The organism is Cytobacillus gottheilii (assembly GCF_018582665.1).
Taxonomy (GTDB): Bacteria; Bacillota; Bacilli; order Bacillales; family Cytobacillaceae; genus Cytobacillus; species Cytobacillus gottheilii.
Window position 1 is genome coordinate 2,451,006 of sequence record NZ_CP071709.1, and the last position, 57,671, is coordinate 2,508,676.

The 57,671-nt window shown below is 37.6% G+C and carries 55 protein-coding genes and 2 riboswitches (2 of these 57 cut by a window edge); of the genes, 15 read left to right on the plus strand and 40 right to left on the minus strand.

Annotated features, from left to right (window positions below; all coding sequences use genetic code 11):
- Positions 1-129: the final stretch of a winged helix-turn-helix transcriptional regulator gene (locus tag J1899_RS12080; protein WP_066451593.1), read on the plus strand. Its footprint begins 192 nt before the window's first position; only the last 129 of its 321 coding nucleotides appear in the window; the start codon falls outside the window, past its left edge; it ends in the stop codon at positions 127-129.
- Positions 130-195: 66 nt separating this feature from the next.
- On the opposite strand, the gene J1899_RS12085 is transcribed toward J1899_RS12080, so the two are convergent.
- The 9 genes from J1899_RS12085 to J1899_RS12125 form a co-directional block, all read right to left on the minus strand.
- On the minus strand, positions 196-714 hold the full coding sequence (locus J1899_RS12085; RefSeq protein WP_214473961.1) for an RNA polymerase sigma factor: 519 nt from the start codon (positions 712-714) through the stop codon (positions 196-198).
- A gap of 16 nt (positions 715-730) precedes the next feature.
- Positions 731-2,971 carry a sensor histidine kinase gene (locus J1899_RS12090; protein WP_246586470.1) on the minus strand — a complete coding sequence of 747 codons (2,241 nt, stop codon included), beginning with the start codon at positions 2,969-2,971 and terminating at the stop codon, positions 731-733.
- Complete coding sequence (locus J1899_RS12095) at positions 2,949-3,641, minus strand: response regulator transcription factor (RefSeq protein WP_080846000.1); 693 nt, start codon at positions 3,639-3,641, stop codon at positions 2,949-2,951. The genes J1899_RS12090 and J1899_RS12095 overlap by 23 nt, the downstream gene beginning before the upstream one ends.
- Positions 3,642-3,917: 276 nt before the next feature.
- Complete coding sequence (locus tag J1899_RS12100; protein ID WP_214473962.1) at positions 3,918-4,445, minus strand: type 1 glutamine amidotransferase domain-containing protein; 528 nt, start codon at positions 4,443-4,445, stop codon at positions 3,918-3,920.
- A 115-nt stretch (positions 4,446-4,560) separates the two neighbouring features.
- Positions 4,561-5,205 carry a thiamine phosphate synthase gene (thiE, locus tag J1899_RS12105; RefSeq protein WP_214473963.1) on the minus strand — a complete coding sequence of 215 codons (645 nt, stop codon included), beginning with the start codon at positions 5,203-5,205 and terminating at the stop codon, positions 4,561-4,563.
- The gene (gene thiM / locus J1899_RS12110; protein ID WP_214473964.1) at positions 5,202-6,005 is read right to left on the minus strand and encodes a hydroxyethylthiazole kinase; all 804 of its coding nucleotides are present in this window, start codon (positions 6,003-6,005) and stop codon (positions 5,202-5,204) included. Before thiM ends, thiE begins: the two co-directional genes overlap by 4 nt.
- Entirely contained in the window at positions 5,993-6,820 is an 828-nt protein-coding gene (thiD, locus tag J1899_RS12115; RefSeq protein ID WP_214473966.1) for a bifunctional hydroxymethylpyrimidine kinase/phosphomethylpyrimidine kinase, read from the minus strand. Before thiD ends, thiM begins: the two co-directional genes overlap by 13 nt.
- A complete protein-coding gene (gene thiW, locus J1899_RS12120) occupies positions 6,817-7,311 on the minus strand; it encodes an energy coupling factor transporter S component ThiW (protein WP_214478825.1) in 495 nt (164 codons plus the stop codon). The genes thiD and thiW overlap by 4 nt, the downstream gene beginning before the upstream one ends.
- Positions 7,312-7,471: 160 nt before the next feature.
- Positions 7,472-7,561: riboswitch (TPP riboswitch) on the minus strand.
- A 127-nt stretch (positions 7,562-7,688) separates the two neighbouring features.
- A riboswitch (TPP riboswitch) is annotated at positions 7,689-7,792 on the minus strand.
- Between the two features lie 50 nt (positions 7,793-7,842).
- Positions 7,843-8,757 (minus strand): CBASS cGAMP-activated phospholipase, encoded by a 915-nt coding sequence (locus J1899_RS12125; RefSeq protein WP_214473968.1) that lies wholly within the window; start codon positions 8,755-8,757, stop codon positions 7,843-7,845.
- Between the two features lie 220 nt (positions 8,758-8,977).
- Here J1899_RS12125 and J1899_RS12130 point away from each other — a divergent pair, with 220 nt between their 5' ends.
- Positions 8,978-9,478 carry a shikimate kinase gene (locus tag J1899_RS12130; RefSeq protein WP_214473970.1) on the plus strand — a complete coding sequence of 167 codons (501 nt, stop codon included), beginning with the start codon at positions 8,978-8,980 and terminating at the stop codon, positions 9,476-9,478.
- 50 nt (positions 9,479-9,528) lie between these two features.
- Here J1899_RS12130 and J1899_RS12135 read toward each other — a convergent pair whose 3' ends face one another.
- The 9 genes from J1899_RS12135 to J1899_RS12175 form a co-directional block, all read right to left on the minus strand.
- Positions 9,529-11,382 carry an LTA synthase family protein gene (locus J1899_RS12135; protein WP_214473973.1) on the minus strand — a complete coding sequence of 618 codons (1,854 nt, stop codon included), beginning with the start codon at positions 11,380-11,382 and terminating at the stop codon, positions 9,529-9,531.
- Positions 11,379-12,986, minus strand: a complete 1,608-nt coding sequence (locus J1899_RS12140) for an aminotransferase class V-fold PLP-dependent enzyme (protein ID WP_214473977.1) — start codon at positions 12,984-12,986, stop codon at positions 11,379-11,381. The genes J1899_RS12135 and J1899_RS12140 overlap by 4 nt, the downstream gene beginning before the upstream one ends.
- A gap of 705 nt (positions 12,987-13,691) precedes the next feature.
- Positions 13,692-14,798 (minus strand): branched-chain amino acid aminotransferase, encoded by a 1,107-nt coding sequence (locus J1899_RS12145; protein ID WP_066445275.1) that lies wholly within the window; start codon positions 14,796-14,798, stop codon positions 13,692-13,694.
- 353 nt (positions 14,799-15,151) lie between these two features.
- Positions 15,152-15,751: a response regulator transcription factor gene (locus tag J1899_RS12150; RefSeq protein ID WP_066445273.1), complete on the minus strand. Its 600-nt coding sequence runs from the start codon at positions 15,749-15,751 to the stop codon at positions 15,152-15,154.
- On the minus strand, positions 15,748-16,887 hold the full coding sequence (locus tag J1899_RS12155; protein ID WP_214473978.1) for a sensor histidine kinase: 1,140 nt from the start codon (positions 16,885-16,887) through the stop codon (positions 15,748-15,750). The genes J1899_RS12150 and J1899_RS12155 overlap by 4 nt, the downstream gene beginning before the upstream one ends.
- A 154-nt stretch (positions 16,888-17,041) precedes the next feature.
- Entirely contained in the window at positions 17,042-18,070 is a 1,029-nt protein-coding gene (gene desA / locus J1899_RS12160; protein ID WP_214473979.1) for a Delta(5) desaturase DesA, read from the minus strand.
- 100 nt (positions 18,071-18,170) lie between these two features.
- Positions 18,171-18,749 carry a branched-chain amino acid aminotransferase gene (locus tag J1899_RS12165; RefSeq protein WP_214473980.1) on the minus strand — a complete coding sequence of 193 codons (579 nt, stop codon included), beginning with the start codon at positions 18,747-18,749 and terminating at the stop codon, positions 18,171-18,173.
- 18 nt (positions 18,750-18,767) lie between these two features.
- The gene (locus tag J1899_RS12170) at positions 18,768-19,943 is read right to left on the minus strand and encodes a DEAD/DEAH box helicase (RefSeq protein WP_214473981.1); all 1,176 of its coding nucleotides are present in this window, start codon (positions 19,941-19,943) and stop codon (positions 18,768-18,770) included.
- Between the two features lie 440 nt (positions 19,944-20,383).
- Positions 20,384-21,115 carry a DsbA family oxidoreductase gene (locus tag J1899_RS12175; protein WP_214473983.1) on the minus strand — a complete coding sequence of 244 codons (732 nt, stop codon included), beginning with the start codon at positions 21,113-21,115 and terminating at the stop codon, positions 20,384-20,386.
- A gap of 212 nt (positions 21,116-21,327) precedes the next feature.
- Between J1899_RS12175 and J1899_RS12180 the strand changes: the two genes are divergently transcribed.
- Entirely contained in the window at positions 21,328-21,864 is a 537-nt protein-coding gene (locus J1899_RS12180; RefSeq protein WP_066445255.1) for a ribonuclease H-like YkuK family protein, read from the plus strand.
- Positions 21,865-21,930: 66 nt separating this feature from the next.
- On the opposite strand, the gene J1899_RS12185 is transcribed toward J1899_RS12180, so the two are convergent.
- The gene (locus J1899_RS12185; RefSeq protein WP_066445253.1) at positions 21,931-22,392 is read right to left on the minus strand and encodes an SRPBCC family protein; all 462 of its coding nucleotides are present in this window, start codon (positions 22,390-22,392) and stop codon (positions 21,931-21,933) included.
- Positions 22,393-22,574: 182 nt separating this feature from the next.
- Here J1899_RS12185 and J1899_RS12190 point away from each other — a divergent pair, with 182 nt between their 5' ends.
- Positions 22,575-23,708 carry a zinc-dependent alcohol dehydrogenase gene (locus J1899_RS12190; RefSeq protein ID WP_066445251.1) on the plus strand — a complete coding sequence of 378 codons (1,134 nt, stop codon included), beginning with the start codon at positions 22,575-22,577 and terminating at the stop codon, positions 23,706-23,708.
- A gap of 71 nt (positions 23,709-23,779) precedes the next feature.
- Here J1899_RS12190 and J1899_RS12195 read toward each other — a convergent pair whose 3' ends face one another.
- Positions 23,780-26,353 carry a helicase-related protein gene (locus J1899_RS12195; RefSeq protein WP_214473985.1) on the minus strand — a complete coding sequence of 858 codons (2,574 nt, stop codon included), beginning with the start codon at positions 26,351-26,353 and terminating at the stop codon, positions 23,780-23,782.
- A 305-nt stretch (positions 26,354-26,658) separates the two neighbouring features.
- On the opposite strand from J1899_RS12195, the gene J1899_RS12200 reads away from it, so the two are divergent.
- Together J1899_RS12200 and J1899_RS12205 are read left to right on the plus strand one after the other, a co-directional pair.
- Complete coding sequence (locus J1899_RS12200) at positions 26,659-27,192, plus strand: YceI family protein (protein WP_214473987.1); 534 nt, start codon at positions 26,659-26,661, stop codon at positions 27,190-27,192.
- Positions 27,193-27,592: 400 nt separating this feature from the next.
- Positions 27,593-27,856, plus strand: a complete 264-nt coding sequence (locus J1899_RS12205) for a YpbS family protein (RefSeq protein ID WP_214473989.1) — start codon at positions 27,593-27,595, stop codon at positions 27,854-27,856.
- 7 nt (positions 27,857-27,863) lie between these two features.
- Here the strand turns inward: J1899_RS12205 and J1899_RS12210 are convergent, their stop codons facing one another.
- The 10 genes from J1899_RS12210 to J1899_RS12255 all read right to left on the minus strand — a co-directional run bounded on the left by J1899_RS12210 (position 27,864) and on the right by J1899_RS12255 (position 37,701).
- Positions 27,864-28,211, minus strand: coding sequence for an MGMT family protein (locus tag J1899_RS12210; RefSeq protein ID WP_214473990.1), 348 nt, complete (start codon positions 28,209-28,211; stop codon positions 27,864-27,866).
- A gap of 18 nt (positions 28,212-28,229) precedes the next feature.
- Positions 28,230-28,745, minus strand: coding sequence for a G/U mismatch-specific DNA glycosylase (mug, locus tag J1899_RS12215; protein WP_214473992.1), 516 nt, complete (start codon positions 28,743-28,745; stop codon positions 28,230-28,232).
- A gap of 70 nt (positions 28,746-28,815) precedes the next feature.
- On the minus strand, positions 28,816-29,253 hold the full coding sequence (locus J1899_RS12220) for a peptidylprolyl isomerase (RefSeq protein ID WP_066445226.1): 438 nt from the start codon (positions 29,251-29,253) through the stop codon (positions 28,816-28,818).
- A 618-nt stretch (positions 29,254-29,871) separates the two neighbouring features.
- Positions 29,872-30,393 carry an HD domain-containing protein gene (locus J1899_RS12225; RefSeq protein ID WP_214473996.1) on the minus strand — a complete coding sequence of 174 codons (522 nt, stop codon included), beginning with the start codon at positions 30,391-30,393 and terminating at the stop codon, positions 29,872-29,874.
- 44 nt (positions 30,394-30,437) lie between these two features.
- Complete coding sequence (locus J1899_RS12230) at positions 30,438-30,632, minus strand: hypothetical protein (protein ID WP_066451587.1); 195 nt, start codon at positions 30,630-30,632, stop codon at positions 30,438-30,440.
- A 306-nt stretch (positions 30,633-30,938) separates the two neighbouring features.
- Complete coding sequence (locus J1899_RS12235) at positions 30,939-33,008, minus strand: transglycosylase domain-containing protein (RefSeq protein WP_214473997.1); 2,070 nt, start codon at positions 33,006-33,008, stop codon at positions 30,939-30,941.
- 147 nt (positions 33,009-33,155) lie between these two features.
- Positions 33,156-34,136 (minus strand): ring-cleaving dioxygenase, encoded by a 981-nt coding sequence (locus J1899_RS12240; protein ID WP_066445211.1) that lies wholly within the window; start codon positions 34,134-34,136, stop codon positions 33,156-33,158.
- 45 nt (positions 34,137-34,181) lie between these two features.
- Complete coding sequence (locus J1899_RS12245) at positions 34,182-36,428, minus strand: AAA domain-containing protein (RefSeq protein ID WP_214473998.1); 2,247 nt, start codon at positions 36,426-36,428, stop codon at positions 34,182-34,184.
- A 71-nt stretch (positions 36,429-36,499) separates the two neighbouring features.
- On the minus strand, positions 36,500-37,078 hold the full coding sequence (locus J1899_RS12250) for a TerD family protein (protein WP_066445209.1): 579 nt from the start codon (positions 37,076-37,078) through the stop codon (positions 36,500-36,502).
- Positions 37,079-37,122: 44 nt separating this feature from the next.
- Positions 37,123-37,701 (minus strand): TerD family protein, encoded by a 579-nt coding sequence (locus J1899_RS12255; RefSeq protein ID WP_066445207.1) that lies wholly within the window; start codon positions 37,699-37,701, stop codon positions 37,123-37,125.
- Between the two features lie 322 nt (positions 37,702-38,023).
- Here J1899_RS12255 and J1899_RS12260 point away from each other — a divergent pair, with 322 nt between their 5' ends.
- Complete coding sequence (locus tag J1899_RS12260) at positions 38,024-38,809, plus strand: hypothetical protein (protein ID WP_214473999.1); 786 nt, start codon at positions 38,024-38,026, stop codon at positions 38,807-38,809.
- A 95-nt stretch (positions 38,810-38,904) separates the two neighbouring features.
- On the opposite strand, the gene J1899_RS12265 is transcribed toward J1899_RS12260, so the two are convergent.
- A complete protein-coding gene (locus J1899_RS12265) occupies positions 38,905-39,633 on the minus strand; it encodes a LysM peptidoglycan-binding and 3D domain-containing protein (protein WP_214474000.1) in 729 nt (242 codons plus the stop codon).
- 154 nt (positions 39,634-39,787) lie between these two features.
- The gene (locus J1899_RS12270) at positions 39,788-41,941 is read right to left on the minus strand and encodes a PAS domain S-box protein (RefSeq protein ID WP_214474005.1); all 2,154 of its coding nucleotides are present in this window, start codon (positions 41,939-41,941) and stop codon (positions 39,788-39,790) included.
- Positions 41,942-42,158: 217 nt separating this feature from the next.
- On the opposite strand from J1899_RS12270, the gene yhfH reads away from it, so the two are divergent.
- Positions 42,159-42,296, plus strand: a complete 138-nt coding sequence (gene yhfH / locus J1899_RS12275) for a protein YhfH (protein ID WP_082851666.1) — start codon at positions 42,159-42,161, stop codon at positions 42,294-42,296.
- 238 nt (positions 42,297-42,534) lie between these two features.
- Positions 42,535-44,346, plus strand: coding sequence for an oligoendopeptidase F (pepF, locus tag J1899_RS12280; RefSeq protein ID WP_214474008.1), 1,812 nt, complete (start codon positions 42,535-42,537; stop codon positions 44,344-44,346).
- A gap of 179 nt (positions 44,347-44,525) precedes the next feature.
- On the opposite strand, the gene J1899_RS12285 is transcribed toward pepF, so the two are convergent.
- The 3 genes from J1899_RS12285 to J1899_RS12295 all read right to left on the minus strand — a co-directional run bounded on the left by J1899_RS12285 (position 44,526) and on the right by J1899_RS12295 (position 46,398).
- On the minus strand, positions 44,526-44,720 hold the full coding sequence (locus J1899_RS12285) for a cold-inducible protein YdjO-related protein (RefSeq protein WP_246586471.1): 195 nt from the start codon (positions 44,718-44,720) through the stop codon (positions 44,526-44,528).
- Between the two features lie 85 nt (positions 44,721-44,805).
- Entirely contained in the window at positions 44,806-45,027 is a 222-nt protein-coding gene (locus J1899_RS12290) for a hypothetical protein (RefSeq protein WP_214474010.1), read from the minus strand.
- A gap of 192 nt (positions 45,028-45,219) precedes the next feature.
- Complete coding sequence (locus J1899_RS12295; RefSeq protein ID WP_214474011.1) at positions 45,220-46,398, minus strand: MFS transporter; 1,179 nt, start codon at positions 46,396-46,398, stop codon at positions 45,220-45,222.
- 381 nt (positions 46,399-46,779) lie between these two features.
- Here J1899_RS12295 and J1899_RS12300 point away from each other — a divergent pair, with 381 nt between their 5' ends.
- From J1899_RS12300 to J1899_RS12310, 3 genes are all read left to right on the plus strand, one after another.
- Positions 46,780-47,997 carry a NupC/NupG family nucleoside CNT transporter gene (locus tag J1899_RS12300; protein WP_214474013.1) on the plus strand — a complete coding sequence of 406 codons (1,218 nt, stop codon included), beginning with the start codon at positions 46,780-46,782 and terminating at the stop codon, positions 47,995-47,997.
- A 436-nt stretch (positions 47,998-48,433) separates the two neighbouring features.
- A complete protein-coding gene (locus tag J1899_RS12305) occupies positions 48,434-49,918 on the plus strand; it encodes an aldehyde dehydrogenase family protein (protein WP_214474015.1) in 1,485 nt (494 codons plus the stop codon).
- Positions 49,919-50,141: 223 nt separating this feature from the next.
- A complete protein-coding gene (locus tag J1899_RS12310) occupies positions 50,142-50,741 on the plus strand; it encodes an SCO family protein (protein ID WP_066445179.1) in 600 nt (199 codons plus the stop codon).
- A gap of 155 nt (positions 50,742-50,896) precedes the next feature.
- Here J1899_RS12310 and J1899_RS22740 read toward each other — a convergent pair whose 3' ends face one another.
- Entirely contained in the window at positions 50,897-51,031 is a 135-nt protein-coding gene (locus tag J1899_RS22740; RefSeq protein WP_257297442.1) for a hypothetical protein, read from the minus strand.
- Positions 51,032-51,276: 245 nt separating this feature from the next.
- Here J1899_RS22740 and J1899_RS12315 point away from each other — a divergent pair, with 245 nt between their 5' ends.
- Positions 51,277-52,896 (plus strand): ABC-F family ATP-binding cassette domain-containing protein, encoded by a 1,620-nt coding sequence (locus J1899_RS12315; RefSeq protein WP_214474025.1) that lies wholly within the window; start codon positions 51,277-51,279, stop codon positions 52,894-52,896.
- Positions 52,897-52,935: 39 nt separating this feature from the next.
- On the opposite strand, the gene J1899_RS12320 is transcribed toward J1899_RS12315, so the two are convergent.
- The 3 genes from J1899_RS12320 to J1899_RS12330 form a co-directional block, all read right to left on the minus strand.
- Positions 52,936-53,064 (minus strand): YuzL family protein, encoded by a 129-nt coding sequence (locus J1899_RS12320; protein ID WP_214474026.1) that lies wholly within the window; start codon positions 53,062-53,064, stop codon positions 52,936-52,938.
- A gap of 130 nt (positions 53,065-53,194) precedes the next feature.
- Positions 53,195-54,385 (minus strand): D-alanyl-D-alanine carboxypeptidase family protein, encoded by a 1,191-nt coding sequence (locus tag J1899_RS12325; RefSeq protein ID WP_066445173.1) that lies wholly within the window; start codon positions 54,383-54,385, stop codon positions 53,195-53,197.
- 292 nt (positions 54,386-54,677) lie between these two features.
- Positions 54,678-55,628 (minus strand): glycine-rich domain-containing protein, encoded by a 951-nt coding sequence (locus J1899_RS12330; RefSeq protein WP_214474027.1) that lies wholly within the window; start codon positions 55,626-55,628, stop codon positions 54,678-54,680.
- A 234-nt stretch (positions 55,629-55,862) separates the two neighbouring features.
- Here J1899_RS12330 and J1899_RS12335 point away from each other — a divergent pair, with 234 nt between their 5' ends.
- Positions 55,863-56,315 carry a cupredoxin domain-containing protein gene (locus J1899_RS12335; RefSeq protein ID WP_214474028.1) on the plus strand — a complete coding sequence of 151 codons (453 nt, stop codon included), beginning with the start codon at positions 55,863-55,865 and terminating at the stop codon, positions 56,313-56,315.
- Between the two features lie 211 nt (positions 56,316-56,526).
- Here J1899_RS12335 and safA read toward each other — a convergent pair whose 3' ends face one another.
- Positions 56,527-57,144, minus strand: coding sequence for a SafA/ExsA family spore coat assembly protein (gene safA / locus J1899_RS12340; RefSeq protein ID WP_214478827.1), 618 nt, complete (start codon positions 57,142-57,144; stop codon positions 56,527-56,529).
- A 317-nt stretch (positions 57,145-57,461) separates the two neighbouring features.
- Between safA and pflB the strand changes: the two genes are divergently transcribed.
- Positions 57,462-57,671: the start of a formate C-acetyltransferase gene (gene pflB, locus J1899_RS12345; protein WP_214474030.1), read on the plus strand. Its footprint extends 2,016 nt past the window's final position; 210 of the gene's 2,226 nt are visible here — the first part of the coding sequence; it begins with the start codon at positions 57,462-57,464; its stop codon lies off the right edge, out of view.

The window sequence follows — 57,671 nt, forward strand, 5'->3', positions numbered from 1 at the left end:
CGAAAAGTCATCCCTGAAACCCCGGTGATTATTGAGTACTCTTTAACAGAGAAAGGCATTTCGTTAGAGCCTGTTTTACGCGAGGTTGAAAAATGGTCACAAGAATGGATTTCAGCGGATGAAACATAATCCATTTACCTCTTAATTGAAGAGATAAACATAAACACAAAAAAAGAGGGGATCCCCTCTTTTTTTTTAGGCTGTTTCTAACCTGTTGACTATAATCTTTAGCTTCTGTCTAGCCCGATACAAGCGAGTTTTTACGGTATTCTGATTTATATGCAGGATATCAGCGATTTCTTGTTCTTTCAACCCTTTTTGAAGCTTTAATAGCAGAATGGTTTGGTAATGTGCTGAAAGCTGATGAATAGCCTTATATAAATTCTGATTAAATAATGATGCCTCTACATCCTTTTCGACAACATTATGATCCGTCTGCAGCGAACTTGCTTTAAGGTGAATATGCTCCATAGACATTACATTGCTTTTTTTCTCTTTTCGGATTATATCAATCGCAGTTCTTGCAGCAATCACAGATAACCAAGCCCCTATCTTTTTTGAATCTTCAACACATTGTATTTTCTTAATCGCCTTGATATATGTTTCATGCACAGCATCCTCAGCCAGCTGCTGATCTTTAGTGATTCGATAGGCAACGTGATAGAGCCGATGAAAATAACGTTCATATAATTCATTGAAATAATCTTCGTCCATAATGGTCCCTACTTTTTTATATATTTACTTTTTGAAGCACTATGCTAACTTTAAATAAGTCACCATCTGTATCAATGACTAATTCTCCGTCATGCAAATCTATGATTGATTTTGCAATGGCAAGTCCTAATCCTGAACCTTCCGTATGCCGTGAAGTATCTCCTCTTTTAAAACGCTCAAATAATTCTTCACTTTCATCGTTTAATTCATATTTTGAGATATTTTTAAATATAATCTGAGCCTGATGACTTTCTTCTATGAGCGATATATAAACGCGTGAATGCTCAAGAGAGTATTTCAATATATTTGATATTAAATTATCGAAAACTCGCCAGACTTTTTGCCCGTCTACTAGCACAAATACGGGGCTTTCCGTGACCGATAGTCTGAACTGGAGGTTAGAATTCTGTATATCTGTATCATACTCGGCAATCGCCTGATGAAGCAGCTGTACTAAATCTCCCTTTTCTTTAGAAAGCTCGACGTTTCCGCTTGCCATCTTAGAGACTTCGAATAAATCCTCAATTAAGCCTTTTAGTCTCTTTGATTTTTGATCAATAATGTCAAGATACGAGTCACGCTCTTGGTCTGATAGCTGTTGTGACTTTAGCAGTTCTGTATAATTGATGATGGACGTTAAAGGCGTTCTTAAATCATGTGAAACGTTCGTAATAAGCTCTGTTTTTAGCCGTTCACTTTTGGCTTGTTCCTTTTGCGATGCTTTTACAATCTGTCTAAGCGCATTCAAATCCTTCGCCATGTTTGCCAAATCTATTTGTTCAGGAATATTTAAATCTTCCCCAAGCTTTCCTTGTGCCAGCTCGTTTGTTTTTTTGGCAAGCTGCTGAAGCGTACCGACATTCCTCACAAACATGATGATCGCTGGTATGCATACAATTCCTAATAGAAGAAGATATATGATGATAAAAAGAGGATGAATCATCATCGTAAAAGCACATAGACCAGTAAAGAAAATACTTCCGAGCAGCAGCATGACTTGTGTTCCCAGCGGTTGTTCTAAGAAGGCACCTTTAATGTTTCCCCTAAGATTCTTGAACCCTCTGCGGCATATAGAAAGAAGCCGGTAGCTGATCCCTTTTTTCCAGTCATCCGCAATCGCAGCAGGATTAGTCAGCACGCCAAAGAGAAAAACGGATTGAATAATGGCGAGTGAAAAACAAATATAATAGCCTAAGAAGGATACAATTAATTCGTTTAGAAAATAGCTATCATCTAATAGGTAGCGAGTACTATGATGGATAAAGTCCAGTGACATAAATGCACCGATAAAAGCTAGAATACAAAGGATCACACGAGTGTCGATTGGGAATTTTTCATAGTAGTGCTTTATTTGATGAATTTCTGCGGTAATAAGCTTCGATTTTTTGATTATTACGATTGATAGAATCAGCAGAATAAGACTTGTTACAGCCAGTAAAATAAACAGAATCTGCAAATCTTCAAATTTATGCATTTCATTGATATATTGATTTTGATCTGGCAAAGAACGGGCTAAAGCAATTTTTCCATTGAATTCGCTGTAGTCAACCTGTTCTAGCTCTCTTGGCAGCTCTCCAAGCGGCAGCATATAATAGTCTGACATCACATCACCAATTGTATAATCAGTGAAAAAGTATGTATGTTCACTAGTAAAATAAGTATCCGCTGTCTCTTCAGCTTCTAAATTGGTATACGTTTTTCCTGTAACAGTGTTTTCAAAGTAATAGGTAAATGTTTTAGCAGAATCAGTTAAATGTTCTTTAAAGCTCTCTTTTTCTTGATAAAATTGTTCGAGTTTTGCTTCTTTTTCAGCCTTTACCTTTGGTATAACATATTCATCGCTTTCGAAGTTTTGGGTGATATCTTTTATCTTATTGTCTCTTTCTTCAATATACGCATCGGCAGCCTTCTGATTATTTGAATTTAATGCCGTTTGAATACGCTCTTCATATTGCATCGTAATATTATCAATTTGTTCCTGCAGCTCTCCGTATCTGTATCGATGTTCCTCTATGTCTTCTTTAGAGACCATAATATTTTCTTTTGCTTCTTCAAGTGTGCGATTGTTTAATTCATATATATTTAGTAGAGCTGCAAACTCGCCCAAATCCATTTGAAATTCATCGGTTTGAAAATAATTGTCTTTATGGAAGAATTCATTGGAATACAATATAGCAGTGAATAATCCGCTCGTTCCATAAGCTAGCAGTATGGAGCAAATAAAGATAAGGAACTTACCTTTCCATTTTGTAGCCAATGCCCCACACCACCTTTAAATATCTTGGATTTTTCGGATCAATTTCAATCTTTTCACGAATTTTACGAATATGTACAGCAACCGTATTTTCTGCGTTATAACAAGGTTCTTTCCATACTTTTTCATAGATTTCATTAATCGAAAAAACGGTGCCTGCATTTGTTATCAGCAGCTCTGTTATTTTATATTCGATTGGTGTCAGCTTTATGGACTCCCCATTCAAACAGACTTCCTTTGCAGCTGTATTTAATGTCAATCCATTTAGGTTAATCTCTTTTTTTGCTCCTTCAAAATTCCCAAAGGTTACATATCTGCGCAGCTGGGATTTTACGCGTGCAACTAGCTCCATTGGATTAAAAGGCTTGGTGACATAGTCATCTGCACCTACCTGCAGTCCTAAGATTTTATCTGTATCCTCACTTTTCGCACTTAAGATAATAATCGGGATATTCTTTTCTTCTCTAATTTTATATGTTGCTCCAATTCCATCTAATCTTGGCATCATGATATCCAAGATTATGAGGTGGATTTCGCGGTGCTGAAGAACTTCCAATGCTTCCACTCCATCGCTTGCTTTTACCACCGTAATGCCTTCATTTTTTAAATAAATTTCAATTGCATCACGGATTTCCTTCTCATCATCCACAACTAGCACATTATAGTTTGCCATAATTCTGTCCAGCCTTCTTCCTTCTCACTACTTTAATTAATTCCTATCTTACTAGAAAAATCTTAACAAATGGATAGCAAAAATCTTAAGAATTTCTTAAAAAAACGATGAAAGGAAATTTCTTGGCCTTTGATGTAAATTGAGAGAACACCTTTTCACCTGCTCAAACGTTTGAAACCTACCAATACTACAGTCATTTACCACAAAAAAAGCCTGTTCCTCTAATTAGGAACAGACCTTACATGTATGTCATATATGATTAAATGTACGTTAGGATTATTTTTGTTCTGCCAATACATCCGCAAATGCCTTTACATAAGGAGGCAAGTCTGGCGGTCTGCGGCTGGACACAATATGGCCGTCAGTGACGACTGCCTCATCACTCCATATAGCACCCGCATTTGTCATATCATCTTTGATTCCAGGTGTGCTGGTGACCTTTTTTCCTTGTAAAATGTTGGCTGAAATAAGCACCCAGCCTGCATGGCAAATTTGTCCAATAGGTTTTTTCTTTTCATCCATATGCTGAACCATCTTCAGCACTTCCGGATAACGTCTTAGCTTGTCTGGCGCCCATCCTCCGGGAACCAGAATAGCATCATAATCCTCCGCATTGATATCAGTAAAAGCATATGCCGATTGCGCAGGGACGCCATATTTTCCAATATACTGTTTATTTGCCTCTTGCCCGACTAAATCAACAGTTGCTCCCTCTTCCTGCAGCCGTAAAATCGGATACCATAGCTCTAGATCCTCAAATTCACTCTCAACTAGCGCAATGACTTTTTTATCCTTTAATCTCATTCATATCCCTCCATACAATTGTTAGCCTTTAGTATACAGGAATCATTGGACAAAGAGCCAGAGGAACGGTTTCTCCTGGCTCTCCATTATATATTTTCTTTATTTTTTGAGTTCCTCAGATCGTTTCCACTTTACGCCCATTTCTGGCGAGCAGCAATTCTCTGAACTGTTCCGCTGCTTCACGTGGAGAAGGCGCATTCATGATCGCTGAAACGATTGCAGCTCCTGCAAGGTTTATATGGTTGAGCTGGGTGATGTTCCCATGATTGATGCCTCCGATTGCAACAGCTGGAATCGTGACAGATTGAACTGTTTTTTCAAGCATGCCTGGAGGAAGGACTGTTGCATCTCCTTTTGAAGCAGTTGGAAATGCAGCGCCAACACCTACATAGTCTGCCCCATCTCTCTGTGCTGCCTGTGCTTCTTCTGGATTTGAAACAGAAACACCTATAATCATGGAATCTGGCACAATTGCTCTTATCGCTTTTAAAGGGAGATCTGTTTGGCCCACATGTATGCCTGCCGCATGAACAGCTAAAGCTACATCAACTCGATCGTTTATAATGAGAGGAACATCGTACTGATCTAAAAGCCTTTTTAACTTTAAGGCTTTTTCGAAAAATAGTTTGCCTTCACTCGTTTTCTCACGAAGCTGCACAATGGTTGCACCGCCCTTAACGGCTTCTTCTACAATATAAAGCAAATCTTTTAAATCACGGGACTCCTCTGTTACCAAATAAACGCTATAATCCATTTTCATCGCAATATAACCTCTCTCTCCCAGACAGTTTCATTCATGGTGAAGATTTCATCCATTAACTTTACTTTAAACGTGCCAATGCCTTCACCGTCTGAAATTTTCCTTCTCGCTCGCTCTCCAGCAAGGCTCATAATGCCCATTCCAACAACTGCTGCAGAGAAATAATCCTCAGAAACACCTGCACAAGAAGCAATTAGAGCGGTTGTCATGCATCCAGTGCCAGTCACAGCTGTTAACCAAATATCACCATTCTCGATTTCTGCCACTCTAGTTCCATCTGATATGGCATCATGTTTACCGCTTATGACAATAACTGCATTCAGCTTCTCAGCAGCCAGCTTTGCTAATTCAGTATGAGTTAAGGATAATTCACCAGCATCAACACCTCGGGTATTCGCCTGACCGCCAATAAGTGCGTAAACCTCCGTTCCATTCCCTCTTACAATATCCACCTTCACTTTTTTCATATAATCCATTGCCTTTTGGGTTCTATATGGAGTAGCGCCTACTCCAACCGGATCAAAAACGACTGGAATCCCTTTTCTGTTTGCTGCCTTTCCTGCCAGCACCATGGATTCGTACATATCAGCTGTAATGGTACCAAAATTAATCACTAGAGCATCTCCAAGTCCAGCCATCGCTTCAACTTCTTCTATACTTGTAGCCATTACAGGAGATGCACCAATAGCCAATGTTGCATTGGCACAATCGTTAATGGTTACATTATTCGTAATTTGATGGATTAAAGGTTTTGCAGTTTCCAAGTCTCTGAAAATTTGATTCACGCTCAGTTGCTCCATGTCTTCTCTGCCTCCTGATACATTTTTGCTTTTCTGTATAAATCATAAAAATGGTTTGTTGGGCCATGACCGTTGCCAATATCAAGGCTATGCTCAATTGCCATATGTATATATGATTTTCCTCGCTTCACCGCTTCAAGCATATCAAACCCGCGAGCAAGGTTAGCAGCAATTGCCGAAGAAAGAGTACACCCTGTTCCATGTGTATTTTTTGTCTCAATTCTCGTGCCGCTAATCCAATGAAAATTGGTTCCATCATAGTACAAATCATCTGGTTCCCCTTCCATATGCCCTCCCTTTAACAGCACCGATCTGGCACCAAGTTTTGTCATATCCATACATGCTTTCTCCATGTCTTTCTTGTTTGAAATAGGATAACCAAGAATGACCTCTGCTTCTGGGATATTAGGGGTTATAATAGTTGCGAGCGGAAGCATGTGATCTATTAAAGAAGTCACTGCTTCTTGTCTCAGCAAATGATGCCCGCCTTTTGAAACCATGACTGGGTCAAGCACAATATGAGACGGCGCATATTTTTGCAGGCCTTGCGTTACCGTTTTAATTGTGTCTGCAGATGAAAGCATCCCGATTTTTACGGCATCAACCGTAATATCATCAAATACAGCTTCTATTTGATCTCTGATAATATTCACATCTATATCCTGTACAGAACGAACTTCCTGTGTATTTTGAGCTGTAATAGCAGTAATAACGGACATCCCAAAAACGCCATTTGCGCTAAATGATTTTAAGTCCGCTTGAATACCGGCACCTCCGCCTGAATCTGAGCCTGCAATCGTCAATGCTGTTTTCATTGTAAAATGCCTCCTAATGCTTTATTTTTCACCATTACTTTCAATAATCCGTAACCCATCAAAGCACCTGTAAAGCTGCTGAAGATAAATGCCGGCACAAACCCAAATAGCGCTGCTTCCTGTCCAAGGAAAAGGACAGAAATCGGATAGGTCGCCATTGCACCTAATATGCCTGTTCCAACCACTTCACCTGCTGCTGCAAAACTGAGTTTACGAGTTTTGGAGAAAAGAATTGCTGCTAAAAAGGCACCAATCATACTGCCTGGATAAGCAAAAATACTGCCTGTTCCCAGCATATTTCTTAAAGTTGATGAAAGAAAAGCTTGAATCACTGCATACCATGGGCCAAGCAAAACAGCCGAGAGCACATTAGCAAAATGCTGAATAGGAAAGATTTTTGCAAATCCTACCGGTATGTAAATAAGACTGCTGGAAACCGTCGTAATAGCTGCAATAAATGCAATAATGGTTAGTTTTTTTGTACTGTTCATCATTTTTTATTTCCCCCTTAATATTTAATAAGTGCGAATCCTCATATTATATAAGCCAATCTCTTCCCTCCCGGCAGCACACTTTGTGAATGAATACGGCTTATTCCTCAATATAAAAAACCGCTCCTATAGCAGAAGCGGTTAACAAACAGCACATGTGCACTTATGTTAACTGCTTCCCTACGCTAGTTCTAACTAGATCAGGTTCAAAGGGTTCTTCTCAGCCAATTTGGCGCCCCCAGCAGATTTTTAATTTTCAAGTTTTACACCATATCAAGATATTCCGATTTCTGTTCCATTGGCTTAAAGGAATGATTCCATAGAGACAAAAAGCCGCTCATGAAAACACGAGCGGCGAATATGTATAGATCAGCAGAATATAATCTATAGCACTTCCCTACGCCAGTGTTAACAGGATCAGGTTCAGAGGGTTTGGCATTACTGCCATCTCAGTCTTAAAAAGACACCCCTAGTGTAAGAAGTATTCATTTTTCAACACTATCATAACATTTTTGTATTATTTTGCAAACGTTATGTCTTTTTTAGAAATTCCTCAATATCCTTTTTTTGCTCCTCATATAGCTTTTCTCCCATAAGAGCCAGTTCATGTGAAAATGTCACATCATCAAATGGCATTTCTTTTTCCAGCTCGGCATTCAGACGTAAATATTGGTCATGCAGCAAATGCCGGCAATGATATGAGATGGCTTCTGAAGAAATATGAAGCGCAAGATCAAGAAGTTTTGGTGTCATCCTAAAAGAGGGAAATTGAAAAGGCAGCCAGCTTTGAGCACCCCATTCTCTGCCTTCCTCTTCCTGAAAAGGAATAGATTGCAGTCCAGTCCCAATCGATAAAACATGGATATCTTCAAGTTTTTGATGAAAAAAACTGAGCGCCTCTGTGATTGTAACCAATGTTGGATTATTTGCCCATATGCCGCCATCAATGGCTAAAAGTTTATTTTGCATTTCATTAGGGGGAAAATAAACCGGTGCAGAACAGGATGAAAGCACGGCATCCCACAGTTTAATCTCTTCCTTTTTCTCTCCAGGATTGCGTACATGTGAGCGATGAACATACGGCTTTCCTTTATGAATATCTACCGCTGGTAAAAGCAATGGCTTTTCCACATCACATAGCAATGTCTCTCCGTAGGCATCTTGTAAATATTGTCGTAAATGATGGTTTGTATAAATGCTTTTAAATAAACCAACTGTAGCATGTCTTTCAAAGATCTTTTCACCATGCTGTAGATAAATATCATAAACATCTTCCATTTCTTTACCTACAGATGCAGCAGCTGCAATAATGGCACCTGTACTGGTTCCGGCAAAGACATCAAAGAGATCAGCAATCTTACATTTATATTGTTTTTCAATATTTTTTAAGACGGTGACCGCCAAAATACCCCGTATTCCGCCGCCATCAATAGCTAAAATTTTCACATACTCACCTATATATTCGTTTCTTATAATGTTCCCTGATGATCCCTATCTATACAGATATTGATAAATACTTTGAGCGTTTTCTTTAGGTATCTACATACAAGCTTCATTATATTCGAAAGATAAAAAGGAGTTATCACACTATTTAATTTTTACAGCAAATTATTTCTATATTATAATTCTCTTTAAATGCAAAAGGAAATGGGGATCATCGCTTAATATGCATAAAAAAATTATCTTAACAGGTTTTATGGGCTCTGGTAAGACAACTGTGGGACAACTAATTGCCAAAGAGCTAAAAGTTCCTTTTATAGATGTCGATGAAGAAATAGAAAAATGGTATGGTCTAAAAACGACTGAGATTTTTCAGCAATTTGGAGAACAGGAATTCCGCCGTACTGAACTTGATCAAGTAAAAAGAATTTGCAGCAATACAGAAATTCAAGTCGTTTCATTAGGTGGAGGTGCCTTTCTGCAGGAAGAAATCAGGAATACTTGCATGGAAAATGGAACGGTCTTTTACCTTTGGGTTTCTTGGGACGTTTGGAAGCAGAGACTGGATTCTTTAGTGCCTTCAAGACCACTTCTGCAGGGAAAAACAGAAAATGAAATTCACCGCATTTTCACAGACCGGCAAAAAATATATAACACTTATCATTTTAAAATAAAAGCAGACAATGGAGCAGAACAAACAGCAAAAGAGATCCTTCAAGAAGTGTAAACGGCTGAAAATAAAAAGGAGAATCGTTCAAAAACGATCCTCCTTTTTATTTATAAATCTAAAAACCTCAATAAATCTCCATTTAAAATTTCATCTGACATATTTAGCTCATCTCTTACCTTTTCTAAATTAGAATTACAGGCACCTTCTTCAGCTTCTTCACCACTTTTTTTATCATAGCAGACATTATTGATATAAATATGCTGATCAGACACATAAGATCCGTCACGGAAAATGACAGGCTGATCATGATCACGCGTCATTAAATTCTGGCCGAATGAAGGTGTGTCAACATCCGTAATACCTAATAGCGATAGCAGAGTCGGACGGATATCGATCTCCCCGCCAATATTTGAAAACACCTTACCTGCTTGGCCTGGCACATGGATAATGACCGGCACTTTTTGCAGTTCAACATGGTGGACGGGTGATGGCTCGAGATCAAGTAATTCTAATACGCCATCTTCATATTTTTCAGATATCCCGTAATGATCGCCATATAAGACAAATACTGTATCCTCATATAACCCTAATTCTTTGAACTGATCAAACAGCCTTCTGATCGCTTCATCCTGATAGCGCACCGTTGTCACATAGCGATTGACAACATCTTGTGAAGTTGCTGCTTCAGATATTAATTGATCTTCTTCATCAAGCAAAAATGGAAAATGATTCGTTAATGTAATTAGTCTTGTATAAAACGGCTGAGGCAGTTCAGAAATATATTCTGCACTTTGTTCAAAGAAAGGAATATCCATCAAGCCATAATTTACTGAATTCTCCTCATTTACTTCATAATCCACCTTAGAGAAAAAGCGATCATATCCAAGTTCATTATACATATTTTCGCGGTTCCAAAAATCTGCATCATTTCCATGCAGGACGGCACTGTAATACCCTCCATTGTCTTTTAAGATTTTAGGCAGTGCATTAAATACATTTGATGGTTTTCTTACAAAGACAGAACCGCTTGATAAAGGATATAAGGATGTATCAACCATGAACTCTGAATCAGATGTTTTGCCTTGTGCCGTTTGGTCATAGATTGAATTGAAATAGTAACTTTCCTTTATTAGTTCATTCAGAAAGGGAGTGATTTCTTCGCCATTTACTTGTTGATTAATAACAAAATTCTGTGTAGATTCCATGCTAATTAATACAACATTCTTTCCCTCGGCTATTCCTTGCACACTTGTTTCTTCATCTTCTTTTGCTTCTGTATAATTTACTGCCGCGATTGTATCTGTTTCAGTTGCAAGTACTTTTTTTAATGGTGAAAAAGCAGCATACGATATATCAAATAGATGATAATTATAAGGGCCGATCGATTTTACCATCTGTTCCCGGTCATATGCTGTTGAAAAAAGATACGGTGATTTTAACAGAGCCAATCCCGCAGTAACAACAAATAATATCGTTCCTGCTACTACAAACTTTTTTATAAAGAGCCATTGGATGGAATCGGTGTTCTTCATTTTAATCGCCAAAAGAATGATGACAGCCAGGTCAGCAAATAAAAGGAGATCCCAAAAACTCATTAGTTCAAGTGTACTTGGTCCGAGGCCGCCTACATTTTTAAACTGAAATAGAATAGGGACTGTCACAAAATCAGTATAAAATCGGTAATACAGCAAATCACCATATAATAGCCCCGTTATAATGATATTAATGGCAATAAATATCGCCTTATTAAATCTCTTTCTAAAAAGGAGACAAACTGACAATATTAAAACTAAGGATCCGATTGGGTTCAATAAAATTAATAGAATATCTGTCGCTGATTGAATATGAAAGTTAAAACCAATCAGTGAAACAATCACCGTTTTCAGCCATAAAACGATAAGAGCAAAGAGTACTAACTTCTGAGGATTAACCGTTAAACGTAACTTCTCTTTTATTTTCATCCGATCTCATGCCTTACTGAAGTGATAAAGAAATATTCCTGGATTAATGTTTTTATTGCTCTTAACGCATAAGTACGATTATGTTTACCCATTATAGCTACCTGAATCCAATTTCTATCAAGTAAATATTTACTCTCATAACTTATCAATATCATTTTCTTTTTCAGACGATCTCCGAATTCCTGTGAAGAGATCCCCGCCGGCATCTCTATGGTGATTACATGTGGCGAATATTCCTCATCTCCCAGCACTGGCAGACCCGATTGTATCAATTTACCTTTTATCTCATTTCCAAGTACCGTATTTTCATAGCCTGTATGATGATGTAAGGCTGTTTCAAGTGCAAATAACAAGTTAGAAGAATGTGTAAATGGCACACCATCAGACATTGCATACAATCCTAAATCTAAATAACGGGGAATGGACGCATCCGGCCGAATGTTTTCTCTATGTAAAATAATACCTATTCCTGGATATGATCCTAATCCCTTCCCACTTACAGCAGTAGCAAGATATATGTCCTTCAAGTTTACTGGAATGGTTCCAACACTGCTGCAGCTATCAACACATAGCTCTGTTCCAACCTTTTTGCACAATTCCTGAATAGCATTTATATCATATAAATATCCTGTAGATGTTTCACAATGAACGGTCCATACCCAACTGATTTCACTGTTCGCTTTTACCTTTTCTTCGATTTCACTAAGATCAATATTCACATTCCATTCTTTTTTAATGGTTTCAAAAGTCAGCCCCATCCTGCTTGCATGTTCGATCAAACGAAAGCCAAATTCTCCATTTGCCAATATCAATCCTGTGCCAGGCATCCTACTTAGCTGAGCTGCAACAATATCATTAGCAAGTGTACCTGTTCCCACTACAATCTCAGCATGATTAGCATTCGTTAGTTGGCATATCGTTCTGCTCACACGATGAATGGCGTCCATAAATTCACGATCTCGGTGTGACAGCGGAATTCTATTCAAATGGGCGGTAACTTCCTCATCCATTGGGACTGGTCCAGGCAGAAATGTATATGGTTCAGGGTTTTTCTTTTTCATAAGCTCTTTAAATGCCAATGTATTCTCTTCAAAACGCTCCTTCGTCAGATACATTGGCTGAAAACGTGCATCTGCCTCCCCAACTTCCGGACCAAAACTAGTAAAACCGATCCGTTTATAGAGCTTTGTTTGTCTAAGAGTACCTGAAATAAGAGCAAGATTATAATGATTTTCTAAGCAATAACTCACCAGCAATTCACAAAGCTGAAAAAATACGAATGTGCTTCGGTATTTTTCTTTTACTGAAAGCAGTCTGATTTCACAGGGTCTTGCTTCTTTTGGCAAATATGAATCAATATCTGGAAGCTTATGATCGAGCGAAAACGGCCGTTTTGCACGAACAGCAATCATCCCTACCACTTCAGCTCCGTCTTTTGCGATAATATATGTATTTTCTTCATCAAATTTATCAATTAATCTTTTCTCTGTATTTTCTTGGTGCTGCGGTATTTCTTCAACAAATGTCTGGTAATTCAACTCATATATTTGTTTGTATTCATCTGCCTCTGCAGCTACCTTATAAATGAGTGAGATGTCTTTCATGGTTATCCTCCTACGTTTGAAGCTACTAATGGTGTTTCGCTGCCATGTCTTTACCTTTTCTCAGCTAAAATTGCTATATGAAAATACTCAATATTTATACATTTTTCATATATATGAATATACTATTATATAAAAACAATAGCAATATCTGTAAAACTTCTGCTTAGTAAACGCTCTTTTTTGCTTTTAATCCACTTATTCCTTTAAATGTTTCTCAACTATGATAATATGGCAGAATTCTATCTATTATAATAAACGAATGGAAGTGTATAAAAGTTTCAAAATACACTTTTTTTCACCAATTTATCTTACATTATTATTAACGAACTACCCTTAAACAAATAGAAAGCAAACCAAATACGGGAGAAAGATACTAAAAAGAGGATGGGACAAAACGAAATTAATATTTCTAAAACACGAATATTCAATATCTTGGTTTCGGTATTTAATCAAGAGCGTTCCATTGCGCTGCGGACCCTCGCTTTACGCGGGGAGCAAGCTGAGCCTCCTTGTCACTTCGTCCTGCGGGGTCTCACCCTTTGCTCTGCAGCCCGCAGGAGTAGGGCCCTCCGCTCCATTTCACTCATGTAAATAAAATATATTTTAAATTTATAAATAAAAAACCGAATGATTAGAAAGATGACCTTCCTAACCATTCGGTTCAATAGGTGTGTTATATACTTATGTCCCACACTCTTACATTTTTTAGTTTACGGCTGTTGCTTTTTTAGAAGAGTTATATGCTGGTGTAGTCCATCCAAATGGATCAGGGACGGTCCCTTTTTGAATACCTGTTAAAGTTTCATATAGTTGCTTGGCGATTTTTCCGGTTTTATGATCATTGATCACAATCTTTTCGTCCTGCCAGAAAAATTCGCCGATTGGTGAAATAACTGCTGCAGTCCCTGTCCCGAATGCCTCTTCCAGTTTGCCTTGCTTATGGGCTTCAAAGATCTCATCAATAGATACTTTTCTTTCCGTCAGCGGCAAATTCCAATGCTTAATAAGCTGGATAACTGAATTTCTGGTGATTCCTTCTAAAATGCTTCCGTTTAATTCAGGGGTTACAATCTCACCGTCTATCTTAAAGAAAATGTTCATGCTTCCTACTTCTTCAATATATTTATGCTCATTGCCATCAAGCCAAAGAACTTGGGAATAGCCTAATCCTTCTGCTGATTCTTGCGCTTTAAGGCTTGCAGCATAATTCCCGCCTGTTTTCGCATTACCTGTTCCACCTTTTACAGCACGAACAAACTCACTTTGTACAGCAATTTTAACTGGATTGATTCCTTCCTTATAATAAGCGCCTACCGGAGACATAATGATATAAAATTGATATGCTTTCGAAGGAGCAACTCCAAGGAAAGGTTCTGTTGAAATGATGAACGGGCGAATATACAATGAAGTTCCCTCACCATTTGGCACCCATTCATGATCAATCTGTATTAATCTTTTTAGGGCTTCCACTGCAAATTCTTCATCGATCTGAGGAATACAGAGCCTGTTATTAGAACGATTCAGCCTCTTCATATTATCTGACGGTCTAAACAGCAGCACGTCTCCATCTGTACTCAAATAAGATTTTAAACCTTCAAAAACACTTTGGCCATAATGGAAAACCATTGCTGATGGATCGAGCTGCAGCGGCTGATAAGGAATAATTCGGGCATCATGCCAGCCAAGACCTTCCTTATAATCCATTACAAACATGTGGTCTGTAAAATTCCTTCCAAATTGCAGCTTATCAAATGGTGGTTTCTCTTTACTATTCGATGTTAAATGAACCTTGATTTGATCATAATCATTCATCAGCACTCAGTCTCCCTGTTTTGGAATAATTGTTTTCTTACAACAAATTCATTTTAACGCATAAAAGCATTTAATAAATAAAGCATATTGATTTTTTAAAATATTATGAACCTACTTTTCACAAAAGTCAACAGCGTATTTAGTTAATTTTTTTGATTAAATTAGAGTTTTACAAAGGGTGATAGGATTTGAGGCGCAATTAGTGGTTAAGTATCTAGACCCATTAAAAAAATTGCTGTTCCTATTTCCTGCTCTATAAATCAGCCAATAGCATCGGAACAAAAAAACCGACTGATTAGAAGATTCATATCCTAACCAGTCAGTTCTATTGTCATGTTAAATACTTTATAAACTTATTTAAACCAGCCTTTTTTCTTTGATTGCGTGATTGCCTCAATGCGGTTGGTCACTTCTAATTTTTCCATAATGGCTGAAATATAATTTCTGACTGTGCCGGTTTTAATGTTCAGATTGCTGGCAATCTCTTTTGTGTTTTTTCCTTCTGCAATCAGCTCAAGCACATCTTTTTCCCGATCTGTCAGCGGATTTTCCTCACTATAAAGATCTTCCATTAATTCTGGTGCATATAAACGTTTGCCGGCCATAACGCTGCGGATTGAGTCAGCCAGTTCTTCGCTTGGACTATCTTTTAATAAATAGCCGCCGACACCAGCTTTTACCGCCCTCTGAAAATAACCAGTGCGTGCAAAGGTCGTTAAAATGATGACCTTACAATCTAAGTCTCTAATTTCCTCTGCCGCTTCTAATCCATTTTTTTCAGGCATTTCAATATCCATGATGCACACATCCGGTTTCAGTTTATGAACGAGGGAGACTGCTTCAGCACCATTGTTTGCCTTGCCGACCACTTCCATATCTTCCTCTAAACTTAACAGTGATCCTAGCGCACCGAGCATCATACGCTGGTCTTCTGCAATGACTATGGTAATCATATTTCTTTTCCCTCCTGTTCAACTGCCCGTAAAACGGTTGGTACACTCATGGTCACGGTTGTGCCAGCATTGGAGTGGATGTCAAGCGTACCATTTACAAAATCAAGTCTTTCTTTCATGCCAATCAGTCCATTGCCTTTTGTTTCATGTTCAGTTGGATCAAAACCAACCCCATTGTCTTCGACGATAATTTTTATTTCTTTTTCGGTTTGTATAATCTTAATCTTACAATAACTAGCTTTGCTGTGCTTGACTACATTCGTCACCGCTTCTTTTAAACACATGCTTAGTATATTTTCAATAAACAGTGAAACATTGACGACCTTAAGCGCGTCGCTTCCAATGTATTCAATCTCAGCCGCTTTTAATAATTGTTTAACGCTTACCAGCTCTTCTTTTAACCTGATGCCTCGCATTTGCGAAACCATTTTCCGCACTTCATTTAATGCTGTTCTTGCTGTCTGCTGCACATCCTTAAGCTCATCACGGGCCTGCTCAGGATTTTTATAAATCAGTCTGCGTGCCAGATCGCTCTTTAATCCAATGAGAGATAGTTTCTGTCCTAGAGTATCATGGAGATCTCGGGCAATGCGCTGCCGTTCTTCCTGCTTGACCAAATCTGAAATTCTTTTATTCGCATACGCAAGCTCCCGTTCAAGCTTTTCTTGTTTATGCTTATTAGAAATCGTGAACGGAAGCAAAATGACACTTATCCATATGATGATGATAAATGGAAGCTGAGTTAAAAAGAGCTGTTCACCAATCACAATATTAAAATTTATAGCGGCTGTTGTCACAACCAGATGTGCAACATAAATTGTATAAAATGCAACCTTGTTCTTTATATTTCCATTATAGCTGGCAATAAAAATAGCAAAATAAATATAATGAAATAAAATTGCCATGGTCATTGAGATCGCAATTAAAATTGAGGACCATAAATACACCGGCCATCGGTCAGAAATAAAGGCAAATCGATACACAATAAAAAAAGTAATCGTTAATAAAATTCCCACTGCAATTTCATATGTTGACGAAGATTGGAAAATAAAATAAAAAGGAAGAATGCTTAATAGAATCCAAATGTATGGAGAGATTCCTGGATTTTTTAAAAATGCAATATACTTTTTCGCCATAATATCCCTCAAATTTACTGATAATGTCTGTCTTTGATTTCTGCAAGAGAATTGAAAAATGGAGAAGCTTTAACAATTAAACATGATGCAGCTGCTGCACTGCTTCAATGGATAAAATAGAACTCCTTTGCAAAAAACAAAGGAGTTTTTACTTTTATGCCTTATCTGTTACAACTGTATTGCTCTTTTGAATATATTTTTTCACAGCTTTATAGCCAACAAAGTTTTTATTTTCTTCGTCCCATAGTTTAAAGCGTAGAGATTCCAGACTTTTGGCCATCGTAATGGTTGGAGCATGCTGCAGTGCCTCAGATTCATTATGAGCCTCTTCTAAAAGGTAATTGGGCACTCTTGGACTCAAATGATGCACATGGTGGAAACCAATGTTTCCAGTCAGCCATTGCAGTATTTTTGGAAGTTTGTAATAAGAGCTTCCTTCAACCGCCGCCTTAACATACTCCCACTCTGAATCTACTTCAAAGTATGATTGTTCAAATGTATGCTGAATATAGAACAGCCAGATCCCTGCAGATCCTGAGAGAAGAAAGATTGGCAGCTGAACCAGCAGAAAAGCTTCCCAGCCGATTAACCAGCACAATCCGCTATATAGAGCTGCTATTGAAATATTCGTTATATATGTGTTAAGTCGCTCTTTCCATTTTGCATCCTTACGGTTAAAGCGATTGATAATTAAAAATTGATAAATAGGTCCTAATCCAAACATAATGAATGGATTACGATAAAGCCTGTACCCTACCTTTGTCCAGAACGGTGCGTCTATATATTCTTGAACCGTTAAAACCCATATGTCTCCGGTTCCGCGCTTATCAAGGTTGCTGCTTGTCGCATGGTGGATAGAGTGATCACGCTGCCATTGGGTAAACGGGAATAGCGTTATAACACCGGCAATGGTACCGATAATTTTATTGGCTTTTCTGCTTTTAAAAAACGAATTGTGACAGCAATCATGAAAGATAATGAAAATCCGGACTAAAAATCCTGATGCAATGACAGATAGAGCCAAAGTTAGAAGGTATGATACCTCTAAACTTAAATAGGCTGCATACCATAATGCAAAAAAAGGAACTAAAGTGTTAATTAATTGTCTAATGCTTGCGTTTCTATTGGCCTTTTCAAATGGCGCCATTTCTTTTTTTAAGCTAGTGAGCAGCTGTTTTGTCATGAATTCATTTCCTTTCATGTGTTTATATATCTATCATAAGAAAACGATATCAATCCGAAAAGACATAGCTGTCATACACGTTACATGATAAATGTCATGGTCACCTGTTATTTTCTAAATCAACAACCATTTTAAATATAAACTGATAGCTATGTGAAAGTACTTCCTCAATCGTCATATCTTCTGAAAATCCATTGAGATAGCTGATCGGCAAATTGATATCCCATAATCCATCATTTCCATTAAAAAGAATTGAATACTTTGCTTCTGGAGGGAATTTTTCAGATAGTATTTTTCGAAGGTGATCTCCATACTTTTTTTGCTTTTTCAGACCAAATATAATGTCATATGTATGAAAGACATCGTTTTCTTCAAGTATTATTCCTTCAATTCCTATGTTTTCAAACCACTTTGATTCCATATATAAAAATTCCTGCTGATTTGATCGTAAATAAGAGATCTTTTCTTGTAAAAAAGAGTTTGTTTCTTCACCTAAAAACTCTTCTGTTTCTTTGTTTCCGCGTTCAATGTACAGATCAGTCCATCTTTGCTGTGATGGCAGAACTTCATTGATTTCTTCTGCGGAAATCAGGCTGTTTGCGATTGCATACTCTTTTTCCTCATTAAATAGCTTAATTGGCTGTTGTTCTAAAAGTTTCTTTATTTCTGCAGTAAGCATTTTGCACCTCTTCTATTATTATTTTCTATGTTTTCCATATCTTTTTTTCGAATGATGTTCTCTGTTTTGTTGCGGCTGTTGTGGTTCCATTGTCCTTTTGGAGAGTTTAGCAGATAAATCATTTTCAATCTGTTCAAGTTTGGACATTTCCGCTCTAGTATATAATGTGATCGCCAACCCTCTCATGCCAGCTCTTCCAGTCCTGCCAATGCGGTGAATATAGCTGTCTGTATCAAGTGGAATGTCATAATTAAAAACATGTGTGACACCTTCGACATCGAGTCCGCGGGCTGCGACATCTGTTGCTATTAAAAGTTGAAACTCATTCTCTCGGAACGCTCTCATCGTTTCTTCCCGCTTTGCCTGGGAAAGGCCGCCGTGCAGCTCAGCACATGAAAATCCTTTTTCCATTAAAGATTGATATAATTTCGTCACTCTCCTTTTGGTTCTGCAAAAGATAATCGCTAAGAATGGACGATGTGTACGCAAAATATCAATCAGCGTTTGCTGCTTGGCACGATCAGTTGTATAGTAGGCAAGCTGTTTGATATGTTCAGCTTTTTTATATAATTTTTTCGTTTCGATCAGCCGCGGATCATTCATATATGATACTGATAGCTTTTTAATATCCTCAGGCATTGTAGCAGAAAAAAGCAGCGTCTGTCGCTGAGCTGTACACGCAGAGATGATTTTTTCAACTTCATTAAGAAAACCAATATGGAGCATTTGATCTGCTTCGTCAAGGACCAGCATTGATACATGTGCTAAATCAATACTGCCTCTATTCATATGGTCAATGATCCTGCCGGGCGTTCCAACAGCAATATGGACTGAGCTGCTGAGAGATGACAGCTGTTTTTCAACATCCTGACCGCCATAGACCGCCAGCACATTGAGACCTTCCTTAACATGAATCAATTTTTCCAGTTCATCAGTTACTTGAAGAGCGAGCTCTCGAGTGGGTGTAACGATTAAGGCTTGAATGATATTTAAGGCCGGATCCACATGATCTAAAATAGGCAAAATGAATGCAAATGTTTTTCCTGTTCCTGTCTGTGCTAATGCAACAAGATCGTTTCCTGCAATGATCTGTGGAATCGCTTTGTTTTGAATATCTGTCGGATGAATAAATCCAGCCTGTTCAACAGCTGCTGCAAGGGAAGGAGATAATCCTAATTGATTAAAATTCGGCAAACAAACTTCCTACTTTCTTCTATGTATTCGTTACATATCATGCTTGTAAATACAAAAAAATGCAAGTGTACAAATGAATGATATAGAGTTGCTATTTATATATTTAGAAGTGGGTAGTAAAAAATTAAAATACTTTGTCTAAAACAACGAATATTCTATATTATGGTTGGCGTTTTAAAACCAGCCCGCTCCACTGCGCTGCGGACCCTCGCTTTCCGCGGGAAGGAAGCTGAGCCTCCTCGAAGCAAAGCTTCTGCGGGGTCTCACCCTTTCCTCTATTGCCCACTGGAGTCGAGTGTCCTCCGCTCCATTTCACTCATGTTTAAAAAGAACAAATTTTAAAACAACAATAAAAAACCGAATGATTAGAAAGATTCGCTTCTAACCATTCGGTTATATTATCGAGTTAGATTTTTATGTCCCAGCCTATGAACCATTGCTTAGTTTTCGTCTTTTCCAGGAAGCTCACATTCATCGCCAGAGCAGCTTTCTGACTTCGTTTCAAAGTCAAACGTTTTGAGAACTGGCGTTTCATTTTCTTCTTCCCATACTTTTTTGAGAGCACCTTCAAAGGTCTCCTGTGGCTGCGCACCAGAAATAGCGTATTTATTATTGATAATAAAGAAAGGAACACCAGTGATCTGATATTGCTGTGCCAGTGCTTCATCTATTCTTACATCATTGGCAAATTTAGCTTCATCTGCCAGCACTTCTTTTACTTCATCTCCAGAAAGTCCTGCTTCTTCTGCCACTGCAATAAGTGTTTCATGATCACTTAAGTTTTTGGACTCTGTAAAATACGCCGCAAGCAGCTTTTCCGTTACAGCAGCTTCTTTGCCTTTTTCACCAGCAAATTTTGCCAGACGGTGAGCATCGAATGTGTTTGTCGGTTTCATTTCATCAAAAACGAATGTTAAACCTTCTGCAGCTGCCTGCTGTTTCAATCCTTCATTTGTCTGCTTTGCCTGCTGTACTGACATGCCATATTTAGCAGCCAGCATTTCATGTATGTTCTCACCATTATTTGTTTTCGCATTCGGATCTAATTCAAAGCTTTTAAATTCCACTTCGACCTGCTCACTATGTTCAAATGCAACAATGGCCTTTTCTAATCTTCTTTTTCCTATATAACAGAATGGGCATACAAAATCTGACCATACTTGAATTTTCATTAATAATCATCCTCTCTTGCCATCATCATAGCATATTGTTTAACAGAAACGCTGAATTGATGCTCAACATGCAGGAAATGACCAGGGAACAAAAAGCAGAATATGCCCCTTACAGAAAAAAGTGACAAACTTTCTTGTATACAGCAATATACTGTAACAAGCAAAGACATGAATGTACTGGACGGCCAAAACAAAAAATGAGTGGTGATTGGATGGAAACCGAACAGGAAAACAGCTTTGTTTTTCAAAATCTGCAAGAGACTGCGATGTCATTTGATGATGTTTTTAGTAAAATTATCTCTTTTATGAGACTTGATCCGCGCTCCAGTTTTCGGCTGATGGTTGGAACTGATTCACAAGTCCATCCTGATAAAACCTTGTTTATTACGGGAATTGTCATTCAAAGAGAAGGAAAAGGGGCATGGGCATGCATTAAAAAAATGAGTTTAAAACGAAAAATGCATTCACTTCATGAACGAATTTCGTATGAAACTGCCCTGACAGAAGAAGTTGTGTCTTTATTTACCAATGATAAAAAAATACAATTGGCAGACATTGTGCTCCCTTTTATATATAGCGGCGCATCTTTTGTAATGGAAGGGCATCTTGATATTGGAGCCGGCAAGCGGAACAAAACGAGAGAATATGTACAGGAAATGGTTGCAAGAATTCAATCAGCAGGCTTTGAACCCGTCATAAAGCCCGATGCATTTGTTGCATCGAGCTACGCAAATAAGTATACAAAATAAATCGTACATGGAGCAGGCTGCTAAAGCCTGTTTTATTATTTTTTAAATAAATCCTTGCCCTCTTACTTAATTTCTTTGAATTGGCGCTAATGGCTGTTCTGCCTTTTCAGCAACCGCTTCAGTCAGTTCCTTTGTGATTTCCGGCAAGGAGGATTTCATAATGGAATTAGCCATTTTCGCCATCATTCCTTCTGCTGTTAAGTCCAAAAATCCGGTCATTTCGACTTTCTTACCTTCCGATACTTGCGCAGAGAAATAGCCGCTACCTGATAATTTTTCGTTAATACCAGTAAGTTGAAAGGCTACTTTGTGCGGTTCTGACCATTCTGTAATATCTACTTGTAATTCAATTTTCTTTTTCATTACACCAATATCTGTGTAAAAACTCCATAATGATTGATTGTCATTGACCTTTCTGTGACTAATATATCCTGGAACAAGCGGTGCCCAATTGTCCATTACATGAACAAAATTCCATAATTGCTGAATTGGCAGGTCAACTTCCACTGTATGACTGTAATTTGGCATAGAAGACGCTCCTTTTTTTGAAGTTAAAACTAGCTCATTACCATGTTTATACAGTGCTAGACCAATTCATGCCAACATAATGGCACATAGCAAAAATCATTCCGTCCATGATTCTTCAAGGATTGAAATAGGCCTTTAAACAAATAATAAACAAGAGATATAGAGAAAAAGGAGTGAAATCAGTGAAAGCTGTCACATACCAAGGACCAAATACAATATCAGTTGATCATGTGGAAGACCCAGCTATAACGAAAAAGGATGACATTATTGTAAAAATTACAACAACAGCGATTTGCGGATCAGATTTGCATCTGTATCAAGGAAACTTTCCTTTGCCTCCAGGGTATATCATTGGACATGAGCCGATGGGAATTGTGGAAGAAGTCGGACCAGAAGTGACAAAGGTCAAAAAAGGAGATCGTGTTGTTGTTCCTTTCAATGTTTCCTGCGGAGAATGTCAATATTGCAAAAGTGATGAAACCAGCCAATGTGATAATTCAAATCCACACTATGATTCAGGCGGCTATTTCGGCTATTCAGAAAAATTTGGTGATCACCCAGGAGGCCAAGCGGAATACTTAAAGGTTCCTTTTGGCAACTTTACTCCATTTAAAATCCCTGAATCCTGTGAGCTTGAAGATGAATCCCTTGTTTTCTTATCAGATGTTATCCCAACAGCTTATTGGAGTGTCAAGAATGCTGGTGTTAAAAAGGGTGATTCTGTCATTATTTTAGGAAGCGGGCCAATCGGCCTAATGGCGCAAAAGTTTGCTTGGCTTGAAGGGGCTTCACGGGTAATCGCCGTTGACCATTTACCTTACCGCCTTCAGCATGCTGCTGCAACGAATAAAGTTGAAACCTTTGATTTTACCGATTATCCAGATATGGGAGAACATTTAAAAGAAATCACAAAAGGCGGAGCAGATGTCGTCATTGATTGTGTTGGCATGGATGGTAAAAAATCACCGCTGGAATATATTGAACAAAAAATGAAGCTTCAAGGCGGGACACTTGGTCCTATTCAAATTGCAACAAAAGCCGTCCGAAAGTCAGGTGTTGTTCAGTTGACAGGTGTGTATGGAGGAAATTACAATCTCTTCCCGCTTGGAGCTTTTTTCTCGAGAAACGTTACATTAAAAATGGGACAGGCCCCAGTTATACCGATTATGCCCGAGTTATATAAGCAGATAACTGATGGATTGTTTGATCCTACTGAAATAATCACACATAAGATCACATTAGATGATGCTCCTAAAGGCTACAAGGTGTTTAACAATCATGAAGATGATTGTATTAAAGTTGTTTTGAAACCATAACATAAATAAAGACGCAATACATTCACATAACAGGTGTGAATGTATTGCGTCTTTTTTGTTTGCAGATGCTTTTACCTTTTATAGTATCGTTGACGATATGGGCGAGTTTGATGGCAATCATCACAAATTTGAAAATCATGTTCCCAAGGAAGCTGTTTGCCGCATCGTTTACATTTTTTTGTTAAGTTGCGAACATCTGAATTTAGCTTGTCATGAACATGCTGGCTGATTTCTTCCCTTACCCGTTCCCAGTACAGTGCTTCCGTTCTTTGATCAAGCCTGTACAAAAATAACAAATGAAGCCCAATTGCTTTATAGCTCAGCTCTAGTTCTTCTAAGTTCTTATTTTTTAATCGCGGCTCTGGCATTTCAGAACCATCGACAATCGCATACATCGTTTCTTCCCAAAGTCTGATTAAGTCTGTCTCTTTTTTTGAAAAAGGCAGATGCAAAAAACCATATAGATCTGTTAAAGGCAGTTTTGCCTCAATCTCGGTACCGCGAACAATACTATATAGCTCCCGTTCTTCATGTAGTGCCGCTTTAACTGTACCTGCCGGACTTTCAAATTTATCCCATAGCTCAAAAAATAAGCCTAGATCGCGGGAATATTTTTGAAAGCGTTCGAAAACGCCCTGTGTAGGAGCGATCGCAAAGGAAAAAACAGGTTCATCTTTCATAAGCAGAAGCTGCCCCATTTCCTTCACGTCTTTGACAAAGCTGACCATTCCTTTATTGTAAAGACCCTTCCTTCCAGCTCTGCCGGCAATTTGCTTCACTTCCTGTGATGTAAGCTGCCTGCGTCTTGTGCCGTCAAATTTCTCATTTTCAAGAAAAACAACGCGGCGGATCGGCAAATTAAGTCCCATTCCAATGGCATCAGTTGAAACAATAACAGTTGTCTGCCCATTGACAAATTGCTGTACTTGCTTTTTTCTTGTTTCTGGCGGCATACTGCCATAGATCATACTGACTGAATGTCCTGCGTTCTGCAGTCTTGAAGCTGTCTCAAGTACTTTTCTTCGTGAAAAGCAAATGAGCGCATCCCCTTTTTTAACAAATTTAAACTGAAACTCTCGATCCTCGACTTGCAGCGGCGTATCCCTGGTATACTCTTTCACAGTGACATCGGAATCTTCGAGCAGCTGAAGCAGCATCGGTTTTGCACTTTTACTGCCGATTATATGAACTTCTTTTGCATTCGCTTTTGTAATCGCTTTGTACCATGAAAAACCGCGATCCTTATCGGTAATCATTTGTGCTTCATCAATCACAATGATGTCATAATATTGTTTTTCATAATACATTTCGACGGTACAAGCCATATGGGCAGCATTGTCTACAATTTTTTCTTCTTCACCCGTTTTTAATGAACATGGTGTACCATCTTGATTTAGCTTTTCAAATACCTCTAATGCTAAAAGGCGAAGCGGAGCTAAATAGATGCCACTATCTTTCTTTTTCATCTCTTCAAGAGCATGATACGTTTTCCCTGTATTTGTGTCACCGATGTGGAGCGTAAATTTCACTGGCCGATCAACAGACGGACTATATTCGGCTCCAAATATATCAGAAAGCATACTCTCTTCTTCTTCTTTCTTCCTTTTTCGCTCTGCCCGTTCCTCCTGTTCCCGCTTTTTGCGCTCAGCGAGGTGTTCTTCATACAACTGATTATGAACAGACTCTTCAAATGGAAGCTTCGCTAATCCTAAAAGATTTTCTGCATACTCATCTTGAATTAATTCAATAAAATGCTCCGTCAATTCTCCAAACAAATAAGAAACCTTTTTCTTTAAAATACTGCCAGTAAGTGCTTTCTCATAAACATTTTCGTATTGTTCAAAAATGGAATGCGGCATATTTTCCAACAGCATTACCTGCAAGGCATCTGATAAAAAGGAACGAATAGCTCGTTCATAAATATAAAAGTAGGTTTCATATTCAAAATACCATCTGCCTCTATACATGGTCTTATGAATATTGCCTGTAAGCTCTTCAAAGAAATCTCCCATTTTGCTGAATGGTTCGAAAGAAAATGCTCCGATTTCTTCCAGCTGCTCTTCAAGTGCTGTTGTTTCAATTTTTCTATATCGAACCTTTGCTGATACATCATTTAAAAGCTGCTTTGCAATATGATATCTTAGCTTCAGGTAAAGAGACCTTTCATTTTGAATAATCAGACCTTCTGTTAAGTTCTCAATCACCTCATGAAGTTTTTGCTTTTCCATCTCTTTATTGCGGACAGCCTGCTTTAACTTGAATTGTTTTCGAGCATGATTAAAACGTTCATTCCATTTATCATCCTGATGAGAGAATCCTTCCAGCAGCCATCTTTCAGCATCAAATGGCCGGTAATCACTAATCTCTTTTTTAAAAAGCTGATTGATCAGTTTTTTGTCAGCTGAAACGGTCTCAATGCCCTTCTCTTCTAAATACTGCCGTTTCTTATGTCTGGACATTTTATTGTGCGCCTTATTCACCCAGACATTTTTCCAAATTTGTTCAATATAAATTAAACGATCCTGCATATATTCCTGAAAGGATGGCTGCACACTCCTGCTGCCTAGATAAGCATCCAAATCCTCTAAAATTTTATCTTTTGTATGTTGAACTGCGTCCTTATGAATATAATCGAGAAACTCCATTTATGTACCCCTTTTATGTAAAATAACGTCTAGTTTTCTTATTGTATCATGATCAATACTTATACATCGCTGTTTATCCTTTATTATGAAGTTACGAAGTGAAAATATCCATAATACACCCCTATTCTCTTTTGAAATGAGTATAAGCTTATCATTTTTTGCAGTAGTATTAATTTTTTGAAAACAACTGTAAAGTTCTGAAAAAAAGAATTGACACCTCATCTAAATCCTCATATAATTTATCTAGAATTAATATATCTTGAATTAAAGATAAATAAATAATAACTATTTGGAGGAGATTTAAAATGGCTAAAACAAAATGGGCTTTAGATCAAACACACAGTGCGGTAGATTTCTCAATCAAACACATGATGATTGCAAATGTTAAAGGTTCTTTCAAAAAATTTGATGCAGTGATTGAAGCTGATACTGCTGATTTAACAACAGCAACGATTGAATTCACAGTAGACCTTGCAAGCATTGATACAAGAAACGAAGACCGTGACAACCACCTTCGTTCAGCTGATTTCTTCGATGTAGAAAATCACCCGGTATTAACGTTTAAAGCAACAAACATCGTAAGCGAGGGTGATGGAGATTATCTAATTACTGGTGATCTTACACTCAACGGCATTACTAAATCTGAAACATTAAATGCAACTTACGAAGGTTCTGGAAAAGATCCATGGGGAAATGAAAAAGCAGGCTTTAGTGTTGAAGGTGTTCTTAAAAGAAGCGATTATGGTCTAACTTGGAACACAGCATTAGAAACTGGCGGCGTTTTAGTCGGCGATAAAGTAAAAATTCAACTTGAACTTCAAGCAGCAAAAGCTGAATAATTTTCAAACGAAAAAGAGGCTGGGACATAAGTATTTAACACACTCATAGAACCGAATGGTTAGGAAGTTATCTTTCTAATCATTCGGTTTTTTATTTATGATTATAAAATATATTTTATTAACATGAGTGAAATGGAGCGGAGGACCCTCGACTCCTGTGGGCAATAGAGGAAAAGGTGAGACCCCGCAGAAGCTTAGCTTCGAGGAGGCTCAGCTTGTGATCCCACGAAAAAACAGGGTCCGCAGCGCAGTGGAACGGACTTGTTTAAACACCCAAACCAAGATAGTGAATATTCGTGTTTTAGAAAGATTAATTTCGTTTTGTCCCAGCCTCTTTCTTTTATCTGGTCCGCATAGTATGATTGTGTCACTGATACAATGATTCAGGGGGAAAGTATAGATGAGTGTACATAAAGCTATTACTAATCATGTGAAGAAACAAAACAGCAGAATCATAGAGTTTATCAGACTTGATCATGAAAGAGAACGTTATATTGATATTGCTGTTCAAAATTGTCAGGCTGGTAAGGCATTTAGTGTGACCGAAATAAATGCAATCACAGGAAAAATGAACGAATTAGCCAAGCTGGGAGCTGTTCCCCAACGAAAAATTGTCACGGCAGAAATGGTTGAAGAATATGCTGAAAAATTAGGAACATCCTGAAGACTTCTTATTCCCATGGGAAGTCTTCTTTTTCTTTTTTAAAGGCCATTTCACCCGTATATTTATAATGGTTTAAGTCGATCCTCTGATCTTCTTGAATGAAAACACCCTCATTTTCTAACAATTCCTTCTGCCTATTAGCAAGTTCTTGATTATGTAAAACAATTTTCCCTTGCGCATTAACCACTCGATGCCATGGCAGCGAATACTTTTCACTCATAGAATGCAAAATTCGGGCTACTTGTCTTGCTCCCCTTTTGCTGCCTGCAATGGCAGCAATCTGACCATAAGTCATTACACTGCCAGAAGGTATTTCTTTAATAATTTCCAGTACTTTTACTGTAAAAGGCAGCATACTGAAATACCTCCTCTCTTATTGCTGTAACTCTGTTAATTGTTTATTTACCAGCTTATATATATCGACTATCTCATTGAGTTTCATGCGAACAAGTCCACTAGATGAAGGAGCGACAAAATCAATGATTCCCGGTACAACAGAAGTTTCTTGAATACCCCAAGGAATCTTTTTCTTTTTTGCCAGTTGCTCATATACTCCCTTTCCTACATAACAGGCAATTTTAGGCTGGTATGTTTGTAGCTTTTCAGCGAGAAGTAATCGTCCTTCATTGTATTCTTCTTTGGTTATTTCATCTGCAGCCTTTGTTGGACGTGCCACGATATTTGTTAACCCATAGTTTAACTCTAATAATTCCTGATCTTGTTCAGGCAAATATTGATAAGGCGTCAAGCCTGATTCATGAAGGATCTTCCAAAAACGGTTGCTGCGGTTCGCGAAATGATGGCCGGTTTCAGATGATTTTATGCTGGGGTTAAAACCAATAAATAACACATCCAAATCCGGGCTTATAATATCATTTACTGGCTTCATAGCGCACCTCTTTTTATTAGTTTAAAAAAACACATAGAAAAAGAGCCGAAGTCGACTCTTTTTCAAATGATTATGCTTCAGTAACGACTACTTTCTCCATTACATCGCCATTATTCATATCTGTTACTGCATCCATACCTGAAGTTACTTTACCAAATACAGTATGCACACCATTTAAGTGCGGCTGTTGCTCATGTACGATAAAGAATTGGCTTCCGCCCGTATCTTTTCCGGCATGTGCCATTGATAAAGAACCAACTTCGTGCTTATGAGGATTTCCTTCTGTTTCACATTTGATTGTGTAGCCAGGTCCGCCAGTTCCTGTTCCGTTAGGGCAGCCACCTTGGCTAACAAATCCAGGAATTACACGGTGGAAAGTTAATCCATCATAGAACCCTTCATTTGCAAGCTTTTCAAAGTTTGCAACCGTTCCAGGTGCTTCATTAGGATATAATTCGAATTCTACTTTTTTACCGTTTTGCAGTTGTATGTATCCTTTTTTAGTCATTAAAAGCATCTCCTTTGTTTAAAATCCTCTTACATATTACCATTAAACTGTACAAGAACAAAATTATTTGCAGTTTAATATAGGAAATGCATGGTTTCAGAATCTTATAAATCAACCAAAGAATTCGAAAAATAATAGTAAGATTAGAATAATAATTCCGTAAAATGATAAATGCAAGAAAACAGTAGTTAGATTGTACTTTAGATTATCAAATGAGATCGCTGATTTTTTCGTTCTGGGCCGCATGCTATCCACCTTCCTTAATTAAATAGTATCCAAAAATGAGATTTAGGACAATATTATTACGACAAAAAGAGGGGATAGCGGCATTATTCTGCTGAAAAGAGGTCAAAAGAACTAACTGATTTCTTGGAATTACTTCTCAAAATAACCCCAAAGGAGGATTAATCTTTTATGTTGTTTGTTCCATTGCGCTGCGGTCCCTCGCTTTCCGAGGGGAGGAAGCTGAGCCTCCTCGGCAAGCCTGCGGGGTCTCACCTTTTCCTCTACTTCCCTCCGGAGTCGAGGGTCCTCCGCTCCATTTCACCTGGTTCTATAATTAGTATCCAAACTTAAAAATACCATCAATAAGACAGTTTCCCAGCTTCTTATACCAACTTATTTATTCTCCATTATAAACTTCTCAATTCTTGCATCCAATTCCTGCAGGCTTTTAAGGGCGCGGTCGTATTCTAAGGTGCGGTAGTGATGGGCACCGCCTGGTTCTTCATCTAATTCGTCAGCTGTTTTGACAATAGTTTGCAGCGGAGTACGGATCACTTCGCCTCCTGGCATAAATGAGTCAGTGTGAAAAAGGATAGCTAGCGCAATTTCCTTAGCTTTGACCGGATTTTCACCAAGTCGGATAAGCAGTTTATGGGCTCTTTCAGCACCTTTTATGGCGTGAATATCGTTCTTTTTATATAAATCATAATCCCATTTTCCATTTTTGTACCAAGTATAATGGCCAATGTCATGAAGGAAGCCTGCTTTGGCAGCACTGTCTGGATCAACTCCTTGCTCTTTTGCCAGACGAAATGCATGATAACTGACAGCAATAGCATGGGCCAGACCCGAACGTGTTACATATTTTTGTGCAATTCTGTGCTGATAGATCTCAGTTAAGGTAACATCCCTCATGTTCCACTCTCCTTACCATCCAGAAAGATATCGATATCGTCATCTTACATTTTTTTACCCATCTTTTTTTGCTTTAACATAATATCATATGATTTTTCAATGATATCGGTTAGAACGTCTCCTTTATAAACACGTCCAAATTTTGTATTCTCCTGATAATATTCGACGATTTCATCTAACTTATTATTCGTATCTTTTTTTAATCTTACATTTACCTGGATTCTTTGATCTGAACTCATAATTATCACCTCATATAGCATATGATAACATAAATATAGCAAAGTGCTAGCAGTTGATAACATGAATATTTCTCTCTTATTTACTAAGTATTCTTGTGTTGTCTCGCATTTTTCCATTCACTCTTCCATGCATAAGGCTAAAAGTGTATATAAGACTTTTATGAGTATTAAAATCAGTCAAATCTGCAGCTAACAAAAAAACAATAGACTGACAAAAGATTTTTTAGGATCTTTGTCTGTCTATTGTTCGTATAATCTCTTAAATGAAATGATAAACTTTCTATAGTTGAGAAAAAAGAATTAATTCTAATTTCCTTTTATTTCTCCCCATTTTTCTTTTAAAAAGTCGCCAAATTGATCTAGTTCTTCTATTCCCTTATTTAAGCTTTCTTTCCATTTTGGCATCTCTTCTTTAAGTTTTCCTTCAATCTTTTCAGCTTGTTCTTTTAACGTTTCTTCAACATCTTTTCGGATTTCTTCTGCGTTCAAACGCTCTTCCGTAAAGTTCTCCATTTCCATATGCTGAACCGATTGCTCCATAATCGCACGGAATACAGGGACTACAGTTTCGGAACTGCTAGTTGATAAATAATGCTCACGATCAGTTTTGTCATAACCGAGCCAGACAGCTCCAACTAAGTTCTTTGTATAGCCGACAAACCACTGATCTTTTGTACCATTAATATCTGCATATGGAAGCTGTGTTGATCCTGTTTTACCGGCAATCTGTACATCATCCATTTTTGTGCCTGTTCCTGTACCCTTATCAACGACCCCACGGAGCAGAGCCGTCATTTCTTCAGAAACCTTTTTCGATGTTACTTTAACCGTTATTTTTTTTCTTTCGGCAATTACTTTCCCTGTAGGGCCTTCGATCTTCGTAATAAGGTGAGCATCATTTCTTTTTCCTTCATTAGGGAAAGCAGCGTATGCTTCTGCAAGCTTTAACGGGGAAATACCGCTTCGCATGCCGCCTAATCCGATTCCTAAATATTCATCTTCATCTTGCAGGGGAATGCCAAACCGAGTTAGAGCGTCAATTCCCTTTTCTAATCCAATTTCATTTAGAAGCCAGACAGCTGGTGCGTTGATTGATTGCTCTATGGCTTTTTTCATTGTTACTTCTCCAGCATATTGCTTTGAAGCATTTTCAGGCTGATAATCACCGTAAGTTTGAAGCTCATCTTTCAGCATAGATTCTCCTGTGTAGCCTTCCTCCAGAGCAGGTGTATAAACAGCAAGTGGCTTTAATGTTGAACCAGGCTGCATTTTAATATGTGTAGCTCTGTTAAAACCGCGGAATACATGTTCTCCTCTTCCACCTACTAAAGCACGAACTCCTCCTGTTTCAGGATCGAGCAGTACGCCACCGCTTTGAACAATCTCCCCGCCCCTGCCTTGTGGGAATAATGAGTCTCTGCTGTAGACAAGTTCTAACCCAGATTGCAGATTTTGATCCAGTTCTGTATATATTTTATAGCCTCTAGTAAAAATCTCTTCTTGTGTTAAACCATACGTATGAATCGCCTCATCAAGAACAGCATCGATATAATATGGATATTTACGTTCCATTGCCGTTCCTGATCCTTCTTTTAATACAATTTTTTCTGCTTTTGCATCGCTGAATTCTTGCTCTGTAATATATCCTAATTCGTTCATTTTACTTAATACAACATTTCGCCGTTCCATCGAACGATCATAATTCTTATTCGGATCCAGAACAGATGGTGACTGCAGCAGTCCTGCCAGTACAGCAGCTTCGCTTATGGTAAGTTGTGATGGCTTTTTGCTGAAGTATGTGTTAGCTGCACTGCTGATGCCCCATGCTCCACTGCCAAAGTATACTTGATTCAAATACATTTGCAGGATTTCATCTTTTTCATACTTCTTTTCAATTTCAACGGCTAAGAAAAGCTCCTCAGCCTTGCGGCGATACGTCTGTTCTGTTGTTAAAAGAGCATTTTTCGTTAATTGCTGTGTAAGCGTACTTCCCCCGCCAGTAATTTTTCCTGCAAACAAATTACTGAAAAAGGCCCGTGCGATCCCCTTAACATCAAAACCATTATGCTCATAAAAACGCTCATCCTCAATGGCGATGACTGCATTCATTACATGCTCCGGAATTTCTTCAATTGATACACCTTCTGCACGATTAGAAGCTAATTTTGCTGCTGCATCTCCATCTTTATCATATATAACGGTTGACTGCCTGAGTCCATCCTGCAATGTCTCGACATTTGCTGTCGCAGCTAAAAAAGCAAAGAACAAAATGGTAAACAATATTGCCGATAAACCCAGCAATAAAATGATTTGTGTCAGATGGAACTTTTTCCAATAACGTTTTATATTTTCCCAAATGGGCTGTAATCTGCTCATATCTTTCTCCTTTACAGTACCTTTTGAACTCAATCTTCCTGATGCTAGATACTATTACTATATATTAAACGTAAAATAGAGAGAAAGGTTTCATATATGATCAATAAATCATCAAGTCAATAGGCTGGCAGAATCCATCAGACGTCATTACGATGTTTTAAGTGGAGTTAAATTCGCTTCTATTTCTGCTCTTTTATGTTCCAGATACGGAGGCAGCGCCAGTTTTTCACCAAGCGTATCTAAGTGTTCATCCTGCAAAAATCCAGGTCCATCTGTAGCCAGTTCGAATAAAATCCTATTTTCATCTCGGAAATAAATAGATTTAAAATAATATCTTTCCACGATACCTGAATTGCCAATTCGCAATTGCTTTAAATACTCTGCCCACTTACTTAATTCAACCATGTTTTCAACTCTAATGGCAACATGATGCACGCTTCCCCGGCCAGGTCGCTCTTTTGGCATGTCCGGCTGTTCCTCAACATGAATTTCGGCACCTGTTCCTCCTTCACCTGTTGAAAAAACATAGTATGTGGTTGTGCTGCTTCCTTTTACTCTTGTATATTTTCCACTTTCCTTATACTGGAGAACGTTGGTTAAAATATGAGCTGTTTCTTTTATGCTTTTTACTGTCAGTGCAACCGGACCGAGACCAATTATAGCGTGTTCAGCAGGAACTGGACCTTGTCTCCAAGGCTCTCCCCCTTTGACACCTCTATTATTCTCATCTGATACAAGTGATAGCCGCTGTCCTTCATGATCTTCAAAAGCAACGACCTTTCTGCCCGCATATTCAGTGATATCATCATGTTTTACTCCGAATTGAACAAACCGATCGATCCAATAGAAGAGTGCACGGTCATTTGGAACTCTTAGAGCTGTTTCAGAAATACTACTATGTCCTGGATAAGTTCTCCCGGCATTTTTAATTTCAAAGAATGTTAAATCAGTGCCAGGTGATCCGCTCTCATCAGCATAGAACAAATGGTACATTGTTGTATCATCTTGATTTACTGTTTTTTTCACAAGACGCAAACCGAGAATTTCCGTATAAAAATGATAGTTTTTCTGGGCATTTGCTGTTAAAGCTGAGACATGGTGCTGTCCTAGTATTGGTTTTAAGTCCATAGTAATCCCACCGCTTTCAATTTATTTGCCTAGTCTTATTATATCTTACTTCATTGCATTTACTTGAGTCATTATATAACCAGCCAGCACTTTGGAACGTACTCTTGCGGCTGCGTATGGGGGTTTTGCTCTCATTAAGTCTTCAACTGGCATTCCCAGCCAGACAACCTTCTCATCAAAAATGAGGAATGGAAACGGCAGCGGATTTGGATACTGATCGTTTATCTGTAAAGAATTGATTTTCTGATCAGATAACAAAGTCAATTCGACTCCTTTTCCTCGCTCATTTAGCAGATTGATCCATTCGTCAGGCAATCTATTGCTAGAGGACAGACCAAAAATAATCCCTTTATTTGTTCGCTGAATATCGATTTTAACAAGATCAAGCCTTCTTGCATGCAGCCATTTTAAATTCATATGCGGAGTTTGAATCCAGGTTCCAATCTGCTGCTGTGAAACTGCTTGGTGGTTCCTTTCTTGATGGGAAACGAGCTTGCGCCATGTTTTTTCTTTTGCTACGGTCTTTTGGACAAATTCTGCATCTGCAATATGAATAAATTTCCCTCTGGATCTTGTAATCGCAACATTTATTAATCTTTCACTATCTTTGCCTGTTAAAAGCATTCCAGGACGAGTATGAGAAAAACTGTCTGTTGAATCAAAAATCATTACATCCTTTTCACTGCCTTGAAAACGATGAACAGTAGCAGCAAGAATATCCGATTTCTCTAATTTCTCACCATAAAATTCATTGAGAAGCTGCTCCATTAGGTTCGCCTGAGAACGATATGGCGTTACATAGCCAATAGATTGAATTCCAGCTGAATATGCTTCATGCAAGACTTGAAAAGATAAAAGCAGCTGCCATAAATTCACTCGTGAGCGAGACGTTCTTTCTGTCATTCCGTATGTCCCTGCACCGGCAGAATTTAGCAGGATAGAGGCATTCTGAGGAAATGGCTGAAGTTTTGCAATGACATTACGCGCTTGTTCAACCCCTGGAAAATCATCCACAAGAGAATGATAGACATGCTTATTTGTGAAGGCAGAAATCTGTGGATGCATCCTTCTCTGTTCTTTTAACAAAAATAGGTGAGGATGCAGCTTACCTTCTCCGATCCAATTTGTCACTTTTGCATGATGGAAAATATCTTCCTTAAGCCACTGATTGACAATGAGACTGTTTGCTGAGGCAATTGGCGGCAGTTGCTTAAAGTCTCCGCATACGATTACTCTTTTTCCTATGGATGCCGCAAAGGCAATTTGCGGGGTATACGCCATACTTGCTTCATCAATGATAATAACGTCAAATTCACTTTCATAAATGCTGGCATCTCTAGCAGCTTTTGAAAGTGTGACACCAACTATTCTTGCTTCTTTTACTAACTTCATTTCCTTCTGACGTATTTTCTCAAGTAGATTTGATAGCTTTTTTTCCACAGCCAGCAATGTATCCGTATCTCTTCCGCTAAATGAGTTTGATAGATCGTGTTTTAATAGCCTTCTTTCCTGTAATAGCTCTTCCTTCTCTTTTCCAATCTGGTTTTGATCGGCAGACAATAGATGAGCAGCTGTCAGTTCCGGATGTACAGCAAGCGTTTCACCCGTACTCATCCCATAGCGGAGCATGTCACCTTCGTGAAATTTGCCTTTCTTTTTCAAAAAAGCAGCTGTTTCGGCCATTAGAACATCTACTGCCTGATTACTCTGGGCGAGGATTAATACTTTTTGATTCTTTAAATACTTATTGGCTGCTGTTCGAGCCAATGTATATGTTTTTCCAGTTCCGGGTGGTCCCCATACGTATGTTACTGGATTATATTTGGAGCGAAGAACAAGTTCATGTACATTTGAGCCAGCCTTTTCAGAAGGATGCTTATCCTCCATATCCGGATTCATGAGACGCTGGACTCTTGCTCGTTTTCTTTTGCTTTTTTTTAATTCTTCAAGCCTTGTATGCAATTCATCTAACAATTCCCATGGATCATAATACAATTGCAGCTGTGATAGTTCATTCCCTAAAAAGGCTTCAAGTGCAAGGATCATATTTTCTCCTTCAGATGAAAGAATCCGTCCTTGCACCTCTCTAGTTCCCCATACAATACGTACTAATGAACCGACCGGGATCTTAATTTGTATTGACGTTTCAAAGTAATAATTAAATTTTTCCTGTTTAGATAGTAATCTGCCGTTAAAAAGGGTGTACCTTGTGCTTCCTTTTGTTTTTAGAAACATAATCTCTGATTGCAATGCTTTTTGCCATTCTTTTATATATGTTTTAACCGTTGTCATTTTATCCCTCAGTACTGTTACTTTTGAAGTAAAAAAAGAAGAGCGAAATCGCTCTTCTTTTTGATTACATATTATACTTGCAATCCATAGTTTTTGCAAAGTGAGGCAAGACCGCCAGAGAAACCGCTGCCGACGGCATTGAATTTCCAGTCATTGCCGTGACGGTATAATTCACATACTACCACTGCTGTTTCAATAGAGAAATCTTCACCTAAATCAAAACGGAGCAGTTCCTGACCATTTGCTTCATCTACTAAGCGCACAAACGCATTAGAAACTTGTCCAAAGTTTTGTTTTCTTAGTTCAGCATCATGTATGGTAACAGTGATCCCAATACGGTCGACATATGACGGTATAGATGAAAAGTCAACGATCAGCTGCTCATCATCTCCATCTCCCTCACCTGTACGGTTATCGCCTGTATGGATAACGGCGCCGCTTGGATGCTGAAGGTTATTATAAAAGATAAAATCGTGATCATTAACACATTTGTTCTGAGCATCAACGAGGAATGCAGACGCATCAAGGTCAAAATCCTGTCCGCCCTGGTACTTATTTGTATCCCAGCCTAGTCCAATAACTGCTTTAACTAGTCCAGGATTTGTTTTCGTTAAGTCTATTCTCTGTCCTTTTGAAAGCTGAATACCCATTTTTCCTGAGCCGCCTCCTTACTCTTTCTTATAAAAAGCTAAACTTATACTTGTAAACCAAAGTCAGTTGCAATGCGAGCAAGACCGCCTTGGTAGCCTGAACCTACCGCAGAGAATTTCCATTCGCCTGCATGACGATATAATTCACCAACCACAATAGCTGTTTCAATAGAGAAGTCTTCTCCAAGATCATAACGAATGATTTCTTCGTTGGATTCTTCATTCACGATTCGTACAAAAGCATTGGAAACTTGTCCAAAATTCTGACCGCGGTTTTCACCGTCATGAATCGTAATAACGAAGGAAATTTTTTCGATTCCGGCTGGTACTGCTGATAAATTTACCTTAACTTGCTCGTCATCGCCATCTCCTTCACCTGTACGGTTGTCTCCAGTATGTACAACAGATCCAGCACCGCCTTCAAGCTGGTTGTAGAAGATAAAATCTTTTTCAGAAGCACACTTGTTTGATGAATCCAGAAGAAATACACTTGCGTCTAAGTCAAAGTCATTTCCACCGTCATATTTGTTTGTATCCCAGCCAAGACCAACAATTACTTTTGATAGACCTGGATTTGTTTTCGTTAAGTCAACCTTTTGCCCTTTTGATAATGAAATAGCCATTTAGATCATCCTTTCCATGTTATAAATGAAATTTTATTTTAATACATTTTTTGCAGACTGTGCTAACTAAGAATCTAAAGCAGCATAAAGATATTATTGATCTTGCTTGCGGCTATAATCAACCCTCTAGTGCAAACAGTCTTTTTTTACATATGTACACTATTAGTTTAAACGTTATCATTCATTCAGTAAACTGATATGGTCATTAATCTGCAAAATTCTGTCTATTCTTAGGGATCTGCCTATTTTCGCCACATTTTATGGGTAAAACACATATACTGACAATTAACAGGAATAACAAGCATCAATTGGGGTGGTCATTTTGTTAAAAAAAGAAACTCAGGAAGGATCTCTTAAACTATTTACAAATGATGAAGAGCACCTGACTGATAATAATCAAGATTCTTTTCGTCTTAATTATCTGCAGGATCTCTTGAAACAGCAGGCTGTTATAAATGAACAGCTTTCCGATCAAAGTCGCACAATGGAGAATAAATTATCTTCCTCTTATCAGGCAATGAATCATCAAGTCCAAATATTAAAAAGCAGTCATCAAAAGCAATATGAAAATGTTTTACATCAGATGCAGGTACAGGATACATTGATATCTAAATTCATTCTATTTACCGAAAAGCAAGAGAGCAATAATGCCATAATCTTGGAGCGCTTATCTTCCTTAGAAGAATCAAACACTACCATCGTTCAACTGCTTCAGCAAGAAGAAGCGCTTCATGAAGAGATGCTAAATCAGCTGCACTATCAGGATGCATCAACTCAAAGCTTAGCACGTAAACTGGATGTTCTGGAAACATTTTCTGAACAGCTGACTGAGAAAATGGCAACTCAGGAATTAGTGAATGAAGAATTAGATAAAAAGATGGATGTTCAAGAAATGTTCCATAACACTGTTATGGAAAGACTTGATCAGCAGGAAGCTTTAACAGATAAAATGATGCGGCAGCTGGATTCTCTTAAATCGGCCATTTATGAAAGAGCATCCTATCTTTCCGAGAAATTTGAAACACAATTCAAACTCATTGCAAAGCCTGTGCAGAGCTTTTTTCTTAAACAAACAGATACGAAAGATGAAGAGCAGAAAAAGATTTAATCATACAAAAAAGCCCAATGCTCTTCATTAAATACTGAGCATTGGGCTAATCTATAAAACTATTAAACATTAGCTTTTACAAACTATGTATTAGTTTAGTCTAAAATTCTTACATTTACTGTTTTTCGTCCCCAGTTAAGTGCATCTTGCTTTTCTGCCATGAATACGTCAATTTTATTGCCTTTAATGGCTCCGCCAGTATCTCCTGCAATTGCTTCTCCATAGCCTTCAACATATACTCTGCTTCCAAGCGGGATTACAGAAGGATCAACGGCAATTACCTTTTGATTCGGATTTTGTTTTAAATTAATGCCAGTTGCTGTTGTACCAGAACAGCCATTACAGTTTGCTGTATACGCTGTAGCCTCTACTAAAATCTCCTTTACAGCACCCTCACTTGCTGTTTTGACAGGCTTAGATGCTGCTGTCTTAACTGTGCTTCCGCCCTCATTTGCTGCTGAAGCAGTTGACCCAGGGAAAATGACAATCTTTTGACCTAAGACAATGATGTCACCTTTTATTTGATTCCATTCTTTTAATTGCTCAACAGTGACTTCATTCGCTTTGGCTATACTCCAAAGTGTATCTCCTTTTTCCACTGTATATGCATTCTCTCTATGAATATCCAAAACTTGATTAACGACAATTTTATCAGATGACAGGCTGTTCCAATCCTTAATTTGTTCAACACTGACATCATATTCTCCTGCAAGCTTCCAAAGTGTATCTCCTTTTTGGACGGTCACTTCCTCAGCTTGTACGGCTGCTCCTGCTGTACTGAAAAAAACAGCTGCTGCTGCCATGGTTACGAATGATTTTTTCATGTTGTACCTCCTCGTATAGCTTGTATTCGCTAACGGGAATAATCATAACATGAAAATCGCTCAAAAAAAGAACAGCTGTTTTATAATACAGTTACAGTTATAACAGGAACATAACAGCGAGATGACGAAGAGTTTGAAAATTCAATCAAATTCATTATGCTGTTTTTAATGGAAATACAATATTGAAGGTGGTTCCTTTGTTAAGTTCACTTTCAATATACACCTTGCCATTATGGCTTTCTATTATTTTAAAACTAACCATTAAGCCCAATCCATTTCCATTTTTCTTGGTTGTATAAAATGGATCTCCAATTTTCATCAATTTATCCTGCGGAATTCCCACACCAGTATCCTGAATAGATATGGTCAATTTTTCATCCATATTTTCAATCTTTATCTTAATCGTCCCTCCGCCAGGCATCGCTTCAATTCCATTTTTAATAAAATTTAAAAATACTTGCTTGAGGCGATTTTCATCACATTCAATTTGGATGATAGGTTCCTCCGGTTCAAAATGGATATTCACATTCCGTTTTCTGGCTTCAAATTCTAATAAAGAAATGACATTTTCAATGATGGGAATAATGTTTTTTTCTTCTAGTTGAATAGCCTTTGGCTTTGCCAGCACCATAAAATCCTCTACGATCGAATCTACACGGTCAATTTCATCTAAGATAATGTCAATAAACTCTCTGCGTTCATCATTTTGTTCATCTAATAGAAGAAACTCGGCATAACCCTTCATGGATGTAAGAGGATTGCGGATTTCATGTGCAACTCCCGCAGCAAGCTGGCCAACAGCAGCCAGTTTATCCTGCCTATGCAATAATTCTTCTGACTGCTTTCTTTCTGTAATGTCATTTCTGATTGCTAAATATTGATATGGTCTTCCAGATTCATTTATAAAGGGGACAATCGTTGTGTCTACCCAATAAAATGAGCCATCCTTCGCCCGATTTCGAATCTCCCCTTTCCATACCTCTCCGCTGCCGATGGTTTTCCAGAGGTCTTTGAAAAATGAAGAAGAATGATAGCCTGAATTCAAAATAGAATGATCCTGTCCGATCAGTTCCTCTCTTGAATACTTTGAAATTTCACATAGCTTATCATTTACGGAAAGAATCTTCCCTTTTGCATCCGTAAAAGCGACAATTGAAGACTGATTTAAGGCAAAAGTGATATCACTCACTTCCTTTAAACTTTCTTTCAAATGAATTTCTGCAGTTTTTAAAGGTGTAATGTCAGTACGGATTGCTACATATTGGTATGGTCTCCCATTTGCATTTAAAAAGGGCACGATTGTTGTTTCAACCCAATAAAGACTTCCATCCTTTGCTCTGTTTTGAATTTCCCCTCTCCACGTCTCACCTGCAGAAATAGTAGTCCAAAGATCTTCAAAAAAAGATGATGGATGATAATTAGAATTAAGAATACTATGCGTCTTCCCAATCAATTCTTCTCTTGAATATTTAGAAATCTCAACAAACTTGTCATTTACATATGTTATGACACCTTTTGGATCTGTAATAGCGACAATTGATGATTTGTCTAATGCAGATTGTATATCTGTAAGAAGATGATCGCTGGCAGAGAGTTTTTTATTCGTTACAGAGCTAGAGCCTACCATACCGCCAAGAATGACAAATCCAACAAATGTGAGCAAATAGATGGCATAGGAGCCAGGTTCAATATTTATTAATGGCTGAAATGCAGACTGAATAGAAGAAGCCCTGATCAGCAGTAAATACCCTTCAATATTTGCGCCAGTCATTATAAGGGCACTAACAGGTTTTAACCAGCTGCGATGCCTTTTTGAAACATGCTTTTTGAAGAACAAAAGCCAAAGTGAAAATGAGAATGATAAAAAAATTAACAATACAGAAATCATTAATAGGATCGGATGAAACGTAATTAACTTTCCAATCGCAAACATGCCTGTTATATGAATGGCTAGCACAGCCAAAGTTAAGAATAATCCGCCAATCAGAATTCTTCGATATGACATCTTTTTATCAATGATATTCAGAAAAGCCAAACCGGTAAAACAAATGCCAAACAGCATAGATAAAATGATAAAAATGATATGATAATTCCCGGATCCTTCAATATTAAGTGCAAGCATTCCAATAAAGTTCATCAGCCAAATACCAATGCCCAATGAAAATGTTCCACCAATAAACAAAAACTTTCTATTGCTTTCTTTAGAATGTATTAAACTGAATAAGTCAAGAGCAGTATAGGTTGCCATAAAGGTTAGGCCAATAGCTACTAATATTAAAATAGGGCTGAAGGAAATAATGTCATTCATTAAAATAAGTCAGACTCCTTTTTCTAAGCTTTCAATATTGATTGTAATGGAAACACATTCTAGATGGAAGAGGATTTTCCAAATGACAAAACAAGCGTCAAAATAATAATTTTCAAAAAAATGAGAAAAAAACCTACACAAGAAAGAAAATGTACAGTATACTGTATCATAACAGGTGATAAATAAAAATTCTGTATTATAAAAAGGAGTGTTTGTTATGATGCAAAGTCCAGTTGAATTCTTCCGGAACCTGCCTAAAAAACAATGCCCAGAATGCGGCCAACCTTTTTCGGAACAAGCTGAATCCTATTTAGTGGAATGCCAGGAATGCACGAATAAGCATATTAATAAATAAATCTTGTCCTTAATTTAATACTTTCCTGAATACTGATTAAAGCAGTTAACTGTGTTTTCACCGTTTTTTTAAGCTAATTTGAATATCCTGATAAATTCATTTAACAATCATTTTTATGCCCGGGCTGTTAACAGCTCGGGCTTTTTAATTTGATTATTTAGAAAAATCTATAAAAAAGACAATCTTTCATGTATAATAGTTAGAGTATCGAAATAAAAAGGCAAATAGGAGGATTATAATGGAACAAACTATTTCTAAAAGACTTCATCGTTCAGAAGTGCCTGAAAAGCTAACATGGGATTTAACCGCTTTATTTCCTTCTGATGAAAGCTGGCATAAAGCTGTAACAGCCATTGAGAATACTTTACCGGAAGTAACTGCCTATAAAGATAAATTACATGAAAGCAGCGATACTTTATTAGAATGTCTGCTTGCATATGAAAATCTGATGATTTCATTTATACAAGCTGCTACATATGCTTCACTTAAGCAATCAGGCGATGGCACAGATCCAGAAAACCAAGCCAATTCTTCCGTTATCGCTTCATTGCAGGCAAAAGTAAGTGCTAATCTTTCATTCATAGAATCAGAAATTCTACAATACCCTGAAGGAAAAGTTGAAGAGCTTGTTAAAAACGATCCGCGGTTTTTACCTTTTGCTCGTTTTCTTACTGACTTGCTGCAATCGAAAAAGCACCGTTTATCACCAGAAACCGAAGAAGCGTTAGCATCTCTTGGCGAAGTTCATGGTGCTCCATACAGAATATACAATGCTGCGAAGCTAGCTGACATGCCATTTGAAAATTTCACTGATGATGATGGGAATGTTCTTCCCAATTCGTTTGCCCTTTATGAAGATAAATATGAATTTTCACCAAAGGCAGATGTAAGAAGAAATGCTTTTAAAGCTTTTTCATCCACCCTCCATCACTATAAAAATACCTTTGCAGCTGTCTATTCAGCTGAAGTGAAAAAGCAGGTTGCTCTATCTACGTTACGCGGGTACGAGTCTGTTACACAAATGCTACTAGATTCTCAGGATGTTACGGAAGAGATGTATCATAACCAGCTTGACATTATACAGACGGAGCTTGCTCCGCATATGAGGAAATTCGCAAGCCTTAAGAAAAAGATTCTTGGTCTTGAGGAAATGCATTTTGCAGATTTAAAAGCTCCACTTGATCCGGATTTCAATCCAAATACAAGCTATGAAGAAGCTTGTGAAACCATACTTGAATCCTTAAAGGTGATGGGTCCAGAATATAGCGAGATTATGAAAAAAGGATTAACAGAGAGATGGGTTGATTTATCTGATAATATTGGAAAATCAACAGGAGCCTTTTGCTCAAGTCCATACGGAGCACATCCATATATCCTGATGACTTGGACTGATACAATGCGTGGAGCATTTGTCCTTGCTCATGAACTTGGTCATGCCGGACACTTTTATTTGGCAAATAAAGAACAGCGCGTCATGAGTACTAGACCTTCCACTTATTTTGTAGAAGCTCCATCCACATTAAATGAACTATTGCTCGCACAGCACTTAATGTCCAATACAACTGATGTTAAAATGAAAAGATGGGTAATCCTGCAGCTTCTTGGAACGTACTATCACAACTTCGTTACCCATCTGTTAGAAGGAGCATTTCAGCGTAAAGTTTATGATTTGGCGGAAAAAGGCATTCCTCTAACAGCTGCAAAATTATGTGCTGAGAAGAAAGCTGTGCTGACTTCCTTCTGGGGAAATGACGTAGTAATTGATGATGATGCAGCCTTAACATGGATGCGTCAGCCTCACTATTACATGGGATTATATCCATATACGTATTCTGCCGGGTTAACTGCTTCAACCGCAATGGCTATTAAAATCCGTGACAATGGTTCAGAAGCTGTTGAAAGCTGGTTAAATGTATTAAAAGCTGGCGGAACAAAGAAACCATTAGACCTTCTTCAAATGGCTGGAATTGATATGTCTCAGCCTGAGCCAATTAAAAGTGCTGTTCACTATGTTGGATCACTTATAAAAGAATTAGAAGAAAGTTTCTAATAAGAAGGACACAAAAAACCCTCTCCGTATTCGGAGGGGTTTTTTCCGCTTTATGAAAGGATAAATCAGCAGCAAACCATTTTTTCCACCACATAAAGTGCAAGAGCAACAAGGTCTAATTATTAGATTTGTCTCCTGGAAGGAATTTAAAAGCCGTGAGACCATTAATCTTTTTCTTTTTAATTTTGAATTGCAGGCAGCTCCCTGATTTCCGCAGTCATCTCATTTCCACATAATGGACATTTTAAATCATCAGAAGCAAAATCCTTACGCATCCAGCCGTTGCAGCTATCAGTTGAACACGAGTACACTTCCGTATCCAGCATTACTATTTCCGGTGTATCATCTTGGCCTTTTCTGTTGAAGAACACCATAACGCCCCCTTTTATTGTTAGTATGGACAAATGAGGGGAAATTATGATAAAAATCCTTTTTTTACTATATTTATTGTTCGTCTAGCTACTCAGTTGCATCGTTTACGGTGTTTGAGTCAAGCTGTTTTGCATTTATTGATATTGCTATATCAACATCCTCTATATAACCTTGTGAGTTTTCGCTGTCGTACGGAGCAACACTATTTTGTTCATCACCAATTAATCCTGATGAAAAATCATCAAACGGAATATATTCATCTGTTTCAATATGAAAGATTTCTCGCATTGGAATATTTTCATTCTGCATTACTGAATCCTCCCTTCTCCATTTATTGTTAAACATATTTTTGAATAACATACAGAAACGAAGAAAAAACTTGTTTTTCAGATCCAGAAATCAGAGTGAAAGTGATAAGAACAAACTGCATAATTTAAGAGCGAAACTCCGTAATTTTTTTTAGATAATAATAAAAGCCCTCCATAACAGAGGACTTCAACTTTAGCCAGAAGTAACAATGTATTTCTTTTGTTCCGCTTTTTGCATCTGTATCAGACCGATTGTAAGAATAACGCCCAATAACGCTAAAATGGCAAAAAATAAGTAAACATGAAAAATGCTGTACTCTTCAAAAATAATTCCTCCCAAAAACGTACAAAACCAGTTGCCTAACCCATTTCCAATCGCAGAATATAGCGTAATTGCTGTAGCCGTTATGTGTAAAGGTGTTATTTGTCTTAAATACTGGAGTGCAGCAGGAATAAATAAACCGATTGATATCCCTTGAAATACAGCTGTTGCATATACAACCCATAAACTTGGCTCTGTAAAATAAAGAAGCCAGCGGATTAAGGAAACACAAGATGCAAGTAACATGATTCTCAGCAAACCAAGTCTTTGAATCAGTCCCCCAGCAGCTTTCATAAAGGGAGCTTCCGATAAAACAGCAATTAAAAAGGCTACCCCTATGCCCGTATAGGTCCCTCCGCTTCCTTCAATAAAAAGACCAAAATACGTATTGTTGGCTAGATTAGGTCCAAAAATCAAAAACGTAACGATCAGGAAAAGCAGAAATTTTTTCATGGTCAGAATCTCTTTTACGCCCAGCAGCAGATTGGGCTTCTGCGTCTTTTTTTCCGTTGGCATCTTCCACGCTAAAAGGGAAGCAAGCACCAGTGCTGAAAAAAAGGAAATAAAAATAACCTGGTTATTCCATTCTGAAAGTCTGCCCATGATAAAGACAGCAAGTCCGAAACCCAAAGATCCAAACAAACGAATATTGCCGTAATTGTAACCGACTTTGCTTGTGTAGCTAATAGAAATACTATCTGAAACTGGGATGATTGCACTCTGAAAAATGGCCACAAGAACCGCAATAAAAAAGATCGCAGTATATCCGCTAAAAGCTATATATCCTAAAGCAAAGCTCCCTGCGATAAAAGTAGTAAGAGTCAGAATTTTAATTGGCGCGTTTGTTTTATCAGAAATCATCCCCCATAACGGCTGAAAAAAGATCATTACAACGGGATTTATCGACATAATGAGGCCAATTTGATATCCATTTAAGTTTTCTGCTTCACTTAAATAAACGCTTAATAACGGCATCATGCTTCCAACCGCAAAGAAGGTAAGCAAGTAAAATCCCTGCATGGTTACAATTGTTTTTCTTATTGATGTCATAGTCAATCACCATTTCTTTAAAAATTCGTATAAGTTCCATTTAGCTGCCCTAATTTAGCATAAAATCTATTTTAGCACTATTTAATATGCAAAAGAGAGTAGTTTAACCATTTTTTATGCTAATTGCACTTGAAATTCTTTTGAAAAAGGCCATTGTTATGATGTATTGGAATGCTTCAACTATTATTCATATCCTCCCTATTCCGTATTTCTATTCTATAATTTTAAAAAAAATAAAAATAACTCTTTACTGAAAACGGATTCATGTTACAATATTAAACGAACAAGTTGGATGTCAGACGTCTGTTCTCCAAGGAACCGTTTACAGTTAACTTGTACAAGTCTATACAACTACGAATCTATCAATTGAGGTGTTAAACAATGAATATTATTTGGGGATTATTTGGGATATTTACGATTTTCATGATTGCCTTTTTAATGTCAGAAAACCGTAAAGCCATTAATGTCCGTACCATTATTGGCGGTCTTCTCATCCAATTTATATTTGCTTTTCTTGTACTAAAATGGGATCTAGGCAAAGCTGCACTTGAAAAAGTAACATATGCAGTCAATGATGTAGTCGGCTATGCAAATGAAGGAATTAACTTTCTATTTGGCGGATTTTTTCAAGAAGGAACTAATATAGGATCCGTTTTTGCTTTTCAGGTTCTTCCAGTCGTCATTTTCTTTTCATCGCTAATTTCTGTGCTCTATTATACAGGGATTATGCAGGTCGTTATTAAGTTTATCGGTGGCGGTCTTTCCAAACTGCTAGGCACAAGCAAGGCAGAATCCATCTCAGCTGCTGCTAATATTTTCGTCGGACAAACCGAAGCTCCTTTAATCGTTCGCCCTTTTATTAATAGAATGACAAAGTCAGAGCTTTTTGCTGTCATGACCGGCGGACTTGCTTCTGTAGCAGGTTCTGTCTTAATCGGTTATTCATTGCTTGGTGTCCCTTTAGAATATTTACTGGCAGCCAGCTTTATGGCAGCACCTGCTGGTTTAATTATGGCTAAAATGATGATTCCTGAAACGGAAAAATCTGAAACTACAGATGACATTACAATTGAAAAAGATACTGATTCTGTAAATGTTGTAGATGCAGCCGCTAAAGGAGCAAGTGTCGGTTTACAGCTTGCTTTGAATATCGGAGCTATGTTATTGGCATTTATAGCTTTAGTCGCATTAATTAATGGTTTATTCGGCTTTGTTGGCGGCCTATTTGGATATGAAAACCTAACAATTGAAATGCTTTTAGGTTACATATTTTCTCCTCTGGCTTTTGCCATCGGTGTTCCATGGGCTGAAGCCGTTCAGGCTGGCGGCTACATTGGCCAGAAGCTTGTGTTAAATGAATTTGTTGCATATTCTGATTTTGCACCAGAAATCGGCAATTTATCTGAGAAGACATCTCTAATTATTAGCTTTGCACTTTGCGGCTTTGCTAATATTTCTTCAATGGCAATTCTGCTAGGCGGACTTGGAAATCTGGCTCCTGATAGAAGAAATGATATTGCTAAGCTTGGATTGAAAGCTGTTATTGCTGGAGCTCTCGCTTCCCTCTTAAGTGCTGCGATTGCTGGAATGCTATTTTAATGAATATGAGTCTAAGTCTTACTTTTCTTAGCCATTAATAGACCCGAACTATTAACAGATATTTGCCCCTTTTATCTGTTTAATGGTTCGGGTCTTTTTGTGCGCTTTGCTTACAAAATTTAGATTTGCAGAAACGGAACGGAGCACCTCGATTCTGGAAAGAAATAGAAGAAAGATTGCGCATTTAGGAAGCGAGAATCCGTCACAGTAGAACGAACAGCGCATATTATGATCATTCGTCTTTTCAATTGATTATTTATAATTGTCCCTACCTCATCTTCTAATCTATTTGTAAATAGTAGATTATGTCAAAATTTATCAGAATTTTTATACTATTCTTTATTGAAAGTTTATTAGTAGAAATGATAACATATTTATGTAAGCGTTTCCTTTTGTTGTTTTACCTACTTTATTAATGATTTAGGAGGAATTGCAGATGAGTCAATTAACGGCAGCATTAAAAGAAAAAGTTGAGAGATTCCTATCAGGGAAAAAGAAACTTTATATCAATGGACAATTCGTAGAAAGTAAATTGGAGAAAACCTTTGAAACTTTTAACCCGGCAACTGGTGAAGTTCTTGCACACGTATATGAAGCCACATCAGAAGATATAGACCTGGCAGTTCAGGCGGCCCGTCGAGCGTTTGATGAAGGAAGCTGGTCTAAACTGACTGCTGCAGAAAGAAGCCGTCTAATGTATAAACTGGCTGATTTAATGGAAGAAAACAGTGAAGAACTTGCCCAATTAGAAACGCTTGATAACGGGAAACCGATTCGGGAAACCTCTGCAGCAGACATTCCGCTTGCCATTGAGCATATGCGCTATTATGCAGGCTGGTCTACTAAGATCACTGGCCAAACCATTCCTGTTAACGGTTCTTACTTTAACTATACTAGACATGAAGCTGTAGGGGTTGTCGGTCAGATAATTCCTTGGAACTTCCCTCTTCTAATGGCAATGTGGAAGCTTGGTGCTGCCTTGGCAACAGGATGTTCAGTTGTGCTGAAGCCTGCTGAGCAGACTCCATTGACCGCTCTCTATTTGGCTGAATTAATTGATGAAGCAGGCTTTCCTGAAGGAGCAATAAATATTGTTCCTGGATTTGGAGAAACAGCTGGACAGCCGCTTGTAGATCACCCTCTTGTTGATAAAATTGCTTTTACCGGTTCGACAGAAGTAGGAAAAATGATTATGAAAAATGCTTCAAAAACATTGAAACGAGTTACGTTAGAGCTTGGAGGCAAATCACCGAACATCATTCTGCCTGATGCAGATTTAACGAAAGCTATTCCTGGTGCTCTAAATGGGGTTATGTTTAATCAGGGACAAGTTTGCTGTGCTGGTTCTCGTGTTTTTATTCAGAAGAAACATTACGACAACGTCGTTTCTGATATGGCCAGCCATGCTCAATCAATTAAACAAGGGGCTGGCTTGCACAGTGACACGGAAATTGGACCGCTTGTTTCAACCGAGCAGCAAAAACGTGTTCTTGGCTATATTGAAAAAGGAGTAAACGAAGGTGCTGAATTGCTTGTAGGCGGAAATAAACCTCAGGAACAAGGCTACTTTGTCTCTCCTACCATTTTCGCTAACGTCAATGATGACATGACTATTGCCAAAGAAGAAATTTTTGGACCTGTCATTTCAGCAATGCCTTACGACGATTTAGATGAATTAATTGCCCGTGCAAACAAGAGTGAATATGGTCTTGCAGCTGGAGTTTGGACGCAGGATATTAAGAACGGTCATTATATTGCAAACCGCTTGCGTGCTGGTACAGTCTGGGTAAATTGCTACAACGTTTTTGATGCTGCATCTCCATTTGGCGGCTATAAACAATCCGGTATGGGCCGTGAAATGGGCTCCTATGCACTGGATAATTACACAGAAGTCAAAAGTGTATGGATTAATATGAATTGATTCTAACAAAACCGGGAAGAACTCTTTCCCGGTTTTAAATATGCCAAAATTGAACGAAATACATCTTGGTGTCGTTCACATTCCTCACTCCCCCTTCCACCTATCAATAATCGAATATAAACAAAGTGACATTTCACACATTTGTCACTTTATTAGCGTGTTCACATATTATCCATAGGAATATTTTACGGTATTCATTATCTTAATAGTGGGAGGGGAAATCATGAAAAAGATCTATATCATTTGCAGTTTAATTGTGGCAGTGGGGATTACTGCAGGGATTTCATTTTTTATCATTCGTGATCATATGGCGACAATTCCAGAAAATACAACCCTTGTGACCATGAATGGAGAAACATATGATTTTGCTCAGTCGGAAAAGAAATTAAAGCTAGTGGAATTCATGTATACTCATTGCCCTGATATTTGTCCGACGACAACGCAAAAAATGAATTTATTAAAAAGTGACTTACAAAAAGAAGGTGTTTTTGGGGAGAATGTACAGTTTCTAACCATTACGATAGACCCCTATCGTGACACTCCTGAAATCATGAAAAATTATATGAATACTTTTGAAATTGAAGATGATGGTAATTGGATTATGCTTACTGGCGATCAAGATGGTATGAAGCAAGATCAGCAAGAAATACTTGATCTGGCAAATACCTTCAAATTCCAATACCGAGATCCGGGAGATGGTTTTTTTGTACATAGCACATTTGTATATCTATTAGACGAGAATAATCGTTATATTAAGAAATTTCCAATGGGAGAAGAATTCAGCAAAGAAGAAGTTTACAATAAAATTATGAATGAAATCTGAATATGACCTTTATCAAACAAAAAAGCGGATGCTTATGCACTCGCTTTTTTGTATTTATATGTAGTTTCTCATGACGCCGCTAAATAAAAGCTTCATTCGGCGCCAAGCTTAAATGGAGCCAGCTCCAGCTTTTGTCACCCATACAAGATCTATGTTTAATTCGTGGCAGTAGGCAATGTTTTACTTGCATGTAAGGACAAAATTGCTTGAGTTCTTGGCTTTGTAAAGCTAACTTTAATTCCCGACTTTTTTAATCGATTAACTAATTCTACCAGCTGCTTTTTGGCCATTTGACATACTCTCCTTCTTACCTGCCGTTTATAAATTCATTGTACAGGATAAATATGAAAAAACTATGAACAATTTTAAAAAAATTGTTCTTTTTTATGATTTTCTTTTTTACTATTTTCCCTGCAGCAGTTCTTGTAAACGTTCTGCATTAACTAATTCTCTGCGTTTTCGTTAATTCCTTTATAATCTGCACTGTAAATGTTATAATTCTAGAGATTATGTACATTTGGAGGAATTTAAATAAATGTTAAGTGTTAGCAATGTCAGTCTTCGTTATGGAGATCGTAAGCTTTTTGAAGACGTTAATATTAAATTTACACCTGGGAACTGCTACGGTTTGATCGGAGCAAATGGTGCGGGAAAATCTACCTTTTTAAAAATTGTTTCTGGTGAGATTGAATCCCAAACTGGTCAGGTTTCATTGGGACCAGGCGAACGTCTGGCAGTTTTGAAGCAAAACCATTTTGAATACGAAGAACACGAAGTTTTAAAAACCGTTATTATGGGTCATGCTCGCTTATATGAAGTTATGCAAGAGAAGGACGCAATTTACATGAAAGCTGACTTTACAGACGAGGATGGTATGAAAGCAGCTGAACTTGAAGGTGAATTCGCTGAACTTAATGGATGGGAAGCAGAGTCTGAAGCAGCTATTTTGCTAAAAGGATTAGGTATTGAAGAAGATCTTCATACGAAAACAATGGCTGATCTCTCTGGTTCTGAAAAGGTGAAAGTTCTTCTTGCTCAAGCTCTATTTGGTAAACCAGATGTACTACTTCTTGATGAGCCGACAAACCATTTGGATATTAAGGCGATACAATGGCTTGAAGAGTTCTTAATTAATTTTGAGAATACTGTTATCGTTGTCTCTCATGACCGTCACTTCTTAAATAAAGTTTGTACGCATATTGCCGATTTAGATTTCGGAAAAATTCAAATCTATGTAGGGAACTATGATTTCTGGTACGAATCTAGCCAGCTTGCACAGAGAATGGCTTCTGATGCAAACAAAAAGAAGGAAGAAAAAATAAAAGAACTGCAAAACTTTATTGCTCGTTTCAGCGCTAATGCTTCAAAATCGAAACAAGCTACTTCCCGTAAGAAGCTGTTAGATAAAATTACATTAGATGATATTAGACCATCATCCCGCCGTTATCCTTTTGTAGGTTTCACACCTGACCGTGAAATCGGGAACGACCTTCTTCGTGTTGATGGAATCAGCAAAACGATTGATGGTGTCAAAGTACTTGATAACATTAGCTTTATTATGAATAAAGACGATAAAATTGCCTTAGTCGGCACAAACGAATTAGCAAAAACAACCCTCTTTAAAATCCTTGCAGGAGAAATCGAGCCTGATGAAGGTACTTTCAAGTGGGGTGTTACTACATCACAATCTTATTTTCCTGGCGATAACTCGAAGTATTTTGAAAATAGTGATGTGAATCTTGTTGATTGGCTGCGTCAATTTTCGCCTAACGATCAAAGCGAAAGCTTCCTGCGCGGTTTCTTAGGCAGAATGCTCTTTTCTGGGGAAGAAGTTTTGAAAAACGCAAATGTTCTTTCCGGAGGAGAAAAAGTTCGTTGTATGCTCTCAAAAATGATGCTTAGCGGCTCTAATGTCCTGATGCTTGATGAGCCGACAAACCACCTTGACTTAGAATCCATTACTGCATTAAATAATGGGTTAATTAATTTTAAGGGATCAATGATCTTTGCTTCGCATGACCATCAATTTATTCAGACCATTGCTAATCGTATTATTGAATTAACTCCTTCTGGAATTATCGACAAGCAAATGACTTACGATGAATATCTTGAAGATCATGATTTGCAGAAAAAGGTAGCTGGAATGTATAAATAATACCGAAGGAGTCAGCAAATAGGCTGACTCCTTTTTTTATCAATGCTTTTTTGTTTTATGACGGGCTGATGATGAACTAATGCCTGATTCCGACTGTGTCGTGCCCTGCCCTTTTACTTCAGGAGCACTTAATCCGGTCTTTGATGGATCCTTCTTTCGCTTTCCCATTTCTAACACCTCCATTCTTATAGTTCTTCTATGGCTCTTTTTTATTCTTCAAAAGAAATTCTGGCATCCTGCTTCAAAAAATAAAAAAAGAGAATTGCTCATAAAAGCAATTCTCGCCAGACTATAGTTCCTAAAGTCTTTTTAATTTACGGACGCCGACTATAATCATTACAAGAATTCCAGCAGCTAAAAATGCATTCACAACCCAGTTTTTATTATCCTCGCTTTTTTCTTCAGCTAGAGGAGGCGCTGCACTTTTTAAATGCTGTGATATATTCTCTTCTGAAGGTTTACGGTGAAGCTGAATGGACTGCACATACGTACGATCCTCATTAAAAAATTGCAGCTCTCCATTATCTGATAACTCTTCCCTATACTCATTGTTGGATGGAACGGTAACTTCAATTGTTTGTCCATTTGTTGTATAGACATTTTCTTTATCCTGATAGACTTCATTTTTATCGATACGTTCATGGACATAGGTATTAAATCCATAATCAAAAATCTTTATTGTGTCTTGATAGATATCACGCTTGAAATCGGCTTTTAGGGCAATAGCGGTTAAATTTAATGACCCGTTAGAGGCAGTTGTAGCCAGCGTTTGCTTTGATTCATTTACAAATCCAGTTTTTCCGCCTGTCACCCATTCGTATGGATACTGACCTAGTAGCATTAAATGGTGCGTATATAAAGTAGTATCCCACGATTCTCCCAGCCACTTCAATTCTGTTTCACCAAAAATGGCTCGAAAGGTTTCATTTTGCATTGCATAATTCGTAATTAAAGCTAAATCTTCTGCAGTTGTATAATGATCATCGCTGTATAAACCATGTGGGTTAGTAAAATGAGTGTTTTTCACTCCTATTTTTTCTTCTAAGAATTCATTTAAATGTTTTGAAAATTGATCGATATTTCCGTCAGTGTATTCAGCAATTGTCCATGCTGCATCATTTCCCGAGTTAATTAGCATTCCCTGAAGCAGTTTCAAAAGAGAAACCTGCTCTCCTTCTTCTAAATAAACACGAGTACCAACAACATTTCTTGCAGCCTCACTAACAGTCACAATATCTGATAAATCTCCTTTTTCGAGTGCGTAGATCGCAGTAGCTATTTTCGTTAAGCTCGCAGGAGCCATTTTTTCCTGTGCATTTTTCTCATAGAGGATTGCACCTGTATCTGAATCCATTAAAATAGCGGCTTCGCTGACGATTTCAGGATGCCCTTCTTTTTTTTCTTCAGAAATTTCATTTTCAGCGTAAGTGTAAGTTGAAAAAGGAATCATAATTAAAGATATTAGAACAAATAATATTAGTTTCTTCACAAATAAACACATCCAATACTTAGCCTTTAACCTTTATAGATTGTACCAAAATATTGTCTGTGATTTATAAATGAAATTAAATTGTTAATAAAATGAAATGTTTCTTCCTTTTTTTGAAAAAAATGAGAATTAGTAAGTTTAATGTCCTATTTGAAGTCTCTGTATCTAATTCTTTTTACTTAGATTCTTACCATAAAAGAGATACCTCCGCATATTTTATTTGATTACAATTAAAAAAACCTGTCTAATGACAGGAATTTTAATATTGGCATCTGGTCAGTGTTATCGCTTATTAACTGCTGCACCCTCCGCCGCCGCAGCTCGAACAGCTTGAACCTCCACCGCTATCTGAATCTGATGAACTGCTGCACCCAAACCCGGAGCAGGATGATCCTCCTCCTGCATAGTGATCCTTCGTCATTTCTTTCGGCATGTATTCATGCATATGATCTTCAAAAAGATCAGGTTCGTATAGAGAATAAAAGATAATCGCACTCGAAGCATACATATATACTTGAGATTTGTCCGTCCCTTTTTCAAGGGTCAATAAATCTCCATTGTTCATTAAACGATTCGCTTCATTCATTTCATCTTTCATCTTGTGAATTAGATACATTTTTACATCCATGTATTCTTTGCCTGTATTAAAATATTTTTCAAGCAACGCTTCTTCATCCTTATTGCGAAAATCACTAAGAATTTCTTTTTTCATTGGATGTTTAAGAAATGCTCCCCAAATGATCTTACTGTTTTCTTCTACGTTAAATAAACTTAAATAGACCCAATCAAAAAATGCACGTTCTCCAGGAATTGGAGCAGTATTTAAGTTTGGCGCATGGTGTAAATATCCTCCAAAGAACGAATTGCAAAATTGCTGATACTCTCTTGTAAACATCAGCATTTCATGCCAGACCTCATCAGCCTTTGCACTGAACATTGGAACAGATTTTAGAATGGCATTCATGACAAAATACCTTTTCAGCTCATAAATTGCCCAGTCAACCTGAAGAGAAGACGTTTTTGGAAACTCTCTTAATACTCTGTTAAGCACATTGTCTTCATACGAAAATGGCAGTGACTGCTCAAGTTTTTCTTCAATTGGCATTGCAGCTGTTATTTGCAGGCCTAAATCATCTGGTACTGGTGTTTTCTTTAAAGTCCCAATTCGTTTTTTAGGTCTGTTTGTTGCTGTAAGGATCACAGCTAAGAAGATCATTATAAAAATAACAATAAAAAATTCCATGCCTCTCCCCCATTTCTTTAGAAAAACATCAAAATTAAAGGAACTGGTATTTAACCATAAGTTATATTTAAATTTTTACACTTTTCCCTCTTTTTGTCTACATGGAAATCACTATGTTCATGTTAAAAAAATGTTTTCTAGATTTTCTAAAAAAAAACATGAAAATAGACAAGTTTGCCTGTCTATTTCGCATACCTTTATAATGGACAAACTATTTGAGGGGGAGAATAAGGAATGACATTTTTTGTATTAAAAAAGAGAACAATTATCTTGTTTTTGGCTGTGTTAACTGTAGTTGCAAGTGCAGCAGCAGTTATTTACACAAGATCTGAAAATGTTACTGCATTCAGTCCTGCTGCAGGTGAGAATGTCAGAGACATTCACATGGTAACAGGCGAATTTACAACAAACACTGCTGATGGAAAAGAGATGGAAGTTTACCGCTGGGATCCCGGTACCATATTTGTTGAAAAAGGCGAAAATGTAAATTTGAAAATTTTAGGTGTTAATGGAAGTGAGCATCCATTTTACATTGAAGGTACAGACATAAAAGGTGTTGTTAAAAAAGGAGAGGAAACCGTAGTACCATTAAATTTTGCAAAAGAAGGAACATATAAGCTCATTTGTAATGTTCATTCCCACCATGAAAATCATGGTACGATGATTGCATATATCGTGGTAGATTAAAAAATTGACAGATTGTAATATTTTATCAAGTTACCTTATTAAGACAAAACCAGAAAGAAAACGGCTTAGTTTGATTCCACATACATTTTCACATCAATTACCTGCTTCGCATAATCATTCTCAGCTGCTCATTTCCAACTATTTAATATGCAAAAAAGGATGTCCTCAATTTAGATTGGACATCCTTTTTAATGGATAAATACTAATCTTTTTATTTTGAAATAAACATCTGTGTCCAGTAATGGCCATATGATCCGCCTTTTACGTAACCAACACCCATTTGCGTGTAGCTTGAAGAAAGAATATTTTTACGGTGCCCTTCACTATTCATCCACGCAGTCACAACTGCTTGGGCTGAAGTTTGACCTGCAGCTATATTTTCACCAGCTGTTTTATACGTGATTCCAAAGTTTTTAATCATTTGAAATGGTGTACCATACGTTGGTGAATTATGGTCAAAGTAATTCTTATTAATCATATCTTGAGATTTGTATCTAGCAACTCTTGCAAGCTCCCAATTTGATGTTAATGGTTTTAAACCATATTTGGCTCTTTCTTGATTTACCAGCTTTAAAACTTCTTCTTCAATCGTTAATGTAGAAGCTGATAAAGATGGTATATTAAGCTTTTGACCAGGATATATCATATTAGGATTTGAAACAGATGGATTTGCACTTATAATCTCAGAAACTCCAACCTGATATTTTAACGCAATTTTCCACATCGTGTCTCCTGTCTGAACACTGTGTACAGACGCTGCAGATGCTGAGGTATAAATTCCAAAGACTAGAGTAACAGACAACATGAAAGTTAGAAGTAGTTTTTTCATAGTCTTAATTAAAACAGATAACTTGCTAATTAAATAGCGGTAAATGTTGCCGAAGTTGCCTAAATTCATTAAAGTCCCCCATAGATTACTATATATAACAGTTCATGTTTTATGACCTATTAATATAATACAGTTATTTATTTATCACTACGTTCATAGTGTTAAATAAATAACAAATCTATATTTACCAAGTGTTCACAATACGTTCATAATTATTGTGATTGTTTTCACAATAAATCTGTTATACTCAAATTGTAGTTAAGTTGTATCAACTGTTATAAGATATTTAAAATCATTTTTACAGAGGTGACTTGATAATGAAACAATGGAATGGTTTTACTGACGGCAAATGGAATAAAGAAGTAAATGTCCGCGATTTTATTCTTCAGAATTTTAAGCCTTATGATGGAGATGAGTCATTCTTAGTCGGTTCAACTGATGGAACTGACCAATTATGGGAACAAGTTATGGATCTTACAAAGCAGGAGAGAGAAAATGGCGGTGTCCTTGACATGGATACTGAAATT

Coding starts and splice junctions, on each gene's coding strand:
- J1899_RS12245 (WP_214473998.1), bottom strand. CDS start 36,428: ATGACAACGGTTAAAACATATATAAAAGAATGGCAAAAAGCATTGCAA.
- J1899_RS12335 (WP_214474028.1), top strand. CDS start 55,863: ATGACATTTTTTGTATTAAAAAAGAGAACAATTATCTTGTTTTTGGCT.
- J1899_RS12330 (WP_214474027.1), bottom strand. CDS start 55,628: ATGGAATTTTTTATTGTTATTTTTATAATGATCTTCTTAGCTGTGATC.
- J1899_RS12320 (WP_214474026.1), bottom strand. CDS start 53,064: ATGGGAAAGCGAAAGAAGGATCCATCAAAGACCGGATTAAGTGCTCCT.
- safA (WP_214478827.1), bottom strand. CDS start 57,144: ATGAAAAAACTACTTCTAACTTTCATGTTGTCTGTTACTCTAGTCTTT.
- J1899_RS12165 (WP_214473980.1), bottom strand. CDS start 18,749: ATGCTTACTGCAGAAATAAAGAAACTTTTAGAACAACAGCCAATTAAG.
- J1899_RS12220 (WP_066445226.1), bottom strand. CDS start 29,253: ATGACTAAAAAAGGATACATACAACTGCAAAACGGTAAAAAAGTAGAA.
- J1899_RS12150 (WP_066445273.1), bottom strand. CDS start 15,751: ATGATTACCATAGTCATTGCAGAAGACCAGCGTATGATGCTCGGTGCG.
- thiM (WP_214473964.1), bottom strand. CDS start 6,005: ATGGAGCAACTGAGCGTGAATCAAATTTTCAGAGACTTGGAAACTGCA.
- pepF (WP_214474008.1), top strand. CDS start 42,535: ATGGAACAAACTATTTCTAAAAGACTTCATCGTTCAGAAGTGCCTGAA.
- J1899_RS12145 (WP_066445275.1), bottom strand. CDS start 14,798: ATGAATGATTATGATCAAATCAAGGTTCATTTAACATCGAATAGTAAA.
- J1899_RS12315 (WP_214474025.1), top strand. CDS start 51,277: ATGTTAAGTGTTAGCAATGTCAGTCTTCGTTATGGAGATCGTAAGCTT.
- desA (WP_214473979.1), bottom strand. CDS start 18,070: ATGACAAAACAGCTGCTCACTAGCTTAAAAAAAGAAATGGCGCCATTT.
- J1899_RS12310 (WP_066445179.1), top strand. CDS start 50,142: ATGAAAAAGATCTATATCATTTGCAGTTTAATTGTGGCAGTGGGGATT.
- yhfH (WP_082851666.1), top strand. CDS start 42,159: ATGATGCAAAGTCCAGTTGAATTCTTCCGGAACCTGCCTAAAAAACAA.
- J1899_RS12100 (WP_214473962.1), bottom strand. CDS start 4,445: ATGAGATTAAAGGATAAAAAAGTCATTGCGCTAGTTGAGAGTGAATTT.
- thiD (WP_214473966.1), bottom strand. CDS start 6,820: ATGAAAACAGCATTGACGATTGCAGGCTCAGATTCAGGCGGAGGTGCC.
- J1899_RS12225 (WP_214473996.1), bottom strand. CDS start 30,393: ATGAGGGATGTTACCTTAACTGAGATCTATCAGCACAGAATTGCACAA.
- J1899_RS12305 (WP_214474015.1), top strand. CDS start 48,434: ATGAGTCAATTAACGGCAGCATTAAAAGAAAAAGTTGAGAGATTCCTA.
- J1899_RS12140 (WP_214473977.1), bottom strand. CDS start 12,986: ATGAAAGACATCTCACTCATTTATAAGGTAGCTGCAGAGGCAGATGAA.
- thiW (WP_214478825.1), bottom strand. CDS start 7,311: ATGAACAGTACAAAAAAACTAACCATTATTGCATTTATTGCAGCTATT.
- J1899_RS12265 (WP_214474000.1), bottom strand. CDS start 39,633: ATGAAAAAATCATTCGTAACCATGGCAGCAGCAGCTGTTTTTTTCAGT.
- J1899_RS22740 (WP_257297442.1), bottom strand. CDS start 51,031: ATGGCCAAAAAGCAGCTGGTAGAATTAGTTAATCGATTAAAAAAGTCG.
- J1899_RS12285 (WP_246586471.1), bottom strand. CDS start 44,720: ATGGTGTTCTTCAACAGAAAAGGCCAAGATGATACACCGGAAATAGTA.
- J1899_RS12250 (WP_066445209.1), bottom strand. CDS start 37,078: ATGGGTATTCAGCTTTCAAAAGGACAGAGAATAGACTTAACGAAAACA.
- thiE (WP_214473963.1), bottom strand. CDS start 5,205: ATGAAAATGGATTATAGCGTTTATTTGGTAACAGAGGAGTCCCGTGAT.
- mug (WP_214473992.1), bottom strand. CDS start 28,745: ATGAAGCCAGTAAATGATATTATAAGCCCGGATTTGGATGTGTTATTT.
- J1899_RS12085 (WP_214473961.1), bottom strand. CDS start 714: ATGGACGAAGATTATTTCAATGAATTATATGAACGTTATTTTCATCGG.
- J1899_RS12255 (WP_066445207.1), bottom strand. CDS start 37,701: ATGGCTATTTCATTATCAAAAGGGCAAAAGGTTGACTTAACGAAAACA.
- J1899_RS12180 (WP_066445255.1), top strand. CDS start 21,328: ATGGAAACCGAACAGGAAAACAGCTTTGTTTTTCAAAATCTGCAAGAG.
- J1899_RS12290 (WP_214474010.1), bottom strand. CDS start 45,027: ATGCAGAATGAAAATATTCCAATGCGAGAAATCTTTCATATTGAAACA.
- J1899_RS12295 (WP_214474011.1), bottom strand. CDS start 46,398: ATGACATCAATAAGAAAAACAATTGTAACCATGCAGGGATTTTACTTG.
- J1899_RS12300 (WP_214474013.1), top strand. CDS start 46,780: ATGAATATTATTTGGGGATTATTTGGGATATTTACGATTTTCATGATT.
- J1899_RS12240 (WP_066445211.1), bottom strand. CDS start 34,136: ATGGACTTAAAACCAATACTAGGACAGCACCATGTCTCAGCTTTAACA.
- J1899_RS12270 (WP_214474005.1), bottom strand. CDS start 41,941: ATGAATGACATTATTTCCTTCAGCCCTATTTTAATATTAGTAGCTATT.
- J1899_RS12175 (WP_214473983.1), bottom strand. CDS start 21,115: ATGAAAATTCAAGTATGGTCAGATTTTGTATGCCCATTCTGTTATATA.
- J1899_RS12230 (WP_066451587.1), bottom strand. CDS start 30,632: ATGAGTTCAGATCAAAGAATCCAGGTAAATGTAAGATTAAAAAAAGAT.
- J1899_RS12195 (WP_214473985.1), bottom strand. CDS start 26,353: ATGGAGTTTCTCGATTATATTCATAAGGACGCAGTTCAACATACAAAA.
- J1899_RS12130 (WP_214473970.1), top strand. CDS start 8,978: ATGCATAAAAAAATTATCTTAACAGGTTTTATGGGCTCTGGTAAGACA.
- J1899_RS12200 (WP_214473987.1), top strand. CDS start 26,659: ATGGCTAAAACAAAATGGGCTTTAGATCAAACACACAGTGCGGTAGAT.
- J1899_RS12210 (WP_214473990.1), bottom strand. CDS start 28,211: ATGCTGCCTTTTACAGTAAAAGTACTGGAAATTATTAAAGAAATACCT.
- J1899_RS12205 (WP_214473989.1), top strand. CDS start 27,593: ATGAGTGTACATAAAGCTATTACTAATCATGTGAAGAAACAAAACAGC.
- J1899_RS12135 (WP_214473973.1), bottom strand. CDS start 11,382: ATGAAAATAAAAGAGAAGTTACGTTTAACGGTTAATCCTCAGAAGTTA.
- J1899_RS12155 (WP_214473978.1), bottom strand. CDS start 16,887: ATGGCGAAAAAGTATATTGCATTTTTAAAAAATCCAGGAATCTCTCCA.
- J1899_RS12235 (WP_214473997.1), bottom strand. CDS start 33,008: ATGAGCAGATTACAGCCCATTTGGGAAAATATAAAACGTTATTGGAAA.
- J1899_RS12095 (WP_080846000.1), bottom strand. CDS start 3,641: ATGGCAAACTATAATGTGCTAGTTGTGGATGATGAGAAGGAAATCCGT.
- J1899_RS12185 (WP_066445253.1), bottom strand. CDS start 22,392: ATGCCAAATTACAGTCATACAGTGGAAGTTGACCTGCCAATTCAGCAA.